Consider the following 54,858-nt stretch of genomic DNA (forward strand, 5'->3'; position numbering starts at 1 on the left):
CCGGCGGCGTACTTCTTGGCCATTTGCTCCAGGCTGTAGCCCTTGATCTTGCCGCCCTGGCCTTCGCAGCCGAACTCGATGTAGCGGGCCTTGCAGACTTGCTTGGCCGCTTCGCGGGCAGGCTTGAGCCATTCGCGGGCGTCGAACTTGTCGGGGTTCTCGGCCAGGAACTTGCGCACCGCGCCGGTCATCGCCAGACGGATGTCGGTGTCGATATTGATCTTGCGCACGCCGTACTTGATGGCTTCCTGGATTTCTTCCACGGGCACGCCGTAGGTTTCCTTCATCTTGCCGCCGTACTGGTTGATGATGGCCAGCAGTTCCTGAGGCACGGAGGAGGAGCCATGCATCACCAGGTGGGTGTTGGGGATGCGGGCGTGGATTTCCTTGACGCGGGAGATGGCCAGGATGTCGCCTGTGGGCTTGCGGCTGAACTTGTAGGCGCCGTGGCTGGTGCCGATGGCGATCGCCAGTGCGTCCAGCTGGGTGGCCTTGACGAACACGGCAGCTTCTTCGGGGTCGGTCAGCATCTGGCTGTGGTCCAGCTTGCCTTCGGCGCCGATGCCGTCTTCCTCGCCGGCTTCGCCGGTTTCCAGGTTGCCCAGGCAGCCCAGCTCGCCTTCCACGGTAGCGCCGATCTGGTGGGCCATGGCCACCACCTTCTGGGTCACGTCCACGTTGTAGTCGAAGGACGAAGGCGTCTTGCCGTCGCTCATCAGCGAGCCGTCCATCATCACCGAGCCGAAGCCCAGGTTCAGCGCGCCCTGGCAGACTTCAGGCGTGGTGCCGTGGTCCTGGTGCATCACCAGGGGGATGTGGGGATACATCTCGGCAGCCGCCTGGATCAGGTGCTTGATGAAGGGCTCACCGGCGTACTTGCGGGCGCCAGCGCTGGCCTGCAGGATCACGGGCGCGCCGACTTCGTCAGCCGCCGACATCACGGCCTGGACCTGTTCCAGGTTGTTCACGTTGAAGGCGGGGATGCCATAGCCGTTTTCAGCAGCATGGTCCAGCATTTCGCGCATCGAGATCAAAGGCATGGTGGGTTCCGTTCAAAGTTTTGAGAGGCAACGCCCCCGGCGATGAATCACTGCAGTGCGCCGCACGACAGCTGTGGCCCGGGGAAAGACCAGCGGCCACGCTTCGGTAACCGCTTAGTAACCGGGTATTTTAACCGGCTAGCGGTATTTCCATGCGATAGCAGGTGGTGAAGCCTTGTGGTGCCTCGGCCACCGTGAAGCTGCCGCCATGGGCCTGCATGACGCGGCTGACGATTTCATGGCCCAGGTGCAGACTGTCCGCGGGCGGCACATGGGCCGGCGCCGCATCGCGCCGGCCATCGTCGCAGACCTGTACCCAGGCCAGCGCCCGGGTCGAATCGAGGCCGGCCTGCACCTCGATCTGCGTGCCCTCAGGCGTATGGCGCACGGCATTCTCGACCAGATTGCGCAGCGCCGAATCGAGCAGCAGCGCATTGCCACGCACAGGCAGCTCCTGCGGGGCGTCCACGGAAATCATGTCCTCGCGCTGCCAGGCATGCTGAGCCTGCGCCGCCGCCACATTGCGCGCCACATCGGCCCAGTTCACGGTCTGCAAAGGCGCATCCAGCATGCCGCGCCCGGCCCTGGCCAGGGTCAGCAACTGATCGAGCACATGGCCGGCATGCAGGGCATCCCGGCCTATGCGCTGCAGCGCGGCCTGCAGGGTTGCGCTGTCGGCCTGCGCCGGCGACTTCAGCGCCTGGGCCTGGAGCGCGATGGAGGCCAGCGGCGTGCGCAGCTCATGGGCCACTTCGTTGGCCAGATTGCGCTCGCGCTCCAGCGCCTCCTGCTGGCGGTCGAGCAAGGTGTTGATGGAGCTGACCATGGGCGCGAGCTCGCGCGGCACATGGGCGTCGGAGAGCCGCTGATCGCGGCTCAGATCCAGCGCTTCCACGCGCTGCGTGAGCTGATTGAGCGGGCGCATGCCGCGGCGCATGGCCACGCCCAGCGCAATCACGATCACGGGCAGCAGCCAGAAGCCCGGCTCTATCATCTGCATGGCGATGTCGTCTGCCAGACTGTCGCGTTCGGCCAGGTCAATCATCACCGTGACCTTGGCTGTCCTGTCATGGCTCCACTGCGTGTAGCTGCGCCAGGCCTGGCGTTCATGCACCCCAATCGTGGCAAAGCCCTGTTCGATGTCGAAGTCCGGCAAGGGTGCCTGACCGGTGCGCGAGATCAGCAGACCTTGCGCATTCCAGAGCACCACGCTCAGCGACTCCTGATAGTCGTGGGCGTGCAGGCCTGCAGGCGGCTGGACCGCCGTGGTCTCCCCGGCCGGCACATCGTCCTGCACATGCCAGTTCAAGGTCAGCGCGGCCACTCCGGCCAGATGCCCGTCGGTCAGCTCGTCGGCCTCATGGACTCCGGTCTGATAGCCCCAGATGACGAAGCTGCACCAGACCAGCACCAGCCCCCCCAGCATCCAGGCCAGCAAATTCAGCTGCAGCGAGCTGCGGCGCTTGCCGGTCGGTGCAATGGTCTTCATTCCTGCTCCTGCGGCATGAAGTAGCCCACGCCCCGCATGGTCACAATGATCTTCTGGCCCAGCTTCTTGCGCAGATGGTGGACATAGACCTCCACGGCATTGCTCTCCACCGTATCGCCCCAGCTGTAGAGGTGCTCTTCGATCTGCGGGCGCGACAGGACGCGCCCGCGTGCCAGCAGCAAGGCCCAGAGCACGGCGAACTCGCGCGGTGAAACCTCCACCTTCTGCCCTGACTGCCTGATGGTTCGCGCTGCCGGGTCCACCTCCAGATCCGCATGGCGGATCACCGGCGAGGCCTGACCGGCGGCGCGGCGCATCATGGCGCGCAAACGGGCCTCCAGCTCGTCCATGTCGAAGGGCTTGACCAGGTAGTCATCGGCACCCAGATTGAGCCCCGCCACCCTATCCTGTACCTGATCGCGTGCCGTGAGAATCAGCACCGGTGTGGCCGGATCGGGCAGCTGCGGCACACCGGGCCGGCTGCTCTGCAGGCGCAGGCGACGCACCACCTCGCTGCCATCGCCATCGGACAGCCCCAGGTCCAGCAGCACGGCATCGAAGCGCTCGGTGCTCAGGGCATGCCAGGCCTCGGCCACGCTGGCGCACACATCCACCGCATAGCTGCGCTGCATGAGATTGGCTCGCAGCCCTGCTGCAATGCCTTCGTTGTCTTCGACCACCAGAATTCGCATGACCGCATTGTGCGGGCCAATGCCGAATCCGCTCAACTGGCCGGTCAACGCCGGAGCCCGCTTCCCCTGCTCCCGCATGGACTTGACATCCGCAAGCCGGGATTTCGCCTTAACATCGGCCACCTTTCATTGCCGCAATCCGCCGCAGCGCCTTCATGTTCTTCTTCGATCCGTTTCTGTTTGCGCTGTTCAATGCCGATGCCCAGACGCACTGGTTCAGCATCCAGCTGGCACGTTTGCTCTCGGCCTGGTTGCCCAATCTGAGCGGCGTTCTGGTCCTGCTGGCCCTGGTGTTCGGCTCACCGGCAACACGCCGCACCATGCTGATGCTGCTGCTGTCCATGGCCACGGCCTGGCTGATCGCCAGACTCATACGCTGGGGCTTTCCGGCGCCGCGCCCGTTCCAGCTCAATCTGGGCACGCTATGGATTCAGCATGGCGGACGTGCGGGCTTTCCCAGCCTGCATGCCAGCGGTGCCTTTGCCCTGGCCATGGCCATCAGCCTGGGTACGACCCGCCATCGCAAGCCGCTGGTCTGGCTGGCCTGGCTGGCCGCCATCGGCATTGCCTGGAGCCGCGTCCATCTGGGCGTGCACTTTGCCTCCGACCTGCTGGCCGGCGCGCTGGTCGGCATCAGCGGCGCCCTCATCGTCTGGAATATCGCCTCGCGGCTGCGCCGCCGCCGCCATCTGCGCGTCGTGCCGCATCTCAAACGCCTGCGCAGCGCATGGACGGCCCAGGGCTGAGCAAGACCTTAAGCGCTTGTTAAGAAGCGCTTTCTATCGTGGCGGCCATGAAGTCGTCCGCCCCCTCGCTCCCTCTCCCTTTTCTTCGCCAAGCCTCCGCTCCGGCCCTGCTGAGCTGGACCGTCGTCGCCCTGGCCTGCGTACTGGCCTGGGACATGAGCGGCCTGGACATGGCCATGGCGCACTGGTTCGGCAACAGCCAGGGCTTTGCGCTGCAAAACGACTGGTTCATGGTCAATATTGCCCATGAGGGCGCGCGCAAGCTGGCCTGGATCATCGTGATGGGGCTGAGCCTGATGATCTGGTGGCCCGCCGGCTGGATGCGCCAGCTTCCCTATGCACGGCGCATACAGCTGGTCGTCGGTGCACTGCTGTCGCTGGTCATCATGGCCGTCATGAAGCGCATCAGCGCCACCAGCTGTCCCTGGGACATCGCCGACTTCGGCGGCGTGGGCCACTATGTCTCGCACTGGGCCTGGGGTGTCACGGATGGCGGCAGCGGCCACTGCTTTCCGGCCGGCCACGCCTCGGCGGGCTTTGCCTTCATCAGCGGCTACTTTGCGCTGCGCCACGATCTGCCGCGCGCAGCACGCCTGTGGCTGGCCGCAGCTCTGGTAGCCGGTTTTGCCCTGGGCCTGGCGCAACAGATGCGCGGCGCCCACTTCATGAGCCACACCCTGTGGACAGCCTGGCTGTGCTGGGCGGCCAGCGGTTTGTGCGATCTGTTCACCACCCGTCGCCTGACGCACCAGCCGCCTGCGGATGCGGCCCTGTCGCCTGACGAGCTGCTTGCCTCGGACTAGGCGCTGCGCACACGCAAAGGTCATTCATGCTGCTCTTCGATGCCCCTGTTTTTCAATTTCTGAATGCCAACACCCAGAGTCCGCTGTGGTGGATTCAGGCCTCGCGCTTTGCCTCCACCTGGCTGCCCGGACTCTGTGCTCTGCCCGTGATCGCCGCGATGCTGGCGCTTGGCAAAGGCTGGCGGCGCAGCCTGCAGCTGGCCCTGCTGTCCATGGCCTGTGCCTGGGTGGCCTGCCGTCTGATTCGCTGGGGCCTGCCCATGCCCAGGCCGGCGCAGCTGAGCATCGGCATGCAGTGGATAGCGCATGGGGCCAGCGCCAGCTTTCCCAGCATGCACGCCGCCGGCGCCTTTGCCCTGGCGCAGGGCATCAATCTGGGCGTGGGCAGACACCAGCGCTGGCTGGTTGTTGTCGCATGGCTTCTCGCCACCAGCGTGGCACTCAGCCGCGTGGTGCTGGGCGTGCATTTCCCTTCGGACGTTCTGGCCGGCATGCTGGTCGGTACCGCCAGCGCCTTGCTGGTCTGGCGCAGCGCTCTGCAGATCCGGCAAGCCCGGCGCCGCAAGCAGCTCAAGCGCCGCCTGCAACCCCAGATCGCCTGAAGCACGCTACAAAAACAAAAGCTGCCAGCGCTTTATTCATAAGCGCTGGCAGCTTTTCTGATGAGGCATGCTTCAAGTCAGAGGCATCAAGCAAGAGCCGCCTCGCAGCGAAGATGCCGTCCCCCTCGGGGGGAAGCGGCATGGCCGCTCAGGGGGCTCACTCCACCCTGCAGATCTTGAGCATATTGGTACCACCGGGCTGGCCCATGGGCTCGCCGCAGGTGATGGCGTAGACATCGCCGGACTGCACGATGCCGCGGGCCAGCAAGTGACCCTTGGCCTGGTCCAGTGCCATGTCGCGCTCGGCGCTGGTGTCCATCAGCAGAGGACGCACGTTGCGGTACAGCGCCATCTTGCGCTGCGTGGCCAGCTTGGGCGTCAGCGCGTAGATGGGGATGTGGATGCGATGACGGCTCATCCACAGCGCGGTCGAGCCGGAGTCCGTCAGCGCCACGATGGCCTTGGCACCCAGGTGATGCGCGGTGAACAGCGCGCCGATGGCGATGGCCTGGTCGGTACGCTTGAACTGGCTGTTGCTGAAGTCGGCGTCCTTGACGCGATCTTCGGCCGCTTCCGCAGCGGCGCAGATGGCAGCCATTTCACGCACGGTTTCCAGCGGGTACTTGCCGGCAGCGGTTTCGGCGCTCAGCATCACGGCATCGGTGCCGTCCAGCACGGCATTGGCCACGTCGCTGACTTCGGCGCGGGTGGGCACGGGGTTGGTGATCATGGACTCCATCATCTGGGTCGCGGTGATCACCACCTTGTCCATGTCGCGCGCCATGCGGATCATCTTCTTTTGCAGCGCGGGCACGGCGGCATTGCCCACTTCCACGGCCAGGTCGCCACGGGCGACCATGATGCCGTCGGAGACCTTGAGAATCTCTTCCAGACGCGGAATGGCTTCGGCACGCTCGATCTTGGCGATCAGGCCGGGCTTGTGGCCGTACTGGGCAGCGGCCACATTGCACAGCTGGCGTGCCATTTCCATGTCGGTGGCGTTCTTGGGGAAGCTCACGGCCACGTAGTCGGCCTGGAAGGACATCGCGGTCTTGATGTCTTCCATGTCCTTGGCGGTCAGTGCGGGAGCCGTCAGGCCACCGCCTTGCTTGTTGATGCCCTTGTTGTTGGACAGCTCGCCACCCAGCTTGACGATGGTGTGGACCTCTTCACCGCGCACGGCATCCACGGTCAGCACGATCAAGCCGTCGTTGAGCAGCAGCACGTCGCCGGCCTTCACATCACGGGGCAGCTCCTTGTAATCGAGGCCCACGCCGTTGATGTCGCCCAGTTCGGTGCGCGATGCATCCAGCACGAAACGCTCGCCGGGCTCGAGCATGACCTTGCCCTCGGCAAACTTGCCGACGCGGATCTTGGGACCCTGCAGGTCGGCCATGATGGCCACTTCGCGGCCCGCGCGCTGGGCGGCCTCGCGCACCATGGTGGCACGGTCGATATGGTCCTGCGCCTTGCCATGGCTGAAGTTCAGGCGCACGACGTTCACGCCTTCGCGCACCATTTGTTCAAGCAGTTGCGGATCGCTGGAAGCGGGGCCCAGTGTGGCGACGATCTTGGTAGCACGACTCACTTGCATGAAATGTCTCTCTCGCGATGGAATGTAATCGGGTTTCAATTCTGGCACGAATGCGGTTACATGACTGCATCTTGCACAGCGCTGCAGCAACAGGCGAGCAAGCCTCAGAACAGAAAAAACAGTAGCTGCTTGCGCCTATCCGTTCTAGAAATCGGCGTAAATAATGCATGAAATGTCTATATTTCAATCGCTTGCAGCTACTGATTCGGAAGCATAAGAGTGAAACTTGCGCCGGAACCGACAGGCCTTGTGCAGCGCATCAATGAGCGCGTCGAAACAGTTTTGCCCGGCAGGTTCAAATGTGCTGGCGTGCCGGCCTCAGATCAGGCCGTGCGAGAGCAGATAGGTCACCACATGCGTGAGCATGGCGGCCTCAAGCCCGTAGCGCCAGAACATGATGCCGGCCAGCAGCCCATAGACGCTTTCGCACATCAGCAGCTGCAGCACGACAGGCGCCGACAGATCGCCGACCACGCCCCAGTTCAGAAACACCGGAATGCAGCCCGACAGCAGGGCGGCCAGCGCGATGGCCGACCAGCCCAGCCGCCAGTCCGGGCGCTGCCTGGAGCTGCCGAAAAGCGTCCACAGCAGCCACATCACGCCCGTCAGCATGCCCAGCCTCAGCAGCAGCTCTTCGGTGATCGCACCATAGAGCAGCTTGGGCCATAGCGGCAGGCCGTAGACCGGGTCCACAAAAGGCATGCTTTCGGGCCAGACCACGGCCAGCGTCACCAGCCAGGCCGCGCCGATCACGCCGCCTGCCACGCCGGGCAGGCTCAGCACACGAATGCCGCGCCAGGGCACGCGCCCCTCGGCCAGGGCATGAATCAAGGGCGCACTCAGGCCCAGCTTCGGGCCCAGCCGGACCCCGAGGCCCACGCTCAGCGCCAGCAAGGCGCTCAGCCCCGCCGTCACCGCCCAGCTGCCCGCGATCTCCAGACCGTCTCCGGTCAGAAAGCCCAGCCAGGCCGGCGGCACCGTCCAGGCCAGTGCCACCACTCCGGGCAGACCCAGCAGCCACAGCAGCAAGCCCATGCGCGCGGCAGGCAGAGGCCTGACTGCAGCGCCATGGGACAGGTGGTTGAAGGTCTGCGGCATGCTGAACTCTGGCGCCCGTCGCTCAATCACGCATCAGAGCTTCGATCTCGTCGGGCTTGACGGGCACGCCGCGGGTGATGAGCTCGCAGCCGGTCTCGGTGACGATGGCATCGTCCTCGATGCGGATACCGATGTTGTGGAACTTCTCGGGCACGCCGGGTGCCGGTCGCACATAGATGCCCGGCTCTATCGTCGTGACCATGCCGGGGCGCAGGATGCGGCTGGGGCGATTGGCAATGGTTTCGCCCGAGATCGGGTCCTTGCGCTCGCTGACCACGCCCAGCTCGCTGGGCTCCACATAGCTGCCGCAGTCATGCACATCCATGCCCAGCCAGTGGCCGGTGCGGTGCATGTAGAACTGGAAGTAGGCGCGCGACTCGATCACATCCTCGGCCGTGCCGTACTTGGTACGGTCCAGCAGTCCGAGGTCCAGCATGCCCTGGGCCAGCACGGCCACGGTGGCGTCATGCGGGTCGTTGAAACGCTTGCCGGCCCTGGTGACGGCGACCGCAGCTTCCTGGCTGGCCAGCACCAGCTCGTACAGCGCGCGCTGCGCCCCGCTGAACTTGCCGTCGGCCGGGAAGGTGCGCGTGATGTCGCTGGCATAGCCATCCAGCTCGCAGCCTGCATCGATGAGCACCAGTTCGCCCGCGCGTACCGGAGCCTTGTCGGCCTGATAGTGCAGCACGCAGGCATTGACGCCAGCTGCCACGATGGAGCCGTAGGCCACGTACTGCGAGCCATGCTGGCGGAACTCGTGCAGCAACTCGGCGTCCAGATGGTATTCACGCACCTCCTCGCCATTGCGCAGCATGCGTGCCGAGCGCTGCATGGCGCGCACATGGGCCTGGGCACTGATCTGCGCGGCACGGCGCATGATGTCCTGCTCGTGCGCGTCCTTGACCAGACGCATCTCGTCCAGCAGCGCACAGGCATCGCCCTGCTGCGTGGGGCAGATCACGCCAAAGCGCGAGCGGGCGCGCACCTGACCCAGCCAGCCTTCGACCTGTTCGGCCAGGCCCTTGTGCGTGGCGAAGGGGAACCAGACACGCTCGCGGTTTTCCAGCAGGCGCGGCAGGCGGGAATCGATCTCGTCGCTGGAGAAGGCCTGAGCCACGCCCAGCTTGGCCTTGGCCGCCTCGGGGCCCAGGCGATAGCCGGTCCAGACCTCGCGCTCCAGATCCTTGGGCTGGCAGAACAGCACACTCTTGCCATCGCTGGTCAGCACCAGGCAGGCATTGGGCTCGGAAAAGCCCGTGAGGTAGTAGAAGTAGCTGTCGTGGCGATACAGATACTCGGTATCGCGGTTGCGATGCAGCTCGGGAGCCGTGGGAATGATGGCGACACCGCCGTCGCCCAACTGGGCGGCCAAGCGTGCGCGGCGTTGGGCATATACAGAAGTCATGGGCATATCGTAATGCTGGCCGGACATCTGTACATCAGCTTACATCTGCAGATGTCAGCTATTTCGACACAGCCCTGTCTCCGCGCCGCCCAAAAGCGGGCTCGTCAGCAGCGCCGTCGCATCGTCGGGCACCAGGGCCTCGGGCTGGCTCGCGCGCCAACCCGACCAGAGCAGGCTTGCGCCCGACAGGATAAGCAGGCCGCAGACCAGCCATTCCACCAGTCTTCTGGGCCAGGCAGGCGGATGTCTGGCACTCCACCAGGTCACGCCCGTGACGACAGGAAAAGCCAGCGCCGTCCAGCCCATGACGGCCCAGTTCAACTGGCCCTCCACCGCCACCATGGCAGCGCGCAGCAAGGAGCAGGAGACAAACATGGCAAACAGGCAGTGGCGCACCAGCAGGCGATCCAGCGGCTGGCGGTAGAGGTGATAGACCATGGGCGGGCCGGGCGTGGCAAACAAACCACCGAGCAGGCCCGACGACACGCCGGCCACCCAGAGGGAGACGGGGCCCGAAGGCCGGTCCAGCGCCTTCTTCTGCATCAGCAGCAGCATGGCGCAAAGCACGATCACCAGTCCCAGCAGCATGCGCAGGCCATTGAGCGTATTGCCGCTGAGCCAGTGCAGCAGCAGCACCCCGCCGACCACGCCCAGCACGCTGCTGATGAGCATGGGCTTGAGCATGGACCAATCCGGCTCGAAGCGGTAGGCGCGCATATAGCTCACGCCGTTGATGATGGACAGCAGACAGGCCACATTGGCCGCATCGGCAATATTCATCAGGCCCGTGGCGCCTGCGACGCCCACAAAGATCAGCCCGAACGCGAAGCCCGTGAGGTTCTGACAGAAAGCGGCCAGCCCCACCAGAGCCATGAAGAAAACGATTTGCATGCACTCACCCGATGACGGCCCCAGGAGAATGCGCAAAGATGCATCCGGGAGTGCCTGTCTGAAGAGCGAAGGAGCTTAGCAGACGCTGGCGATGAACTTGCGATGACAAGTACAACGAATCAAGCAGTGAGATGGCAGACGACACCAATTCGAGACAAAAACTGCTGCCCGGTCTGTGTGGGGGCAGTTTGCAGCCATGGGCTGGCTCATCTGGCTCATCCAACAAGGCAGACCACCTCGTGCTGCATCCGCTCCCTGCTGTGCACTGCAAAAGCCATGGCGCCAGCTCTGCGCTCATCGACGCCCTGCACAGCGCCCCATTTCAGCCCTCTGCCAATCAAAATGTTGACGTTTGAATTCGTTTGAATACAATCAATTCAACACATCGGGAAACGTCTCATGCCAGCACCGCCAACCACCATGGAACCGCTATCGGCCCGCATCCCAAGCGACCTTTATCTATGGCTCGCACAACTGCCGGTCGAGGGGGCCACGACCAATAGCGACAAATTGCGGGTTTTGCTGAGCCGAATCAAACGCCAGCACGACGGAGCAATGGACTATCCCACAGCCCATAGCTGGGCGCGCGATATTGCCGCGCCGCTGCGCGATGCGCTGGTAAGCCTTGAAGACAAGACCGGCAAGACCTCGGAAGTTCTCAACCTGCTGCTCGATCACGTCACCGCCAGCCTGGCCATGATCGTGAGCCACACCCCTGGTAACGAAACCGAGGCAGCAGAGCTTGAAGAGCTGCTGGTGCGTCGCCTCTTCGGCCTGAGCTCCAGCCTGCTACGCCAGGCCGCCACCGAGCAGGCTCAGGCCTATGACCCGGCAGTCGTGCGTCGGCATATGGGCACCACCATCGAGCTGGCCAACAATATTCCCAACCCCCTTAAAGGAGCGTGAGATGGTTGATTCTCTGAAGACCCGTGTTGGCCGCATCATCGCGGGCAGCGCCCATGCACTGGTGGATCATCTGGAAAATCAGGCGCCGCAGGCGACGATGGAACAGACCGTGCGCGAGGTGGACACCATCATTGCCGACGTGCGCCACGAGTTGGGAATCGTCAGCGCCAACCGCCATCTGGCCCAGCAGCAGCACTCCAAACTCAACGGACACCACGCTCAACTGGTGGACCAGGTGCAGCAGGCGCTGTCCCTGGATCGCGATGACCTGGCTCGCGCGGCCATCGCGCGCCAACTGGACATCGAAGCGCAGATCCCGGTGCTGGAGACGACATTGGCCGAGCATGCCAACAAGGAGGAAGAGCTCAAAGGCTATGCCGCCGCCTTGCTGGCCAAAAAGCGGAGGCCATCGAGGAGTTCATACGCAGCCGCGCCGCAACGACCTCCGGCACCACGGCAACGCCGGCCGTACCCACACAGCAAAGGCTGGAGTCCGCAACCGGCTCTTTCAACCGCCTCTATCAACGCCATACCGGCTTGACTCCCGCTGCGACAGGTTCTGCGCTGGAGCAAGCCGCCCAATTGCGTGAACTTGAGGAGCTGGTGCGAACGAACCAGATCAACGAACGCCTGGCACAACTGCGCACCCGCTCATCGTGAATCTGTTCACTGCCCCTGAAACCCTGCCCTTCGGGGTTGCCTTTGCCCTCATCGTGGCAATCGCGCTGATCGAAGGCCTGGGCATGCTGATCGCCATGAGCCCCAGCAACCTGATCGATAACGTGCTGCCAGAGATTCACGGAGATGGCGGGCTCGACCAGATGCTTGGCTGGCTGCATCTGGGCCGCGTTCCGTCTCTGGTGCTGCTGATCCTTTTCCTGGCCGGCTATGCACTGTTCGGCTATGGCCTGCAGATGGTGGCTCACGGGCTCATGGGCTCCTATCTGCCCACCTGGGCAGCAAGCTTGCTGGCAGTGCCCTCGGGGCTGGCCACGGTACGCGGCCTGGGTGCACTGGTCGCTCACATCATTCCGCAGGACGAAACCAGCATCATCAGCGAGCGGTCACTGGTGGGCCGTGCCGGAGTGGTCTCCGGCGGCAGGGCCAGGCGCGGCATGGCCGCTCAGGCGCGCGTGCTGGATGCCCATGGCCGAACGCACTATCTGATGGTGGAGCCAGATATCGACGGCGATGTATTTGAAGAAGGTGTGCAGATACTGGTGGTGCGCAAGATCGGCGCCATCTATCGCTGCATCGTCAACCCGCATCCGTCGATTCTGTAACCCTGTCGACAAGCAATCAAGAATATTCACAACCATCTCGGGGGAGTTAGCAAATGAACAACCTGATAGACCTGGGCATCATGACTGCCGTTGTCTTAGTGGCGCTGCTGGCCATCGGCATCATCTTCTCTCGGCTGTACAAGCGTTCGACCAAGGAAATAGCCTTCGTGCGCACAGGCCTGGGTGGGCAGAAAGTCATCATGGATGGCGGCGCCATCGTGCTGCCCGTGTTCCACGAGCGCGTGCTGGTCAACATGAACACGCTCAAGCTCGAAGTACAGCGTCGTGAGCGGGAAAGTCTGATCACCAAGGACCGCATGCGTGTGGACGTGACCGCGGCTTTCTTCGTACGCGTCAAGCAGACCGAAGAGGCGGTGAGCATTGCAGCGCAAACGCTGGGGACACGCACCATGAGTCCCGACGAGCTCAAGACGCTGGTCGAAGACAAGTTTGTCGACTCGCTTCGCGCTACTGCCGCCACCATGACCATTCAGGAACTGCAGGACATGCGCAGGGACTTCGTGCAGGCTGTGCAGAACGCAGTCGCCGAAGACCTGGAGAAAAACGGCCTGGAACTGGAATCGGTATCCCTGACAAGCCTGGATCAAACCGACAAGCAGTTCTTCAATCCCAACAACGCATTCGATGCAGAAGGTCTGACACGCCTGACGGAGCAAACCGAGGCGCGCCGCAAACAGCGCAACGACGTCGAGCAGGACACAGAAGTGCAGGTGCGCACCAAGAATCTCGATGCCACGCGCCAGAAGCTCACGATCGAGAAAGATCAGGAATTTGCCACGCTGTCCCAACAGCGCGAGATCGAAAACACGCGAGCAGAACAGTCGGCCCTGATCGCCACGCAGCAAGCCGAACGCAATCGCGATGCCGAAGGCGCCAAGATCGATGCCGAACGGCTGGTCAGCCAGCAACGCATCGAGGCCGAACGCCAGGTCAGTCAGCAGCGCATCGAGGCTGAACGCGAAATCCGGGCTGCCGAAATCGAGAAAAACCTGGTCATCCAGACCCGTGAAATCGAGCTGGAACGTCACACGGAAACCAAACGTGCCGAGCAGCGCAAACAAGTCGAGATCGCACGCCAGGACACGCAAATTGCCATCTCGACCAAATCACGCGAACAATCCGATGCCGATGCCGCAGCCAACCTGGCCCGAGCCGACGCGGTCAAGGCCGAGGAAGCCGTCAACACGGCCCGCCAGGTGGCCGTCGCCGAACGCGAAAAAGACATTCAGCTGATCGAGGCCTCCAAAGAGGCCGAACAGAACGCAATTGCCGTCAAGGTTTCGGCAGCCGCCGAAAAAGAGGCGGCCATGGACCGTGCCGAGGCTCTGACCATCGAAGCCCGGGCACGCCAAGCGGCCGCTTTGGCCGAAGCGGAAGGCAAACGCGCGATCAACGAGGCCCTCAACACCTTGTCGGCGGCCCAGATCGATCTGCAGGTGCGAACCCAGCTGCTGCATCAGCTGCCCCAGATCCTGGCCGAGGCCGTACGCCCGATGGAGAAGATCGAGTCCATCCGCCTCGTGCAGGTGGGCGGCATGCCCGGCACCGGAGGCTCCGGCCAGTCTCATTCCAGCGCGTCACAGGGCACGTTTCCTGAGCAGGTCATGAACTCGGCACTGCAATACCAGATCGCAAAACCGATCGTGGATGCAGTAATGAAGGACGCAGGCCTGTCCAACGAAGGCATCACGGGCATGGCTCACAGCCTGGCCGGCATGCTCTCCACGCCGGCCAGCAGCGCACTGGCGCAGGCAGCACCTGCTTTGGCGGGCAGTGCCCTCACACCCACCGAAGCCACGGCCATGCCCTCCCAAACCGTGCTGCCCATGAGGCAGATCTGAGAATCCGGCCCGGCCCAGAGGCTCATTGATTGAGCTGGGCCAGTCGCTCGGGCGTTCCGACATCGACCCAGCGGCCGGTGTAGAGCGATGCCCCCACCCTGCCTTGCTGCATGGCACGGCGCAGCAGCGGGGCCAGCGGGGCACGCAGGCCTTCTGGGTTTCCGGGCTGCACATCGAACCACGGTGATGCAAACAACTCGGCTTTCAAGAGCGCAATCGTGCTGTAGGTGTAGCGTGGCCGCTCGTCGTCGGCAGGCAGATCCAGTGCCTTGCCGTCCTCGCCCAGGCCGAAATCGCCACGCGGATTGTGTGCAGGATTGGGCACCAGCCACAGGTGGGCGAGTTCATCGCTTTGGGCAAACGCCTGGGCATCCTGCACCGCAAAGCTGAAATCCGGCGCATAGACATCACCTGCGGCCAGCCAGAAAATCCGGTCCAGCTGCGGCAGGGCGCGGCTGATTCCGCCTGCGGTTTCAAAGGCTTTCTCGGGCTCCGCCGAATAGGAAAGCGATAGCTTCGCGCTTGCGCCTCCATCGGGCTGCTGCACGAATTCATCGTCGAAATACGCGGGAATCTGCGCACCCAGCCAGCCGGTGTTGATAACGGCTCGCGGCACGCCGGCAGCCAGCAGCGCCTGCATGTGCAACTGCAGCAGCGGCACGCCCTGCACCTTGAGCAACGGCTTGGGCGTGACATCGGTCAGCGGCCGCATGCGCTCGCCCCGGCCTGCGGCCAGCAGCATTGCAGGGGGTTGCACCAGGAGGGAAGCAGCGTTTTCTACAGTCATTGCAATCAGCTTTTCAACACGGTTTGAGGTGCGCAAGACACCTGTTTCTGGGGTTGAACTGTAGAGCATTGACCCGCATCCCGCCTGCGAAAATTGGGCCTCCATTAAAATGACGGGCTTAGCAGAATTACCCCTCCTTTTCGGAGCGCCCTGATGGCCAACACTCAAAATATGGCGAATGCAATCCGTGCACTCGCAATGGATGCCGTTCAACAAGCCAATTCCGGCCACCCCGGTGCCCCCATGGGCATGGCCGACATGGCCGTAGCGCTGTGGAGCCGCCACCTTCAGCACAACCCCGTGAACCCTCACTGGGCCAATCGCGACCGCTTCATTCTGTCGAACGGTCACGGTTCCATGCTGATCTATGCGCTGCTGCACCTGAGTGGCTACGACCTGCCCATCGAAGAGCTGAAGAACTTCCGTCAGCTGCACAGCAAGACTGCCGGCCACCCCGAAGTGGGCATCACTCCCGGCGTGGAAACCACCACCGGCCCTCTGGGCCAGGGCATCACCAATGCCGTGGGCTTTGCACTGGCTGAGAAGCTGCTGGCTGCCGAGTTCAACAAGGACAAGCACGAGATCGTCGACCACCACACCTATGTGTTCCTGGGCGATGGCTGCCTGATGGAAGGCATCTCGCATGAAGCCGCCGCCCTGGCCGGTGCCTGGAAGCTGAACAAGCTGATCGCCCTGTACGACGACAACGGCATCTCCATCGACGGCAAGGTGACCCCCTGGTTCATCGACAACACGCCCGAGCGCTTCGAAGCCTACGGCTGGAACGTGATCCGCGCCGTGGACGGCCACAATGTGGACGCCCTGGACAAGGCCATCGCCGCTGCCAAGAAGAGCGCCGACAAGCCCACGCTGATCTGCTGCAAGACCCATATCGGCAAGGGCTCGCCCAACCGTCAGGACACGGCCAAGGCCCACGGCGAACCTCTGGGTGCCGAAGAGATTGCACTGACCCGCGCAGCTCTGGGCTGGACTTACGGCCCCTTCGAGATTCCTGCCGACGTCTACACCGACTGGAACGCCAAGGATCTGGGCACCAAGGCCGAAGCCGCCTGGAACGAGAAGTTCGCTGCCTACACGGCCGCCTTCCCCGAGCAAGCCGCCGAGTTCACGCGCCGCATGGCTGGCGATCTGCCCGCCAACTTCGGTGAAATCGCCGCCAAGATCGCCTCCGACGCCCATGACGCCGGCGCCACCGTGGCCAGCCGCAAGGCCAGCCAGCTGGCCCTGGAAGGCCTGACAGCCGCTCTGCCCGAGCTGCTGGGCGGCTCTGCCGACCTGACCGGCTCCAATCTGACCAACACCAAGTCCACACCCTCTTTCCGCGTGGACGACAAGGGTGCCGTGGTCAAGACCGAAGAAGGCCAGATCGGCCGCCACATCAACTACGGTGTGCGCGAGTTCGGCATGGCAGCCATCATGAACGGTGTGGCGCTGCACGGCGGCTTCATTCCCTACGGCGGCACCTTCCTGACCTTCTCCGACTACAGCCGCAACGCCATCCGCATGGCCGCGCTGATGAAGCAGCGCGTGATCCACGTCTTCACGCACGACTCCATCGGTCTGGGCGAAGACGGCCCCACCCACCAGTCCATCGAGCACGCAGCCTCCCTGCGCCTGATCCCCGGTCTGGACGTGTGGCGCCCCGCCGACACCACGGAAACCGCCGTGGCCTGGACCGTGGCCCTGAGCCAGAAGAACAAGCCCACAGCCATGCTGCTGAGCCGCCAGAATCTGGCTTACTCGCCCAAGAGCGAAGACGCGCTGGACGACATCGCCTGCGGCGCCTATGTGCTCTCCGAGCCCAAGGACGTGGGTCTGAAGGGCAAGAAGGCTCAGGCCGTGATCATCGCCACCGGCTCCGAAGTGCAGCTGGCTCTGGCTGCCCAGAAGCAGCTGGCCGAACGCAAGATCGCCGTGCGCGTGGTCTCCATGCCCAGCACCACGACCTTCGACAAGCAGGATGTGAAGTACAAGAAGGCCGTGCTGCCCGCCGGCCTGCCCCGCATCGCCGTGGAAATGGGCGTGACCGACTTCTGGTGGAAGTACGGCTGCGCCGCCGTGGTCGGTATCGACACCTACGGTGAGTCCGCTCCTGCAGGCGTGCTGTTCAAGCACTTCGGCTTCACCGCCGAGAATGTGGCCGACACCGTGCAGGTCGCCCTGCAGAACGCTGGCAAGTAAGCGCAAAAGGGGCCTCGTGCCCCTTTTTTCCGGCTGAAGTTTGCTCACCCGCAGTCCTCAGCCATCCGGACCAGGCCTCAGGGTGCCGAGTCCGGGCACAATCCGCTCCGGTTTTTCATTACTCACTATCTACGAGGCAACTATGACGATCAAGGTTGGTATCAACGGCTTCGGCCGCATTGGCCGCAACGTGCTGCGTTCCGCAGTGCAAAACTTCTCCGACATCGAAATCGTCGGCATCAACGACCTGCTGGAGCCCGACTACCTGGCTTACATGCTGAAGTACGACAGCGTGCACGGTCGTTTCGACGGTGAAGTTTCTGTCGAAGGCAACACCCTGGTCGTCAACGGCAAGAAGATCCGCCTGACCCAAGAGCGCGATCCCGCCAACCTGAAGTGGAACGAAGTCGGCGCCGACATCGTGATCGAGTCCACCGGCCTGTTCCTGACCAAGGAAACCGCCCAGAAGCACATCGACGCAGGCGCCAAGAAGGTCATCCTGTCCGCTCCTTCCAAGGACGACACCCCCATGTTTGTGTTCGGCGTGAACCACGGCACCTACAAGGGCGAGGCCATCATCTCCAATGCTTCGTGCACCACCAACTGCCTGGCTCCCGTGGCCAAGGTACTGAACGACAAGTGGGGCATCAAGCGCGGCCTGATGACCACCGTGCACGCAGCGACCGCCACGCAAAAGACCGTGGACGGCCCTTCCAACAAGGACTGGCGCGGCGGCCGTGGCATTCTGGAAAACATCATTCCCTCCAGCACTGGCGCTGCCAAGGCCGTGGGCGTGGTGATCCCCGAGCTGAACAAGAAGCTGACCGGCATGTCCTTCCGCGTGCCCACTTCCGACGTGTCCGTGGTTGACCTGACCGTGGAGCTGAACAGCGAAGCCACCTACGAAGAAATCTGCGCCGAAATGAAGGCCCAGTCCCAAGGCGCTCTGAAGGGCGTGCTGGGTTACACCGAAGACAAGGTCGTCGCTACCGACTTCCGCGGCGAAACCTGCACCTCCGTGTTCGATGCCGAAGCCGGTATCGCCCTGGACAAGACCTTTGTGAAGGTCGTGTCCTGGTACGACAACGAGTGGGGCTATTCCAACAAGTGCCTGGAAATGGTGCGCGTGGTGGCCAAGTAATCCTCAAGGATTACCCGCCAAAAAAGGCTCAATCGCTTACCAGATAAGCGCTGACAGCTATCAAAAAGCCAGCATGGGACGCCATGCTGGCTTTTTTCATTCCGCAAGGCCGGAGCCGGCCGGAGCATGTCTCGGATACATTTGTAACACGCAGCTGCCACCGGCGCCCAAGAGCGTGAAGCGCTGCCACTTCCTCGGACAAGGCCGCCATGTTTATTGCGATTCCTCTTGAGAACAAGCCTTCCTGGCGCTCGCCGCCCTGGATGACGGTGCTGCTCATCATCATCAACTGCGTGATCTTCTGGGGCTGGCAGGCGCCCGAGGAACATGCCGTGGAAAAGGCGGCCCAGCAATATGCCCAGACCGCCTTGCCGATGCTGGAGCTGCCACCGTTCCTGACCTATCTGGAGGAACAAGCCGCCCAGGGCAGCAAGCGCTTCGACCAGCACACGCTGCAGACCGTGCGAAAGCTCTATCAGCACAAGGCCTATGCCCAGCTCTATGCGCTGCTGTGGCAGGAGAAGAAATTCCGTCAGCGCCTGCTGGACGGCCAGGTCATTACCTCCAGCCACCCGCGCCATGCGCAGTGGCAGGCTGCAAGTGCCGCCTTCGCGCCCCACGAGCCGCGCGGCAGCTTTACCGAGCGCTGGTCCATGAGCTATGAGAATGGTGCCGGCTGGCAGCCCCTGCAGGCCTTCACCTCCATCTTTCTGCATGGCAGCACCAGTCATCTGCTGGGCAATATGGTGTTTCTGTTCCTGTTCGGCTTCACCCTGGAGCTGGCTTTGGGGGCCTTCACCTATCTGGCCTTCTACGTGATCGGCGGCATCGGCGCCTCGTTGTTCGCGCTGATGTTCTATGCCGGCATGGGCGGTTACGGCCTGGGGGCATCGGGTGCGATTTCGGCCCTCATGGCCATGTATGCGGTGATGTACCGCATGCGGCGCATCCGCTTCTTCTACATGCTGCTGTTCTACTTCAACTACGCGAGCTGGCCGGCCCTGATCATGCTGCCGGTCTGGATGGGCGTGGAGTTGCTGCAGCATCTGCTGGGCGGCAAGCAGGTTGCCTATATGGCCCACTTTGGCGGTCTGCTGGCGGGCGCCCTGCTGATGTGGATCTATATGCGACTGCAGACCGTCGCTGCGCCGATCAACGAAGAAGAGCAGGCCCAGGCCGCCGCCCGGCCGCTGGCCGAGGCCGTGGCCCGGGCCCAGCGCCATACCGATGCGCTGGAATTTGGCCGCGCCGCTCCGGCCTGGCGCGAAGCGGCACGTCTGGCCCCTTCGGACCCGACCATTCTGCGGGCCTGGTTTGAAAGCTCGCGCCATCAGCCTGCCAGCGAGGACTTTCATGCTGCGGCGCGACGCATCTTCAAGCTGCCGGCCACCACGGATGCCGAACGCCAGCTGCAGCTGGCCAGCTATCGCAGCTATCAGCAGCGCGCACAGCCCGGCATGCGCATGAGCGCCGACACCATGCATGGCCTGGTGCGCAGTTTCGTGCGCCTGGGTGCCCTGCCCGAGGCCGAAAAACTATGCCGCTCCCTGCACAAGCTGGCAGACCATCCCCAATGGCCGGCAAGCCTGCTGATGCTGGTCAACAGCCTGGCCCAGGCCGGACGTGTGCAGGAGGCCAAAGCCTGGCTGCCCGTGCTGCAGCAATCGGCTCCTCAGGAAGCGCTCACGCGCTGGCTGGCACAACAGCACTAGCCAGCGTCGAGCCACGCTCAGATCTTGGCCTCAAGCTCCTGAAGCTCATCACGCAGCACCCACTGCGCCTCCTTGGTGCTCTCGTGCTCGGGAAAGAGCTGCTTCATGCGCATGTAGACGGCCACCCCCTGCATGGGCTGCTCCACGCCCTGCTTGTAGGCGCGCACCACCAGCTCCAGCATGAACGGAATCAGACTGCTGCCGGCAAAGCGCTTCTCAAAATCCTTGGCCAGGATCAACACATACCTGGGCTTGCCGGCCTTCCAGGCCTGCTGTGCCAGCTCGTAACTGAGCTGGGCCGAGTCGGGCTTGAAGTCCGGCTTGCGCTTGACGCAGCTCACCCAGGCCTCAAGGGCCTCGCTGGCGCGCTGCTGGGCAAGCAGCATGGGAATGAAACGCTGGCCCAGCTCCGCCAGGGCATCCGCGCGTTCGGTCAGCTTGAGCACCCGGAAGTAGCGGCGGCAATCGGGCAAGCTCTCATAGTCCTCCCGCTGCCATTCGCGGGCCTGGTTGACAGCCTCGTCCATCTTGTTGTCCTGCACCAGTCTGGCCACCAGCGCATCGCGACGCTTGGCCTCCAGGGCCGCAGGGTCGATCTGCACGGTCGCAGGCCCCTCGGGCGCTTGGACGGGATCGATATCCAGAGCCGCATGGTGCTGGTACATGACATAGCCGATCATGGCCGCCATCACCCAGCTGAAATAAATCAGCACGAAGCTCACCAGGGGCAGCACCAGTCCGGGCGCCGCAACCTTGAGCAGCATCGCCAGGACCATGGGCGAGCCCTGCTGCAGCAGAAACAGAAAAAAGCACAGCAGCAGATAGGACTTGCCGATACCGAAAATCGTCGCCAGCAGCTCGAAGGGATTAACGGCCGAGCTCAGGCTATTGGTATTGATCAGCACCATCCAGGTGGCAGGAATCAGGAAGGCCACCAGCAGATTGGCAATCACTCCCAAGGTCAGGCTGCGGGTTGCCATAAAGCCCACAAAAATTCCGAAAACGACGAGTACCCCAAAAAACTTCCAGGGTAGCCATTTCCAGTCTTCATCGACCTGACTGGACCGGAAATCGGAACTATGGGTAATTCCACGCGAGGCGAGTGCCGAAACCTTGAATGCATAGCGGCTGACGGCCAGCATCAAGCCCAGACCCACGAACACAGCCCCCATCCACCCGAACATCAGCCCATAACTGCATGCCGACAGCAGCAATGCATAGAGCAAAGGCTCTGTCTGCAGGGGAAACAAGAAGAAGCTATTGAGCTTTTGCCAGAACGGAGGGATTTTCCACTCGGAAGAATCACCTTTTTGGTGAACACCACGTATCGAATTCAATGCCTGTTCTCCCACTCTCGGTTTGATGAATCATTTGCAAGCCTGCTTGCAATGACCGAATCCGCTCTGGTATTGCCCGATTTTTCTTTGAAATCGGATCATTGCGGAATTCTGCGGTAGAAACTCGCCCTGAATTCAAATACCGATAAACCACCGGCATATTGTTTTTTTCTCTTGCCAGAAACCCCGTAAATGCTTTTGCAGCCAAGCCGACCTGCCAAACCGCCTTGAACCGATAACGGATACGACTGCAAGAATTGCAGGCAGCGCTTAAAGTGGTCCAGGTTTTATGGAGAAGCAGCGAATGATTCACAGCGCACACGCACAAAGCAGCCCCACCCCGTACCGCATCACCCTGACCGATGCCCAAGGCCATGTCTGGCATGCCGATGAACCCGTGAATGATGGCGGCGCCGACTCCGCCCCCAACCCCATGCAGCTGATGCTCTCGGCTCTGGGAGCCTGCACGGCCATCACCCTGCATATGTACGCGGGTCGCAAGCAGTGGCCGCTAAGCCATGTCGATGTGGACCTGCAGCTCAACCCCGATGGCAAGCCTGCGGATGCCAACCAGATCACGCGCAGCATCACCCTGCATGGCGAGCTGGACGACGAGCAGCGCCAGCGCCTGCTGCAAATTGCCAATGCCTGCCCCGTGCACAAGCTGCTGGAAGGCAAGGTTTCCATTCCCACCGCCTTGACCGAAGCCGCGCAGGCATGAAAAAAGCCCTGCAGTCACCTGCAGGGCCTTGGTCGCTGGCGCGTGTAACTTGATTACACCGATACTTCCAGCGCGCCCACTTCCACATAGTGCTCGAACTCGCGTTTGGCCAGCGATGCGGTTTCGGGCTGCTGGTCCTCAGGATCGACCCAGGACAGCACGTAGCTGGCGATGGCGGTATCGACCTTCATCTCTATGCCCATGGGGATCTGCTCGGACGGGCCATCTCCGACACGGTGCTCCACCTTGCCGGTGACACGGGCGGCAAAGTGTTCGGGATACAGCTGGATCTCGACTGCCGAGATCTGGTTGCCTTGAGTGCTGTGTTCGTTCATGTTGATTCCTCCTGCAGTTGTTAGGTCGCTGCGCACGAAAGCGCCGCGTGAAAGCCACTGCTAGCGGCCTACGCCTTTAAGTTAGCCGACTCCGGGCGGAGTCCTTGTCAGCCGATTGGCTGAATCCTCACAGTGATGTAACTGCGTGCAAGGCGCTGCTGCATTCTGCCGTCGGATTGCGCGAATACTGCATATCCCTGACACTCGAATCCCCTCGCCGTCAGGATTTGTCATGAGTGAATCAAAGAACTTACAACGCCTTCCCACCCGTATAGCCGATGTCGGCGGCATCCCCATCCACCGTGCCATTCCGCAGACGGCATTGCGCAAGGTAGGGGCCTGGTGCTTCCTCGACCACGCCGGCCCGGCCCTCCCACCTCCTCCCGGCATGCAGGTCGGCCCCCATCCCCATATCGGGCTGCAGACTTTCACCTGGATGATCGAGGGCGAGGTATTGCACCGCGACAGCCTGGGCAGCGAGCAGATCATCCGCCCCGGCCAGGTCAATCTGATGACGGCCGGCCACGGCATTGCCCATTCCGAAGAAGCTCAGACACTGGGCGTGCATGCGGCCCAGTTGTGGATTGCCCTGCCCGACAGCCATCGCGATATAGCGCCCCGCTTCCAGCATTACCCCGACCTGCCCAGGACCGAGATCGGCGACTTTGCCGTGACCGTGCTGGCCGGGGAAGCCCTTGGCCTGACGGCCCCCGCAGAAGTCCATTCCCCGCTGATGGGCGTGGACCTGCTGGCCTGCGGCACGGCCAGCCAGTCGCTCGCGACCATGCCTCTGCGCGCCGACTTTGAACATGCGGTGATGAGTCTGTCAGGCGAAGTCAAGGTGGAAGGCCAGATGCTACCCTCCCAGGAACTGATCTATCTGCCCGTCGGCACCCGGGAGGTGCAGCTGGAGTGCACGCCTGGCAGCCGCCTCATCATCATCGGCGGCGAACCCATGGATGAGGCCATCTTGCTGTGGTGGAACTTTGTGGCCCGCACCACCGAAGAAATGCAACAGGCCCAGAAGCAGTGGGAGGCCGAGGCCGCCACGGATGCAGAACTCGTCAACGGCCAGCCACGCCGTTTCGGCAGGCCCGTGGCCTCGGCACTGAAGTCCCTGCACTCTCCGTCGCTGGCTGGCGTCAGCCTGCGCGCCTCCAGATAGACCTCTGACTCCGATTCAATTCGCACCAAATTGGTGCGAATTGAATTTTTCGAGCAGATGAATAGAACCATCTTTGCGAGTTTTGATGGCTTTTGAAAGCATTTAGGCGCAACACATCTTCTGTAAGAGATCACAGCCCCGATGTTATGCATGAAACGTTTGGACTCATGCACATCTAGCTTTCATAATCCAGCCAACGCCCTGGCCACGAGATTGCGACCGCCGCTTTTTCATCCAGGGCGTTGCCACGTCCTGTCCTTGGGTCGGTGGCCAATTCAACTTTGCAAAGAAAGCAGATCGATGCGTCAAGAACATGACTTCATTGGCATCAAAACCATCCCTCCCGACGCGTACTGGGGTGTTCATTCCGCACGCGCAGTGGAGAACTTCCCCATCACCGGTCACTCGGTCGCGCACATGCCCGAGCTGATCCGCGCTTTTGCCTTTGTCAAAAAGGCAGCGGCCCAGGCCAATCTGCAGTTTGGCGCCATCAATCTCAAACAAGCCACCGCCATCTCTCAAGCCTGTGATGATCTGATTTCCGGCCAGCTGCACGAGCAGTTTGTGGTCGATGTGATCCAGGGCGGCGCTGGCACCTCCACGAATATGAACGCCAACGAGGTGATCGCCAACCGTGCACTCGAGCACCTGGGATTGCCCAAAGGCAGCTACGACGTGATCCACCCCAACGATCATGTCAATGCATCGCAGTCCACCAACGACTCCTATCCCACGGCCGTCAAGCTCGCCACCTATGCTGGCATCCAGAAGCTGCTGATCGCCCTGGCCGAGTTGCGCTCTGCTTTCGAAGCCAAAGCCGGCGAATTCGCTCACATCCTGAAAATCGGCCGCACACAATTACAAGATGCCGTGCCCATGACTTTGGGCCAGGAATTCTCGGCTTTTGCAGCCATGATCGCCGACGATGAAAAGCGTTTGCGCGAATCCGCCTATCTGATGACCGAGGTCAACATGGGCGGCACGGCCATCGGCACCGGCATCAACGCCCCCGTGGGCTACACCGACGCCGTGATCAAGGCGCTGGCGGAAATCTCGGGCGTGCCCGTGGTCAAGGCGGCAGACCTAATCGCCGCCACCGGCGACACCGGCGCCTTTGCCGACATTTCCGGCATCTTGAAGCGTATTGCCGTCAAACTTTCCAAGATCAGCAACGACCTGCGTCTGCTCTCTTCCGGCCCTCAGGCGGGTGTGGCAGACATCAAGCTGCCGACGCGCCAGGCTGGCTCGTCCATCATGCCCGGCAAGGTGAACCCCGTAATCCCCGAGGTGATGAACCAGGTCTGCTTTGAGGTGATCGGCAACGATGCCGCCATCACCATGGCCGTGGAAGCCGGTCAGTTGCAGCTCAACGCTTTCGAGCCGCTGATGGCCTGGGCCCTGCACAAGAGCCTGAACCACCTGAGCAGCGCCTGCAAGACGCTGCAGACCAACTGTGTGGAAGGCATTGCGGCCAACGAGGCGCTGCTGGATGCCCGCATTGCCGAGTCGGTGACGCTGGTGACGGCGCTGAACCCGCTGATCGGCTATGAAAAGGCCGCCAGGATTGCCAAGACCGCCATCGCCAACGGCAAACAGATCGCCGTGGTGGCGGAGGAGCTGGGCATCATGAGCCAGCTCGACATGAACAAACTGCTGGTCGCCGACAAGCTGACCCGGGCTGGCGCCTTGACTGCCGCATAAGCAGGCGACCGAGCAGCAAAAAAGGGCATGTTCGCCATGAACATGCCCTTTTTGATTGGCAGGGTTTCACGCGCTTGGGGCGCCTGCATTCAAGGTGCGCCAAGCCCAAAACACCTCATTCAAGCCACGGCGGCATTCTCGTCACTGGGGTCATCCACGCCGCGCACACTTTCCCGCAGATTTTTGTCCTTGAGCTTGCCGAGATCGGTTTCCACCGCACGTTTGAGCTTTTCAATCGCGGCGCTGAAGGCTTCCTTGACCTTTTCGGCTTCCGCGTTCACTGCAATGGGAGGGCGACCTGTGGCCCGGGTCTCGAGCACACAGCGTTTGCCTGGGCCGCCCGTGGTCTTCAGGGCATCAACGCCCGTGAGAAAGACCTCCACACGCACCACATACTCCTTCAGGCGGGCCAGCTTGGCATTGATCTCCTCCTGCGCCCATTGAGCCAGAGACTCTCCACCCTGGATGGAATCGTCGGCATGAACCTGTACTTGCATGCAAATCCTCCTAGTCACCAAATGCCGCAACCGCTGCGGCGAAATCTGTAGGGGTGCCCTAAAGGCAGGCGAAAACATCGTAACGCCAGAACCTTGTTCTGCCCATCAGGGCTTTTTACGCCGGCCATGGACAGGGGCTTTGACCATTGTGGATGCAGCTTCGCAGCGATTTGAAAGAGATAGCAACAAGGGTATGTTCGGCGAGCTTTGCCCTTGCGCCAGAGCAAAAAAATCCTGGCCCGTGGCTTGCAAAAAGTAGGCGTTTTTACGCCTTGGGTCGTCAGTTACTGCCAGCCTTCGATTCAGGCTCGGCCACAAAGCCGATCCGCGTCAGACCTGCCGCGTGTGCCCAGCCCATGACCTGCACCACGCGACCATAGGGCACGCTGGTGTCTGCGCGCAGTTGCACCTCGGCCTGAGGATTGCGGCGTCCCAGCTCCTCGAGTTGCTGCTGCACTGCAGCATCATCCGCCACGACTCCCCGAATCCAGATTTCGCCGGCAGGGCTGACCTCGACCATCAAGGCATCGCTCTTGCTTGATGCGGGCGGCTTCACTGCTGCCTGTGCCTTGGGCAGTTGCACGCGCAAGCTGGCAGCCAGCATGGGGGCGGCCAGAATGAAGATCACCACCAGCACCAGCATCACATCGACCAGTGGCGTGACGTTGATGGTGTTGATCGGGGTTTGTGCCCCCTCACGGTGGTTCATGCGACCGAATGCCATGGCGCTGTACCTCAGGAAGCCTGCGCCCCGAACTGGGCATGCAGGTCATGGGCAAACCCTTCCAGGACGGCCTCCAGCTGGCTGGCCGAGCGGCCCAGCAGGTTATAGGCCAGCACGGCCGGCAAGGCGACGGCCAGGCCGGCAGCCGTCATGACCAGGGCTTCACCCACGGGCCCGGCAAGCTGGGCGATGTCGACCTGACCACTGCCAGCCAGCGTGCCCAGCGCATGATGAATGCCCCATACCGTACCCAGCAGGCCCACGAACGGCGCTGTCGCGCCGATGGTGGCCAGCAAGGTCTGTCCCCATTGCAACTGGGTCGATGCCTGGCCCAGGGCCTCGCGCAGCCTGCGCATCAGGCGCTGGCCCGGAGCAGCGCGCTGCTCCAGAGAGCCTTGATCGGCACCGCTGCCCTGCTCCACGGCCGCAGCCATGGACTGCACCAGACCTTGCCTGTCGCGCGCCCTGACCTGCGCCAGTGCCTGGGTCAGATCAGGCATCTGCCAGAACGCGGCCACGGCCTGCGGCACGCTGCGGCGAGCTGCCGCCATGAACCAGAGCTTGTAGAGAATGACCACCCAGCTGAGCACGGACATCAGCAGCATCAGGGCCGCCGTGGCCCATGTGACCGCATCGCCCTCTGCCAGCCATTGCCACATTCCTGCAGACATCTCTCACCTCGCTCCCAGAAACGGCAAGGGGCCGTCACGGCCCCTTTGCAAATTGCGCGATCAGCGCAGCTTCAGCACATCGTACATATCGTACTGGCCAGTCTTCTTGTCGGCCAGATAGGCCACGGCACGCAGGCTGCCAGTGGCATAGCCGGCACGGCTGCTGGATTTGTGCGAGATCTCGATGCGCTCGCCAGTACCGGCAAACAGCACGGTGTGATCGCCCACGATATCGCCGCCGCGCACGGTGGCAAAGCCAATACTGTCGGCCTTGCGTTCACCGGTGTGGCCGAAGCGCTCGTACACGGCGCGGTCTGCCAGCTTGGTGTCCTGGGCTTCGGCAATCACTTCGCCCATCTTCAGGGCCGTTCCAGAAGGGGCATCGACCTTGTGCTTGTGGTGAGCTTCGACGATTTCGATGTCGTAGCCACCTTCCTTCAGCGCCTTGGCGGCCATTTCCAGCAGCTTGAAGGTGACGTTCACACCAGCGCTCATATTGGCCGACAGCACGACGGAGGTCTGCTTCGCAAACTCGGCGATCTGCGCCTTCTGTTCATCGCTGAAGCCGGTGGTGCCGATGACCACGCCCACGCCCAGATCGGCCGCCACGGCCAGATGCTCCAGCGTGCCTTCGGGGCGTGTGAAGTCGATCAGGCAATCGGCCTTGGACAGGGCCTCGCGCACATCGCTTTCGATCTTCAGGCCGCTGGGCCTGCCCAGAAAGGCCGAGGGATCGGTCCCGATGGCAGGGCTGTCCGCACGGTCCAGCGCCGCAGCCAGCACGCAGTCGTTGCTGTTCAGAATCGCTTCGATCAGCATATGGCCCATGCGGCCGGAGGCTCCCGCCACGGCAACGCGCTGGGGAGTGGAGGAATGGGTGGTGGATGCGGTCATGGCGCTATCACTCGGTCAAATGAATAGACGGCAGGAGTGCGTCCGGGCCGTCATAAAAAGAGAGCATCCACCGCTTTCTACAAGCGGGGAACAGCCTGTTTTGTGCTTAACGCGATTCCAGCGGCGGATAGCTGGTGGCAGCAGGCGGCAGATTGGCCGCAGCCTGCTCGGCTTCGCTGTTGTTGCGGGCAGGATATTTGGCCAGTTGGGCTTCGCTGGCTTCCAGCTGCGGAACCTTGGGCGTGCCCTTCATGCCCTTGAGGCTGGCCACGAAGTCGGACTCGGAAGGCATCTCGTCCCCTTCGGCGCGCGCAAAGGCATCGCCATTGAAGAAGACGGTGAGCTTGCGGATCTGCGACTCCACGCCTGGGCGATTGATGGTGAACACGTATTCCCAGCGATCGCCGTGGAACACGCTGGTCACGAGGGGCGTGCCCAGAATGTCGCGAATCTGCTGACGGCTCATGCCGGGCTGCAAGGCCTCGACCTGCTCCTTGGACACGAAGTTGCCCTGCACGACATCGACCTTGTAGGGAGTGACGGCATTTGCGACACGGTGCGCGGCGCCGTCGATACTGTTGCAGCCGGCCAGTGCCGCTGCGATTGCCAACGTCAGGGCCAGACCTGCGCGGCTACGGGCTTGAACATGCATGGGTAATGGCATAGGGATATGATCGGGTTCATTGTAGCGGCAGGCCCCGGAGGCACTTGGAGATTCCCTTTATCCCCGTGTAAAGCTTCTTCCAACAAGTGATTCCAGCCTTCCATGTGCCCGTAGTCCACCAAGAGATACCGACATGAAAAATATTGATGAACTCAAAAGCACGGGCCTCAAAGCCACTTTGCCGCGTCTGAAGATCCTGGAAATCTTCCAGAAGGGCGCCCAGCGCCACATGACGGCCGAAGACGTGTTCCGCGTGCTGCTGGACGAGCGCTCGGATATTGGCCTGGCCACGGTTTACCGCGTGCTGACCCAGTTCGAGCAGGCCGGCATCCTGATCCGCAGCAACTTCGAAAGCGGCAAGGCCGTCTATGAGCTCAACGAAGGCCAGCACCACGACCACTTCGTCTGCACCAGCTGCGGCAAGGTCGAGGAGTTCTATGACGCCGAGATCGAGAAGCGCCAGAACCTGATCGCCAAGGAAAAGGGCTGGGTGATTCAGGATCACTCCATGGCGCTCTATGGCCAATGTGCCGAGTGCGCCACGCGCGCCGCCAAGTAAGGGCGCGAGCGTGAACTCCGGGGCAAGACATGCAGCTGTCTTGCCCTTTTTACATTTGGAGAGGGCTTCTTTACATAGCTCCACCAGGCCTCAAACCAATATCGAGCCAGACTGCTTATGCTGCAGTCATTCCCGCTCTTGAGGAGGCCTGGTCCATGCGGCTGCTGCACTTTTCACCCACCAAGACCCTGCTCTGTCTGGCTGCCGTCGCCCTGACTGCGTGCGCGCCGCTGTCCCCGTCATCAGGCCGCGCCAGTCCTGAGGTACTGCAGGTGCTGAGTAGCAGCTCCTTGCCCGACAGGACCAGCGCGCTGCAAAGCCAGCAATGGCTGGACCGGGTCACCTGGGGCGCAACCGACCATGATGCCGCCCAGCTGCAGCAGCAAGGCCTCAAGCGCTGGCTGGCCGCTCAGCTCAGCCCCTCCACCGCGCCCATGCCGGCCGAGGTGCAGCAGCACATCGATGCCTTGAGCATCAGTCAGAAGCCCATGGCGCAGATCCAGCGCGAGATTGCCGACCAGCGCCTGGCCATTCGCAACAGCCAGGATCCTGAGGAAGCCACCAAACTGCGCAACGAGCTGCAACGCCAGCTCAACCAGCTGGGTGCCGAAGCCCAGAAGCGTCAGATCTGGCGCGCGCTCTACTCGCCCCACCAGTTGCAGGAGCAAATGACCTGGTTCTGGATGAATCACTTCAATGTCAGTACCCGCAAGGGCGATGTACGCATGTGGGTGGGCGACTATGAGGAACAGGCCATTCGCCCCCATGCGTTGGGCAAGTTCCGCGAGCTGCTGGCCGCCAGCATGCGTCATCCGGCCATGCTGCTGTATCTGGACAACGCCAGCAATGCCGCCGGCCGCATCAACGAGAACTACGCGCGCGAACTGCTGGAGCTGCACACCATGGGCGTGGGCAGCGGCTACACCCAGGCCGATGTGCAGGCCATGGCCCATGTGCTGACCGGTGTGGGCTTCAGCACCCGGGAGGCCGATGCTCCGCCGCCCAAGCTGCGCCCCGAACGCCAGGGTGACTATGTGCGCCATGGCTTCTTCGAATTCAACCCCAACCGCCACGACTACACACCCCAGGTCTTGCTGGGCAGGCCGCTGGAGAAAAGTGGCCTGGCCCAGGTCAACGAGGCGATAGACCGCATAGTGGCTTCGCCAGTCACCGCAAAGTTCATAGCGCGCAAGCTGTCGGTCTATTTTCTGGGAGACAACCCGGCCCCTGCCGTGATCGGCCATGCGGCACTGGCCTTCGAGCGCAGCCATGGTGATATTGCCGTCACGCTGGCGACCCTGCTAAGCGACCCGCAGGCTCAGCAATTCGGCCAACGCTTCAAGGACCCGGTCCACTATGTGCTGGGCGCCACACGCCTGGCCTATGACCAGCGCGTGGCCAGCGATGTGTCCCCGGTACAGAACTGGCTGAACCAGCTGGGACAGCCGCTGTACGGCCACGAAACGCCGGACGGCTACCCCGTGACGCAGTCGGACTGGTCCAGCTCCGGCCAGATGAATGCCCGCTTCGATGTGGCCAGACAGATCGGTAGCCGGGGTGCCCTGCTGTTTCGCAGCGGCCCCCAGCAGCCCCTGGAAAAGCCGCCTTACCCCGAACTCGGCAAGCGCAGCAGCGTCCAGGCTCGCGTGCCAGCGCTTGGCGCAGCCACACGCACCGCGCTGGCCCAGGCCAGGAACCCGGCGGACTGGAACAGCTTTTTCCTCTCCGCCCCCGAAATGATGTACCGCTAAGGATGGCAGCCATGCAAAGACGTCAATTTCTCAGCCTCGGCGCGGCCCTGCCGCTGGTCTGTCATCTGGGCCAAGGCCTTGCCACACCCTTGCAAAGCAGCTCGCCCCGTTTCCTGCTGGTCTTCCTGCGCGGCGCCTACGACTGCAACAGCCTGCTGGTGCCTACTCATAGCGACTTTTACTATCAAGCCAGGCCCAGCATCGCCATAGCGCGCCCGGGATCGGCCGACGGCGCCCTGGCCCTAACCCCTCAATGGGGGCTGCACCCCGCATTGCAAAGCAGTCTGCTGCCTTTGTATGAGCAGGGCCAGGCCTGCTTTGTGCCATTTGCGGGCAGCAACGACCTCTCCCGCAGCCATTTCGAAACCCAGGACTCGATCGAGCTGGGCCAGCCGCAAGAGGGTGGCAAGAGCTTTCAGAGCGGCTTTCTGAACCGGCTGACCCGGGTGCTGCAAGCCGACAGCCAGAGCCGGACAAGCCTCAGCCCCATGGCTTTTACCGCCCAGTTGCCGCTATGTCTGCGCGGCAGTGCCCAGGTGGCGAATATGGCGCTGGCCTCCGTACGCAAGACGGCCGTCGACGAGCAGCGCAGCCAGATCATTGCCTCCATGTACCAGGGCTCGAGCCTGGAAGTCCCGGTGCGCGAAGGCTTTGCGGTACAGCGTGCCGTGCAGCGCAGCATGCAGGATGAAATGGACCAGGCCGGGCGCAATGCCATCAGCGCCAAGGGCTTCAGCCTGGTAGCCCAGCGCATGGCCCACCTGATGCGCGAGCAGTTTGACCTCGGCTTTGTCGACATCGGAGGCTGGGACACCCATGTCAACCAGGGAGCCGCCAGTGGCAATCTGGCCAACCGGCTCGGCGATCTGAGCCAGGGTCTGGCGACGTTCGCCGAATCCATCGGAGCCGAGGCCTGGCGCCATACCGTGGTGGCGGTGATCAGCGAGTTCGGCCGCACTTTCCGCGAAAACGGCAACAAGGGCACGGATCATGGACATGGCACGGCTTACTGGTTTCTCGGCGGCGGCCTGTCGGCCCAGGCCGGCGGCAAGGTGCTGGGCGAGCAGATCGAAGTGACCGAAAAAGCGCTGTTCCAGAACCGCGACTACCCCGTGCTCAACGAATACCGCACCCTGCTCGGCGGCCTGTTCGCGCGCATGTACGGCCTGAACGCAGCGCAGCTGCAGCAGATCTTTCCGGCCTCGCAGCCCGGCAAGCTGCAACTGGTCTAGAACGACTCGCCGCTCTCCATGGCGCGGCGGTGGCGCATCACGAATTCCTGGTAGGTGTCGATGCCGCGCAGCTGCAGGATGGCATTGCGCACCGCGGCTTCCACCAGCACGGCGATGTTTCGGCCCGCCACCACCTGAATCACCACCTTGCGCACGGGCACGCCCAGCACATCCTGGGTCAGCGGCTCGGCGGGCAGGCGCTCGTATTCGCGCTCCATGGTTTCCTTGCGCACCAGATGCACGATGAGCTTGAGCCGCATCTTGCGGCGCACCGCCGTCTCGCCAAAGATGGCGCGAATATCGAGCAGGCCGATGCCGCGCACCTCGAGCAGGTTCTGCAGCAGCTCGGGGCATTTGCCTTCGACCGTGGTCTGGTTGATGCGGTACAGATCCACCGCATCGTCGGCCACCAGGCCATTGCCACGCGTGACCAGCTCCAGCCCCAGCTCACTCTTGCCCAGGCCCGATTCGCCCGTGATCAGCACGCCCATGCCCAAAATATCCATGAACACGCCGTGCATGGTGATGCGATCGGCGAAATGTTTGGACAGATAGGCACGCAGCACGTCGATGACGAAGGCCGACTGCTCCTTGGTGGAGAACAGCGGGATGTGCGCGCGCTCGCACATGGAAATCAGTTCGTCGGGTGCGTCCTGGCCATCGGCCAGCACCAGCACCGGCGGCTCCAGCGTGACGATGCGGGCAATGCGGCGCAGGCAGTCCTGCGAGGTGGCATTGGTCAGGTAGGCGATTTCACGTTCGCCCAGCACCTGCAGCCGGTAGGGGTGGATGTAGTTGAGGTAGCCCACCAGATCGGCGCCCGAGCGGGCCGAGCGCACGGCCATCTCGTCGAAGCGGCGCTCGGAAGCACCCAGCCCCGCTATCCACTGCCAGCGCAGGCTGGAGTTGCGAAATGCCTCGAACAATACGTCGGCACTGATGGCGCTGGGTCTCATGGCAAGGCCCTGTCAGTCAAAAAGAAGCCAGAACTCAGGCCTGGGAGGTGATGGACGACTGCCAGCTGTCGATCATGCCGTGCAGCTGCTGCGCATCGGTGGAGGACTTCAGGCGCTCGCGCAACTGGCTGTCGCTGAGCAACTCGGCGATCTCGGACAGGATTTCCAGATGCTTTTGCGTCGCCGCTTCGGGCACCAGCAGGAAGATCAGCAGGCCGACCGGCTGCTCGTCGGGCGCATCGAAGCCGATCGGGCTGGCCAGTTGGAACACTGCCGCCATGGGAGCCGTCAGGCCCTTGATGCGGCCATGGGGAATGGCAACTCCATGCCCCAGACCGGTAGAGCCCAGGCGTTCGCGTGCGAACAGGCTATCGGTGATCAGGGCACGAGACAGACCATGCAAGCTCTCAAAGAGCAAACCCGCTTCCTCGAAAGCGCGTTTCTTGCTGGTGACATCAACGCTCACAAGCACTTGAGCGGCGGGAAGGATAGAAGCTAGGCGATTCATGGTGTGATCAACAATTATGCACCGCAGCGCTGAAAACCGTGGGGAAACCCTGATCACCATCAAAAACCGCCCCGTAGGGCGGCACTTTTAGCGTTGTAACAAGGCGACAGCCCTGCAACAAACCGGCGCAAACGCTGGGCTTGCGCCTCGCTTTCATCAACCTGACACCTGCACCAGCTGCAAGCCGCCGGAATCCAGTCGCTTGGCTGTGGCACGCGGGCCTTGTTGACGAGTCTTGTAGCGCATCACCACACGGTCGAGTTTGTCGGCCAGGGCGTCCACGGCGGCATAAAGGTCGAAATGCTGCGTCTCCACGAACAAGTCTTGCCCTTTCACGCGCACTGTGCAACCGGCGCGCTGTCGTTTGTCTTTTTCCTTTTGCTTGTGGACTGTGAGCAGCACCTTCACGTCCACGACCTGATCGAAGTGCCTGAGAATGCGTTCCAGCTTGGCCATGACATAGCTGCGCAGCGAGGGAGTGACCTCCAGGTGATGCCCGCTAATCGTCAAATTCATAACAAAACACTCCTTAGCTCTCGGTGAAATCACTGCGGTTTCACAGCCCCTGATGGCTGTGCCGCAGCCTAGCAGTTCGGAATGCGCATTCGTCTTTGCTGTGAATCCACTATGCGCCCGCCCCAGGCCAAAGGCAACGAAATGACCGGGATAGCGCAGGCTCGCCAGGGGCCTTGTTTGACGGTTTGATGACAGCCGGTTTTGACGCCACAATGAGTGGCTTTGGCCCGCATGCAAGGGATACGCCTGCATGCCCCAGGGCCTCGATCGCGGCAGGCGCGCGCTGGCAAAGACCGTGACCGTCCAAACCCCTGCCTGCGCCATTAAAATCGCGTTTTTACGCAGCCGCCTCTCGGGCCTGCGACGCTGGCAGCCCCTTGGGCTTTCAGGCGCCTGCTGACCGACTGCACGCCTGAATTGCCTGACAGCCCCTATCTCGACCATGACCACCCAGCCCTCCGCCCTGCATACCTCCAACATTGCCTCGCTGCCCCTGCTCGCGCGCGGCAAGGTCCGCGACAACTACGCCGTGGGCGATGACCGCATCCTGATGGTGGCCTCGGACCGCCTGTCCGCCTTTGACGTGATCATGGGCGAGCCCATTCCCGGCAAGGGCGTGCTGCTGACGCAGATGGCGCTGTTCTGGTTCGACAAGCTGGGCCATATCTGCCCCAACCACCTGACCGGCGAAGCGCCCGAATCCGTGGTCAAGCCCGAGGAAGTCAAGCAGGTCGAAGGCCGCTCCATGCTGGTCAAGCGCCTCAAGCCCGTGCTGATCGAAGCCGTGGTGCGCGGCTATCTGGCCGGCAGCGGCTGGAAGGAATACCAGGAATCGCAATCGGTCTGCGGCGTGAAGCTGCCCGCCGGCCTGACCAACGCGGCCAAGCTGCCCGAGCCCATCTACACCCCCGCGGCCAAGGCCGAAATGGGTGATCACGACGAAAACATCACCTACGAGCGCACCGTGGAAATGGTGGGCGAGCAACTCGCTGCCCAGATCCGCGACACCGCCATCCGCATCTACAAGGAAGCGGCCGAGATCGCGCTGACCAAGGGCATGATCATTGCCGACACCAAGTTCGAGTTCGGCCTGACCGAAGACGGCACTCTGGTGCTGATGGACGAGGTGCTGACCCCCGACAGCTCGCGCTACTGGCCCGTGGAAGGCTACGAGGACGCGCTGGCCAAGGGCGAAAACCCTCCCAGCTACGACAAGCAGTTCGTGCGCGACTGGCTGGAGCAGGCGCAGGTCAACGGCAAGGCCTGGGACAAGAAGGCTCCCGCGCCCCGCCTGCCCAAGGAAGTGATCGACAGGACGGCGGCCAAGTACCGCGAAGCGCTGGATCGCCTGACCGCCTGAGCGATCAGCCCCGAGCAAACAAAAGGCCCCCGGAACCGAAATCCGGGGGCCTTTTTGTTTTGATAGCTGCTTGCGCTTTCAGCCAAAGGATTTCAGCTAGAAATAATGCTGAAATCCTTTATTTGCATACGCTTGCAGCTATGTTTTTAGTGGTGGTGACCGTGGCCACCGTGCACGTGCTTGTGGGCAATTTCTTCTTCGGAGGCCTCACGAACCTCGTTGACCACCGCGCTGAAGCGCAGCGCGAAGCCGGCCAGAGGGTGGTTGCCGTCCAGCAGCACCACGGGGCCCTTGATCTTCACCACGTTGTAGATCTGGGGCAGGCCCTGGTCATTGGTGCCGCGCAGCTGGCCGCCCACCTTCACGCCCGCAGGGAATTCACCCTTGGGAATGGTGCGCTGGAGGCTTTCGTCGCGCTCGCCGAAGGCATCTGCCACGGCCAGGTCCACGGTCACGGTATCGCCTTTTTGCTTGCCGTCCAGAGCGGCCTCGACCTTGGCGAAGATGTTGTCATAGCCGCCGTGCAGATAGGCCACATCGCCCTTGTCCAGCAGTTTGACGGCCACGCCGCCCGCGAGCAGCTCGTGAATCTTGTAGTTGATGGTGACGGCAGTGTCTTTGGTGATGTTCATGACAATGGATTTCGAGTGGGGCGGAGCCTGAACCCGTGTCAGGCATCGCGCAAAGCTGCCATTGTCGGCGACTCGGGCTATTCCAGTGTCACGCCCGTGGCCTTAACCACGCAGTGAGGCGAGGCTGAGCGGGCTTCATGCCAGACATTGCCGCGCGCAGTCGAGCAGGCTACGCGCCCAGCGCGCGCGCGCCGAGGTATTGAGCCACAGCAGGCCGACCTTGCGCGCATCCGGGGCGCGGTCGCCGCTGCCGCCAGACCCGTTGCCTGCTCCCGGCAGCGCCAGCGAGCACACCTCGCGCCCCTGGGCAAGTACGCTACCGATGTCGGGAACCAGGCCTACGCCCAGGCCCTGGTCGACCATCATGGCCACGGCCAGCACCGAGTTGAGCTCCATGCGCTCCACGGGGACTATGCCCTGGGCCTTGAGGTAGCGGTCGGCCAGGCGCCCGCCGGCCAGCGCACGGTCATAGCGCACCAGGGGACGGCTGCGCAGCAACTCCAGCGGGTCCTGACGCGCGTCCTCGGGGCGGCACAGCACGACCAGCGGTTCCTCGCGCAGTTCGGCCCAGCAGACGGTCTTGGGCAGGTCGAAGGAGGGCTTGAGGCAGATCAGTACGTCGAGCTCGGACTGCACCAGAGCGGTGTACAGCTCGGGCGTGAGCCCGGCGCGCACGCTGATGCGCACCTGCTCATGGCGGGCCACAAAGGCCTGCAGGACGGCAGGCAGAAAACCGTGCAGGGCCGTGTTCACCGTGCCCAGGCGCAGCTCGCCGCCGTCGGCGTCGCCCAGCACCCATTCGCGCAGGCCGTCGAAGTCCTGCAGCAGCCGCTGCCCGCGCTCAAACAGGCGCTCGCCGGCCGCAGTGGCGCGCACGCTGCGGCCATGGCGCACCAGCAAGGGGGCGCCCAGCGCGACTTCAAGCACGCGCATCTGCTGAGCGATGGCCGAGGGACTGAGGTCGAGCTGGCGCGCGGCTTCGGACATGGAGCCGGTCTGCACGACGCGCAAGAAATTGTGTATGTACTTGACGTCCATCTCACACATTTTCTTCAAACAAATGCCAGCCGCAAGCCCTGTTTTCGAGAGCGTGCCTGGACCACACTGCGGACAACGAACCGACAAGGAGACAAAAAATGCGTGAGTCCGATTTCCTCAGCCGCCGCCGGTGGCTGTCCACCGCAGCGGCCGGCCTGGGCGCTGCCGCCCTGCCCGCCTTCGCCCAGCGTCGCAGCACGCGCATCGTCGTGCCTTTTGCGCCCGGCGGCGGCAACGATGTGCTGGCGCGGCAGATGGCGTACGGCCTCAACGACTCCCTGGGCTACGGCATGATCGTGGAGAACAAGGCCGGCGCGGGCGGCAATCTGGGCACGGAAATGGTGGTTCGCGCTCCCGCCGACGGCAGCATCTTCCTGCTCGGCCATACGGGCACGGTGTCCATCAATCCCTCGCTCTACCCGGGCCTCAAGTTCAATGCCTCCACCGATCTGCAGCCGGTGGCCATGTTCGCCTCCTCGGCCTTGCTGCTGGTGGTGCCGGCCGCGTCGCCCGCCCGGAACGTGGCCCAACTGGCCGAGCTGCTGCGCCGCCGCAGCGGCGAGCTCAACTACGCTTCCAGCGGCTCGGGCACGGGCGGCCACCTCACGGGCGAGATGTTCGCCCATGCCCTGGGCGCCAAGGCCATCCACGTGCCATACAAGGGCACCGCACCATCGCTGACCGACCTGGTCGGCGGCAATGTGGACTTCAGCTTCGGCGTGATCCCGGCGGCCATGGCTCTGGTCAAGGCCGGCAAGCTGCGCGCCCTGGCCGTGACCAGCGCCAAGCGCCAGCCCCAGCTGCCCGACGTACCCACGGTGGCCGAGTCCGGCGTGCCGGCCCTGGCGGATTTCGAGAGCTCGCTGACCTATGGCGTGCTGGCCCCCAAGGGCACGACGCAGGATACCGTCGCCACGCTGGGACGCGACATCCTCAAGGTGGCAGCCTCCAGCAGCTTCCAGTCCCGCCTGGAGGTGGAAGGGGCCGTGCCGCTGCTGGGCGACAGCAGGCAGTACGCAGCCCGCATCCGCCAGGAAAGCAGCAAGTGGTCGGCGGTGATCAAGGCATCGGGAGCCACGGCCTGAGGCCGGCGCGAACATCATGACTCTGGTGAACGACTATCTGGGCCCGGCCGGCGGCGGTGCCTGGTTTTCCGATGCGCATTGGCTGCAGGCACTGCTGCGCTTCGAGTCCGGCCTGGCCCGGGCACAAGCCGATTGTGGGCTGATTCCGGAGTCTGCGGCCCAGGCCATTGCCAGCGCCTGCGCGCAGGCGCCCCTGGACCGCGACCGCATTGCAGAACAGGCACGCGCCAGCGGCGCCCTGGGCCTGGCCTTGGTAAAGCCGCTGCAACAGTGGCTGCAGGCCCATGCCCCCCAGGGCCTGCCCTGGCTGCACTGGGGCGCGACCACCCAGGATGCCGTGGACACGGCCAGCGCCCTGCTCACGCAGCAGGCGCTGCAGGCCCTGCTGGCCGAGTTGCAGGCCCTGGTCGACGCATTGCTGGATCTGGCCGCGCGGCATGCGGCCACGCCCATGCTGGCGCGCAGCCTGCTGCAGCCTGCGCAGATCACGAGCTTCGGCCTCAAATGCGCACAGTCGGCCGCGGCCCTGCAGCGCAGCATCGACCAGCTCTCGCAGCTGGCGCCCCAAGCCTTGTGCGTGCAGCTGGGCGGCGCCGTGGGCAATGGCGCGACCCTGGGCACGCACAGGCTGGCGGTGGAGCAGGCGCTGGCGCGGCAGCTGGGTCTGGAGGCCTGCGGCCACAGCTGGCATACGCAGCGCGACAGCTGGATGCGCCTGGCCATGGAAGTGGCCGTGTGCTGCGGCAGCCTGTCCAAGCTCGCGCGCGACTGGTCGCTGATGTCGCAGTACGAGGTCGCAGAGATCAGCGAGGCCGCGCGCGGCAGCACTTCCAGCGCCATGCCGCACAAGCGCAATCCCGTGCACTGCATGCAGGCCGTGGCCCAGACCCAGGCCGTGCCGCCGCTGGCCGCCCTGCTGCTGGGCTGCATGGCCCAGGCCCATGAGCGCGCGCTGGGTGAATGGCAGGCGGAAGTCGCCCACTGGCCCGAGCTGTGGCGCCACGCTCATGGCGCGGCCGCCGCACTACGCCAGGCCGCGCAGACGCTGCATGTTCACCCGCAGCGCATGCTGGCGCATGTGTCCGGTCTGCGGGGCCTGGTGTTTTCGGAAGCCTGCGTGCATGCCCTGGCGCCCTTCACCGGCAAACATGATGCCCTGGCCGCCGTGGAGCAGCTCGCCCCCCTGGCGCTGGAGCAGCAGCGCGAGCTGCAGGAGTTGCTCATGGAATGGGCTGCCAGCCGCACCACACCCGAACTCACCTCCGAACAACTGCCAGCGCTGTGCCGCGCGCTATCCCAGGCCTGCGACCCGCAGCAGGCCGTACAGGCTTCGCAACGCGAATGCCTGGCCCTTCTGGCCAGCTGTTCGCCCACCCCAATGGAAGAAAGCCCTGCCCATGCAGAACAAGCCCAACCCTGCCTCTGAAGCCGCCGACAGCCTGCAGCGCGGCCTGGCCAATCGCCGCCGCGTGCTGGGCAATGCCTGGGTGGACCGGTCCGTGGAGAGCGCGAATGTGCTCAATGTGGAGTTCCAGCGCATGATCACCGCCTATGCCTGGGACGGCATCTGGAGCCGCCCGGGCCTGGAGCGCCGAACGCGCCGCATCATGGTACTGGCCATTACGGCGGCCATGGGGCGCTGGGAGGAGTTCGAGCTGCACATACGCACGGGTCTGCAGGCCGACCCGGCCGACAGCGAGGCCGCGCCGCTGGACCTGGACACCATCCGCGAGGTGCTGTTGCAGACCGCCGTCTATGCCGGCGTGCCTGCGGGCAACACCGGCATGGCGGTCACGCTCAAGGTGCTCGGGGAGCTGGGGCGCATGCCTGAGGCCGCGAGCTTCGCCCCCTGAGCCTGGTCTTATCGGGCCAGAGGCGGCTGCTCGTCGATGTCCGAGCCCGGGTAGCGCGCAAAGCGGCGGTTCTCGGCGCCATGCACCGGGTCGTTGTCCTTCCAGGGCCAGCCGCCGAACTGGGTGCGGCGGTAGTCCTGCATGGCCTGCATGATCTCCTCCTGCGTGTTCATCACGAAGGGGCCGTACTGCGCCACCTTTTCGCCAATCGGCTTGCCTTGTAGCAGCACCAGCTCTGCGCTGACATCGCCAGTGTTGACCAGCTCCAGATCGCTCTGCGCATCGACATGCATGGCCAGATGCCCGTTCACGGCTTCGCCACCCACGGTCATGCTCTTGCCCACAAAGAAGTAGAGCATGCGATGGGTTTCTGGGCCTGCGGCCTTCGGCATGGTCCAGCGGGCGCCGGGCTCCAGCTCTAGCGTCCAGATGGCTACATCGCTGTCGGTCTGGGAGGCCCAGGACTCGGGCGGTGGCGGCAGGGCCGGGTCCGCACCGTCCAGGGCTCCTGCCACCACGGTGACAGTGGTTTTGCGGCCCGCCGCATCGCTGAAGCTCAGGCGCGGAATCTGTTCGTTCCAGAACATGGTGAAGTGGGGCTCCACCATCTTGTTCCTCGCAGGCAGGTTCAACCAGATCTGGAACAGCTCCAGCGGATTGGGCTGGTCGCTGCTCAGCAGCGGAAACATCTCCGAGTGCTGGATGCCCTTGCCGGCCGTGAGCCACTGCACATCGCCGCCGCCGAAACGCGCTGCAGCACCCAGCGAATCCGCATGGTCGATGCGGCCCTTGCGCACCAGGGTCACGGTCTCGAAGCCGCGATGCGGGTGGCCCGGGAAGCCCGGAATCGGTTCGCCGTGGTACATCGAGAAGCCATTCCGCGCGCTGAAATCGCTGCCCATCTCGCGGCCCTCGAACTCCACGGCCTGCACGCCCATTTCGCCGTTGCTGGCCGGATAGCTGTCATCGTGGTGAGCGCAGAACAGAAACGGGTCCAGGCAGGGCCAGCGCGGCCCCAGCGGGGCGCTTTCCAGAATGGGGGGGGCGATTCGTGGTCATGGAATTCTCCTCTTAAGAGGCCGCTGCCAGCTGCAGGGCCTGAAGTCTCGAAGATAAGGCCAGCCCACGGGTTTGAAAGACATCACCGCTGGGACAGTACTTGCCGCTTTTGCAACAACGGCAAGCCTGTCTGCCCGAGCCGGCACTCAGCCGCGCGGCGGAACGTTCAGGCCTTTTTGCGTCGCCGGGCGGGCCACGAAGGCCTTGAGCACGCGCTGCAGCTCGGGAAACTCGCTCCAGCCCACCAGCTCGGAGGCGTTGTAGCCGTTCTCGTCGACCATATTGCGCACCCAGGGCCAGATGGCGATGTCGGCAATCGTGATCTGCTCGCCCATGATCCACTCGCGGCCCTGCATGCGCTGCTCCAGCACGCCCAGCAGGCGCTTCGATTCATTGACATAGCGGTCACGCGGGCGCTTGTCCTCGAAGTCCTTGCCCGCGAACTTGTGGAAGAAGCCGACCTGACCGAACATGGGCCCCACGCCGCCCATCTGGAACATCACCCACTGCAACGTCTCGTAGCGCGCTGTAGGGTCTGCGGGCAGCAGCGGGCTGCCGCTCTTCTCGGCCAGATAGATCAGGATGGCCGCCGACTCGAACAAGGCCAGCGGCTTTCCGCCCGGGCCTTGCGGGTCGATGATGGCGGGAATCTTGTTGTTGGGGAAAGTGCCGACAAACTCTGGTGTGAGCTGGTCATTGGTCTGGAAGCTGACCAGGTGCGCCTCGTAGGGCAGCTGCATTTCCTCCAGCGCAATCGATACCTTCACGCCGTTGGGGGTGGGCAGCGAGTACAGCTGGATGCGCTCGGGGTGCTGCGCGGGCCATTTGCGGGTCACGGAAAAATCGGCGAGGACTTGGGGTTGCGTCATGGGTTTCCTTCGGAGCGTGTTGGCAATCTCTGCAGCCCCGCAAGGGGGTGGCGGCGTGGCCTGGCAAGCCACGACACAGATCTCCCGAGCATCCTAACGGTTGTCATGCGGCCTTGCAGGCAGCGCTGCCGATGGCTGGGATGGCCAGATGCGGGTACGCAGATTCCCTCATCGAAGACGGCGCTTCAGCGGGTGATATTGGGTGTTTACAAGAAGTGAACACGGAGATATGACATGCATCAGCTTCCTGGCAGGCCCGATTCTTTTGTCACCGGCGCAAAGACGCCTGCCTGCGCCTTGCCGAGCCGGCGACAAGTGCTGGGCCTAGGCGCTACCGCGCTGGCTGCAGGGCTGATGCTGACCAGTGGTGCGACCGCTGCTGCAGGTTTTCCGGAGCGCGCCGTGACGGTCGTCGTGCCGTATTCGCCGGCCGGAGGCGTGGACATCGTGACCAGGCTGGTCACCACGCCCATGGCGGAGTTTCTGGGTCAGTCCATCGTGGTGGAAAACAAGCCCGGAGGCGGCACGAATATCGGCATGGCGACAGTGGCACGCTCCGCGCCCAATGGCTATACGCTGCTGACGGCATCGAACACGCTGACCACCAACAAGGCGCTGTACTCCAAGCTCAGCTTCGACCCCGCGACCGACCTGATTCCGGTGGGGCGCATCGGCGAGGCCCCGCTGGTGGTCGTGGTCAACGCCAAGTCACCGTACAAAAGCCTGGCCGAACTGATTGCAGCGGGCAAGGCCAAGCCCGGCGCCCTGTCCTATGGCACGGCAGGCGTGGGCAGTTCGGGCCATATGGCGAGTGCCTTGCTGGAAAAAGCCGGACAGTTCAAGGGCGTCCATATTCCCTACAAGGGTGGCTCCACCGCCGTGACGGACCTGCTGGGCGGGCGTCTGGACTTCATGGCGATCAATCCGCTGGAAGTCGCGGGCCATGTGAACAGCGGCAACCTGCGCGCACTGGCGGTGCTCAACAAGAATGGCTCTCGCCTGCTGCCCCAGGTACCTACCGCGCGCTCCCTGGGCGTGGATGTGCAAGCCACCGTCTGGTGGGGCCTGGTAGCACCCAAGGGAACGCCCGAGGCCGTGATCCAGACGCTGAACGCTGCACTCAACAAGGCGCTGACCACGCCTGCGGTCACCCAGACGCTGGCCGATATGGGCGCCACGCCCCTGGGAGGAACACCGGCTCAGTTCGGCAGCTTCATCCAGGCCGAAACCCGGGAACTCGGCGACGTCATCCGAGCCGCCGATATTCGCGCGGACTGATGCCGGCGAAGGCCGCCTAGCGCAGCAACTGCCAGAACATCTGCACGCAGGGTGAAGGCGCCTGCTGCATGCTGACCAGCGCAATGCGCGAATGGCGTGCGGCGTCGGCCAGCGGCTGCAGCACCACGCCGGGCGGGCAGATGCGCTCATAGACGCTGGGCACGATGGACAGCCCCAGGCCGGCGGCCACCAGTGCCAGCATGGTCGAGGTCTCACGCGCCGGCTGGGCGATGCGCGGCACAAAGCCGGCCTCGCTGCACAGCGCCAGAATATGTTCGTGCAGGCCGCCACCCAGCACGACCGGATGCAGCACAAAGGGCTGATCGGCCAGGCTGCTCAGTGCCAGTGGCTCGTTTGCCGCCGAGGCGGCATGCGCCACGGGCAGGGCCAGCCTCAGCTCGTCGCGCCACAGTGTCTGCTCGCGTATCGGCACGGGGATGCGGAAAGTCGGCGAAGGCCGCATAAAGCCGATGTCGATCTGCCCGGCAGTCAATGCCGCGATCTGCTCGCCCGTGGTCATATGCTGCAGATCCAGCTCCACCTGCGGGTGGCGGCTGCGAAAGTCGCGCAGCATGGCCGAGAACTCGTCAAACAGCGGCACCGATGCCGTGAAGGCGATGCGCAACCGCCCCGCCAGGCCATGGGCCGCCATGCGCACCAACTCGCCCGCCTGCTGGTGCAGCTCCACGATCTGCCGCGCCTTGTCCTGCAGCAGCAGGCCTGCCGGCGTCAGCGCCACGGCGCGGCGCGAGCGTTCGAACAATTGCGCCCCCATCTCCTGCTCCAGCAGACGGATCTGCTGGCTCAGCGGGGGCTGGCTCATATGCAAACGCTGGGCCGCACGGCTGAAATTCAGCTCCTCGGCCACGGCCAGAAAACAGGTCAAACGGCGCAAATCCATAGGACGATTTTCGTATCAAGTCCAGACGCAAACGGTATTGGACGCAAAGGCCGCAACTTTTCACAATCCGCTCAGCCGCAGAAGCTATGACAACCGTAGCTGTCCGCGTCGATTCAATAAGGGTTCAAGGCCTATCCAGACCAGCCCAATACAGAGAGACATTGATGAAGCCGTTTCCCCTTTTCACCGTCCGCCGAGCCCTTCTGATCAGCGCTGTGGCCCTGGCTGCAGGCTGTGCCCAGCAACCGGGCAGCACGCCCAAGGAGCCCGTGCGCCTCATGACTTCGGGCGGCTTCACTGCAGCACACAAGCTGCTGGCACCGCAGTTCACAGCCCAGACCGGCCTGACGGTGGAGTCGGCCTATGGCTCGTCCATGGGTGCCTCGCCCACCTCCATTCCCAACCGTCTGAGCAAGGGTGAAAAGGCCGACGTGGTGATTCTGGCGCGTGGCGCGCTCGACGATCTGGCCGCCAAGGGCCTGGTGCGCAACGGCACCCAGATAGATCTGGTGCGCTCTGCCGTGGGCGTGGCCGTGAAGAAGGGCGCTCCCATCCCCGACATCAGCAGCGAGGACAAGCTGCGTCAGGTGCTGCTCAATGCCAAGAGCATTGCCTACTCGGCCAGCGCCAGCGGTACCTACTACGAAACCCAGATGCTCAAGAAGCTGGGCATTTACGATCAGGTCATGCCCAAGAGCAGGAAGATCGTGACCGAGCGCGTGGGCACCATCGTGGCGCGGGGCGAGGCCGAAATCGGCCTGCAGCAGGTCAGCGAACTGCTACCCATCGAGGGCATCAGCTATGTCGGCACCCTGCCCGATTCGGTGCAGCACTACACCATCTTCTCGGCCGGCACGGCCAGCACTTCCACCAACCCCCAGGGGCTGGAGCAACTGCTCAAGTACTACACCTCGCCCGCCGCCGCTAAGACGATTCGTGACACCGGCCTGGAGCCCATTGCCAAGTCCCGCTGAGCGCCGCGCGGACCCGCAAAAAAGCCCGTCAGGCAGAGCCTGCGGGCTTTTTTGGTCGCCTGGCAGCTCAGCGCTTGCTACCCGGGCCGGCTTTCTGCACCAGGGCCACGGTCAGCCCCTGGGCGGTGACGGTAATGGCACCAGGCTCCATCGCCAGCGCATCGACCAGGGCCAGATCCTGGTCCTGCAGCTGATAGAGCACCACCTGGCCCATGGCCTGCTCGGCCAAGGCCGTGGCATAAGTGCCCAGCATATCGCTGAGCGCGGGCGACAGCCCGTCCATGCTGAGCTGATTGACCTTGATCTGGTAGGCGCGCAAGGTGCGGTCGGTGGGTTCATAGCGCAGCGCGAAATCGACATTGAGCAGGCCGCTGTACTGCTCCTTGAGCACCTTGCCGCTGAGCTCGGCCGGAATCACGGCGTTGAGCATATTGCGCTCGGGCACCATGCTCAGCTGCGGCGCCTTCAGATCCAGCTGCAGCAAACCCGCCACCGGGAACTGCCTGGGGAAACGCCTGGCCAGCATCTCCTGCAGCTTCTGCTGGCTCACGCTCACGCTGCTGGGCACGGACTTGCCCGAGCAGCCTGTGGCAGCCATTCCCAATCCCAACACTGTCACCGCCAACCATGAGCGCCGATTCATCACGACCACCGAACTCCGTAAAACCTGATTCAAAACCCGTGCAAACGCTTGATAAACCAACGCTATCAGCTATGGTTTTTGAGTACTCCATTGTCTCCGAGCCTGCTATTCCACAGAGTCTCGATGGATGTTGGCAGTTCCCTATCTGATGCAATCTGCAGGTAAAAGACTGTTATCTAACGTCCGACGCCACCAGGGGTTGACCGTCGGCACACGGCAGCAGTGCATGCACAATGATTTGCATGACTGCATATCCCTCTTCCCTCAGCCATGAGGCACTGACAGCCGCCGCCCAGGACACCAGCCTGCCCGACCAGATCCTGACCCTGTGGTTCGGCAGCGCCAGGCCCGGCAATGCCGATGCCCTCAAGCACAAGGCGCAGTGGTTCACCAAATCGGCTGCCTTCGACGAAGAGCTGCGCCAGCGCTTTGGCACTGCGGTGGAGGCCGCTCTGGGCGGTGCGCTGCAACACTGGGCAACCAAGGGTCCATGGCAGCAGCTGGCACTGGTGATCCTGCTGGACCAGTTCACGCGCAATATCCACCGCAACACCCCCAAGAGCTTTGCCGGCGATGCGCAGGCCCTGGCACTGGCGCTGCAGGCGATGGACTGCGGCGGCGACCGGCTACTGCCCGAGGTGGCCCGCGTCTTCATGTACCTGCCACTGGAGCATGCCGAAGACCCGGCCATGCAGCAACGCAGTGTGGCCGCCTTCAAGGACTTGCAGGAGAGCGCCACGGACGCCGAACTGCGCGAATATCTGGCCGGAACGCTGGACTACGCCCATCGCCATCAGGTGGTGATAGAGCGTTTTTGCCGCTTCCCGCACCGCAACCACATTCTGGGTCGCGCCAGTACCGCCGAAGAGGCCGAGTACCTGGCCCAGCCCGGCTCAGGCTTCTAGGGCAATCACGAGCCGCGCGTAGCCTCGCGCAGCGCAGGCTCCTGGCGCGCCAGGGGCTGGCGCACGGGCTTTTTGCCCGCCCCCAGGTCGCGGTGGCGCATGGCCCAGCGCTCTACCGTGTAGAACGACAGTGCCGACAGTGCAGTCGAGATCAGCAGGCCCGCGACCACGGTCACGGGCCAGGAGTAATCGGCACGCAGATAGCGCACCACCGGGTAATGCCAGAGGTAGATGCCGTAGGACAGCTGGCCCAGCTTGATGAGCATTGGCGCCGTCAGCATTTCATAGACCAGACCCGTGGGCTTTTGCACGGCCAGCAGCACGACCAGGGCGGCGCACTCCACCACCGTGACACCCCAGACCATGGCGTGCTGGTTGTCCCATTCCAGCTCCATGATCAAGGGCACGGCCAGCACAAACCACATGGTGTAGGCGCGCAGCGACTGCAGACGCTCTATCCATTGGGGGCGCTCCATCATCAGTGCCGCCAGCAAGGCACCGGCCAGCAAACCCGAGGCCCGCGTATCGAATCGGAAGAAGATTTCGTAGAACTGCTGGCCCTGCACCACCCAGAAGATGCGCCACAGCGTGCTCAGCAGCCACAGCGCCGCAAGCGGCGCCCAGACCCGGCCCGGCGTGGCCTTGCGTAGCAGCAAGACCAGCAGCGGCGGCCAGATCAGATAGAAATGCTCCTCCACCGACAGCGACCACATATGCAGCAGCGTGTCCGGACTGTCGAAGAAGGCAATGCCGTAATCAGCCAGGTAGAGGATAGAAACCAGGGCGTCCGAATAGATATCCGTGAGGTCTGGCCAGATAAAGGGCGCGAACACGCAGTAGGCGAGCAGAAACAGCGCCAGCGCAGGCATGAGCCGGAAGAAGCGGCGGCGGTAAAAACGCCAGTAATCGAGCTTGCCATGCTGCCGATATTCCATCAGCAGCAGCGAGGTGATCAAAAAGCCGCTGAGCACGAAGAACAGATCGACGCCGAAGAAGGCGCCGTCGAACATCGGGGCATGTGCGTGCGAGAGCAGCACCAGCACAATGGCTATGCCTCTCAATCCATCGAGCGCTGGGTTGTAGCGCAGCTTGAACGCCGACTCCACCAAAACCGGACACCTTTCCTTTCGCCCAGGCACGGGCCGGGCTTGCAGACAAACGATCACAGCCACGCATGAGACATGGCTGAAGCAGTATTCAGAATTTGAGCAAAGAGGCAGTAACAGCTCTTTGCAGCGACCCGGGGGTCGCAGAGCGCATGGAAACACGCTCGGGGGTGCCGGAACCTGGCAGGCGATTTGTCTGTTGCATCTCACCGGTGGTGAGGCCACAGAATGTTATGAATGCCCGCAGCCAGACGGCTTGGCGTCTGTTGACAGGTGAACAGACCGGGGTAATTTGAACAGATTTTTGCCGCCGGCCCAAGCAGGGGGCGCAGCTTGCCGAGCTCTGGCAGGGTCTTGGCAAGCCGCGTTAACAATTAAGAACAAAAACAGCAGGCCGCGCTCCACCCATCAGCATCATCAGCTATCAATTTCGAAGCTTCAGGATGATTTGCGGCGCCCGCAGGCGGGCGCGCTTTGGTGCACATCGCGCCACAGCAGCATCTCGGCCACGCGTTCGGACTTGTCGTCATCAAAGCCCAGCTGCTGCGCACGCTCGGCGGGGTTGGTCCAGGTGCCGAACAAGATGTCCCATAGCGGCAGGCCGTAGTTCTGCGCATGGTGACCATGCTGATGATGCACGGTATGCATTTCCGGGCGCTGCAGCACATAGCCGAGCCAGCGCGGCGTGCGCAGATCGGCATGGGTGAACAGATCGAAGGCAGCCGTCAGCCCCAGGGCCACGGCTGCCGCCGCCGGGCTGGCGCCCAGCACCCAGTAGCTGGAGATCACGCTCAGCAGCATGGCGGCGCAGGAGTCCAGCGGATGGGCGTAGAACGAGGTCAGCACCTCGATGCGCCGCGCACTGTGATGCAGCTGGTGGAACACGCGCCACAGCAGATCCGAGGCATGGGTGGCGCGGTGCCACCAGTAAAAGACAAAGCTGGTGATGAAAAAGCTCAGTAGCCCCACCAGCAGCGGGTTCCAGCGCGCGCCCACATCCAGCAGCGCATGCTGGCGAATCCGGTCTTCCAGCAACCAGCCCAGCGCCAGCGTGCAGACCAGCGTCAGCGCGCCCAGGGCGCTGCTGTAGATCAGCCAGCGCCGGTCGCAGAGATTGCGCGAGGCGGGCGCAATCACCTCACGCGTGAAGACCGCCACGAACAGCAGCGCAATCAGCGGATAGACCAGGTACTCCAGCACGGCAATCATTCCCCTTGAGGTTTGCCTTGCAGTCTATCGGCTGATGTGGGCCTGCTGCTTTATTGGGGCAATACGAACTGCTCCAGCGGCGTGTCGTTGGGTGCGGCCAGCTGCTTCTTGAGCACCTCGCCCATGGGTAGGTTCAGGTTCACGTTCTTGGGCGCAATGGGCTGCATGAACCATTTGTTGTAGAGCTTGTGCAACTCGCCCGAGCGGATCATCTGCAAAATGGCGCCGTCTACGGCCTTCTTGATCTGCGGGTCGTTCTTGCTGAACTGGATGGCAATCGGCTCGGCACCGATCACCTCGCCCACGATCTTGTAGCCCTTGGGGTTCTTGCTCTGGCCGATCACGCCGGCCAGCATGTTGTCGTCCAGCACAAAGGCATCGACGCGACCCGACTCCAGCATCAGAAAGCTCTCGAACTGATCCTTGCTCATCAGCGTCTTGAAGTTCAGTTCGTTGTCGCTGGCGTACTTGCGCAGAATCTGCACCGCCGTCGTGCCCGTGATGGCGCCCACATTGCGCCCCTGCAGCTGCTTGAACGAGGTGATGCCCGAGTCGGCACGCACGGCCATGCGCACCTCGCTGACATAGGTAGTCAAACCAAACGCCACCTGCTTCTGGCGCGTGAGGTTGTTGGTCATGCTGGCGCAATTGAAATCGGCCGTGCCGTTGTTGATCAGCGGCATGGTGTTCTGCGGCGTCAGCACCATGTACTTGATCTGGGCCTTGGGCGCGATCGCATGCACCACGCGCTCGCAGAGGTCCATGTGATAGCCGACAAACTTCTCGTTCGCACCGATCGCGTAGGACATGGGAACCGCAGCCTCCCGCACCCCCAGCACCACGGTGCCGCCGGCCTGCCAGCGCTGCAGAGTGGGCGATGCGGACAGATCCACCGCCGTGTCGATATTGGAGCTCGCCGCTTCGGTCTTGCCCGCGGCCATGGCAGAACCCGCACATACCAGCGCTGCTGCCAGCCCAGCCCATTTCAACGACTTGCCCATCATCCACTCCCGAAAAACAAAAGCGCCGAGACCCCTGGTCATCGGCGCTCATCACCCACCCGATCCGGCACACACCCCATGCACTCATGAGGCCCTGGCCCGATTGTCGTTGCTCGCTTATCGCTTTGAGTGGAATGCTTATGCCTGCGCGTCGCCTCACGCGTCGCTTTTGGCGGGGGCAGCCTCCGTCAGTTCACGCAGGCGCTGATGGACACTGCTGGCTTCATCGACCGGCTGCTGGTGCTTGGCCCGCAGATAGCGCTCGGTGAACACGCCCAGATAGCTCTCCAGCACCTGTCCGGCCTGCACATCGCCGGCATCGCCCACCAGCTCCAGACACAGGGCCGCCACCTCGCTGGTACAGAAATGGTCGTCGCGCTTGGATCTGCGCAGCTGGTAGCGGGAGATCAAGTCCGGGTGCAGGCTGAGCACGGGAAAGCCATCGAGATACGGGCTTTTGCGGAACATCTTGCGCGCCTCCGACCAGGTCGCGTCCAGTAGTATGAACAGCGGGCGTCTGCCGGGCTGCAGCGCACGGCTGTCGCCGCCGTCCAGCGTCTCCAGCACACGCTCGGCAGGCTCGGCATATTCGCCAGGAAACACCACGTAGGGCTGCCATTGCGGATCGGCCAGCAAGGCCTCCAGCTGCGGATCCAGCTCGGTGCGCGACCAGCCGAAGGCATGGGTGTCCTTCACCACATCGGCAATCAGCCAGCCCGTGTTGCTGGGCTTGAGCGGCTCGGCATCATGCATCAGCAGGCAGAAGGCCGCGCGCGTGGCCAGCTCGGGGCGCAGCGCGCACATGCAGTGCGAGGGGCGCAAGCGGCAGCCTTCGCAGCGCTCGCCCTTGGGGCCGCCACGCGCCAGAAACGGACGCGTGCTGCGCGCCAGTCGTGCCTGGCGCAAGCGCGAGACGGCATGCGGGGGCAGTGTGGAGGCAACGGTTTTCTGCGGAGTCAGAGCAGCAGGGGACAAAGGCGTGAAAGCGGGCAAGACGGACACCAGCGGGTTCGGACAGATGCCCGGATTGTCCCGCCTTTGCCAAATCCAGTGCTGATGCTGCAGGAGCGCCGCTTACTCGCAGCCCCCCTGCTCGAAGGTCGGACCACGGCCAAAGCTGAACACCGTGGGCCTGGCATTCCTGAGTCCTGCGGAAATCACATTCCTGAAGCGGTTCGGCTCGCAGTTGAAACGTGTGTCCAGCACATAGTCGTCGGACTCGGCCTTGACCATGGCGTCGCGCCAGGCGGCCGTCGCATCCAGCACCTTGCCGTCAACCATGGGGGCCTGCACCGAGTAATTGATGAAGTTGGTCAGGCGCGAGCCCTTGGCCTCCAGATACACCACGGGGTCGGCGGCATTGCCGCACAGCGTCAGGCAGTCAGCGTAGTAACGGCTGTCCAGCAGAGGCTCGAAGCTGCCGAAAGTCAGGTCGCCGAGCTTGATATCGGGCTGGCCCTCGGACACATTCAGCACGCTCTTGAGCGAGAGATTGCAGCTGGGCGCGATATCGATCTCGACCGACTCGATCACCTTGTCGGCCTCGTCGCTGACCAGGGTGATATCGCAGCCATCGGTGCGGAACTGGTGACGGTGGAATTCCGAGCGCATGGCCGGGCCGGCGATCTTCTGCGCATAGGCCAGATTCATGCCTATGGTCTCGGTGCTGAACAACTGGTCGATCACGCGCCTGGCTTCTGCGGCAGGCGCCGCGGGCGCAGGGGCTGGCGCAGTTGCGGGGGCCTGTGCCGGGGGCGCGGCGCCCTCGGTCTTGGAATCCGAGCAGGCCAGCAGCAGTGCCGCTGCCGCCATGGCGCCCGTCCAGACTCCGCAGCGTTTGATCCAGCGATGAGGCATCTCCATATCCTTGTGAGTTCGCAAGCCCCGCAATATAGGTGCAGGCCCCGAAATCACCAAGAACCAGAGGTTTCAGCCGCCCACGCACTCCAGCTCGAACAGCGGCATATCGGCGCTCCGGCTGAGCCAGACACCGCCGCCCAGCTCCTTGAAGTGCGGCTGCAGGCCGCGCCGGTACAGCTCGGCACGGTGGCGGTACAGGCGCGGGTCGGTCAGTTCCTCGTCGATGATGTCGCGCTCGTAGTCCTCACGTGCCACGGCCTCGATGTAGAGACCGCCGCGTGACAGCCGGCCCAGATTGGTCAGCGCCTTTTTCAGGTCGACCGGGCTCAGATAGGGCAGCACGCCCTGGCAGATCACCAGATCGAAAGGCTGACCATCTTTGGGTTGCCAATCCACCACCGAGCCCTGCTCCCAGCCATAGCGCTCGCAGAGATAGGGACTGAACTCCACGCCCTGATACTGCACGCCCGGAAAGTGCTTTTGCACCGCCTCGCGCCACAGGCCTATGCCGCAGCCCACGTCAAGCACCCGCTGCACGGGCACGCGCAGATACGCAAGATACGAGCAGACAAACGCACCCAGCCGACGCGCGTGCTCGGGATCGATCACGCTGGTCTTTTTGTCAAAGTAAAAGCGCTGGTAATACGCCTCGTCAAACCACTCGTTGCTTGCTGATTGCACGCAGCTTCCTTCAAAAACAAACGGCGCCCGAAGACGCCGAAACTTCAAAAAACCGACGCTGACTCAGGAAAGAGACAGCCAGCCAGGGCCTGGGCGGCCCCGCCGGGGCAAGGCGCGCAGCGCCTCAGGGAGTTAAATTCTGCCGACCACGGACCAGCCCTTGCGCTGGTCCTGCTTGTTGTTCTCGTAGTCCCATACCGTGCCGCAGCGCTCGCAGACATAGCGGGTCACCGTCGCCGTGGTCGAGCCGCGCTCCTCCTTGCGGTTGCCGCGCTGCATCAGTTCGGCATGGCCAGGGGCTTTGCGCCAGTTGCGCTGAATGCCGGCGCAAGCGTCGCACAGATGGTCTTCGGCAGGAGTGGTGGTGTTGGTCATGAAAAAACTACTGAATGTGGTGCAGGCCCCGGACATCCGCCCGCGCTGCAAAGCAGCCATTGTGCCGCCTGCCCCGGTTTTGCACCTGCGGCGCGGGCAGCATCACCGCTTGCAGGTCGGGCATGACCGCGCTCGCTGTTGCCGCTCGGGGCTCAAGGCCTTGCCCGGCAAGCGCCGACAGCTCCTGTTTTTGATCCCCACCGCTGAAGACAAAAAAAGGCCGCTTGCGCGGCCCTGGTTCAGTCAGCCTCGATCATGCCTTCGCTGGGCGATAGGCCAGACAGATCTTGTTGCCGTCGGGGTCGCGCAGATAGGCCAGATACATGGAATCGCCACGCCAGCCCGGCGCGTCCTCGATCGACACACCGCCTGCGGCCAGGCCCGCCGCATGGGCTGCATTCACCTGATCGGTGGACTGGGCCAGAAAGCCCGTGGTCGCGCCATTGCCCGAGCTTGCCGTTTCGCCGTTGATGGGCGTGGAGATGGCAAACACGCCCGTGGGGCTGCGGTAGAAGAAACGGTTCTTGTTGGCAACGCCGGGCGCAATGCCCAGCTGACCCAGCAGCGCGTCGTAAAAGCGCTTGCTGGACTCCAGATCATTTACACCCAGCATGATGTGGCTAAACATGGTTGTCTCCTGGAAAAGCCCTGTTTCGGGCGAAGATGGGAAATCGGCAAGCCATCGTAACGGGAGCTTGCCGCCCTCTTCTGTCACTCATTTTCAGCCCACCATGCTGCCAGACCATTTCACCCCGGTTCCCCTGGACAAGTCCTACCGCCTGCTCAATCACGGCCCCACGGTCATCGTCTCGGCCCAGCATGCAGGCGAGCGCAATGCCATGAGCGCGGCCTGGGCCTGCGCGCTCGACTTCGCGCCGCCCAAGATCAGCGTGGTGCTCGACAAGGCCACGCGCACGCGTGCGCTGGTCGAGGGCAGCAGCCTCTTTGCCCTGCAGCTACCCACCGTACCCCAGGCCGCGCTGACGGTGGGCATAGGCACGGACAGCGCCGTCACTGAACCCCACAAGCTCGACAAACATGGCGTGCAGCTGTTCGACGCACCGGGCTTCGATGTACCGCTTGTGGCTGGCTGCGCCGCCTGGCTGGTCTGCAAGCTGATTACCGAGCCGCACAACCAGCAGAGCTATGACCTGTTCATCGCCGAAGTCGTGGCCGCCTGGGCCGACGAGCGCGTGTTCCGCAACGGACACTGGGAGTTCGGCTCCGCCCCCGCCGAGCTGCGCACCCTGCACTATGTGGCCGGCGGGCAGTTCTTTGCGATCGGCGAATCGGTGCTGGTGAAATAAGGTTCTGCAGCGTCTCAGCGCTCATGCAGAAAGCGCTTGCAGCTATCGAAAGCAAAGCAAAAATCCGCAAGAGGCAAGGCGTGCGGCCCACGGGATCTGTGCGCCCGGGCCTTTGTCAGCCCCTTGATTTAGACTGCAGCACTGACTGAGCTATCAATCACCCCCTGGCTGCCGGTGCAGTAGCAGCGCACAGGGCAGCGATCTCTGCTATCAATCACCGCGAAGTGACAGGCCATGG

59 protein-coding genes (1 of these 59 cut by a window edge) are annotated in these 54,858 nt (G+C 63.3%); 26 read left to right on the forward strand and 33 right to left on the reverse strand.

Annotated features, from left to right (window positions below; all coding sequences use genetic code 11):
• The 3 genes from fba to ACLBXN_RS15595 form a co-directional block, all read right to left on the reverse strand.
• On the reverse strand, positions 1-1,040 hold a 1,040-nt coding region (gene fba, locus ACLBXN_RS15585), incomplete at its 3' end, for a class II fructose-bisphosphate aldolase (RefSeq protein WP_447612742.1).
• Positions 1,041-1,170: 130 nt separating this feature from the next.
• Entirely contained in the window at positions 1,171-2,529 is a 1,359-nt protein-coding gene (locus ACLBXN_RS15590) for a histidine kinase dimerization/phospho-acceptor domain-containing protein (RefSeq protein ID WP_447612743.1), read from the reverse strand.
• Complete coding sequence (locus ACLBXN_RS15595; RefSeq protein ID WP_043004698.1) at positions 2,526-3,221, reverse strand: response regulator transcription factor; 696 nt, start codon at positions 3,219-3,221, stop codon at positions 2,526-2,528. The genes ACLBXN_RS15590 and ACLBXN_RS15595 overlap by 4 nt, the downstream gene beginning before the upstream one ends.
• A gap of 155 nt (positions 3,222-3,376) precedes the next feature.
• On the opposite strand from ACLBXN_RS15595, the gene ACLBXN_RS15600 reads away from it, so the two are divergent.
• The 3 genes from ACLBXN_RS15600 to ACLBXN_RS15610 are packed head-to-tail and all read left to right on the forward strand — an operon-like array spanning position 3,377 to position 5,372.
• Complete coding sequence (locus ACLBXN_RS15600) at positions 3,377-3,967, forward strand: phosphatase PAP2 family protein (RefSeq protein WP_447612744.1); 591 nt, start codon at positions 3,377-3,379, stop codon at positions 3,965-3,967.
• 47 nt (positions 3,968-4,014) lie between these two features.
• A complete protein-coding gene (locus ACLBXN_RS15605) occupies positions 4,015-4,770 on the forward strand; it encodes a phosphatase PAP2 family protein (protein WP_447612745.1) in 756 nt (251 codons plus the stop codon).
• Between the two features lie 26 nt (positions 4,771-4,796).
• Positions 4,797-5,372, forward strand: coding sequence for a phosphatase PAP2 family protein (locus tag ACLBXN_RS15610; protein ID WP_447612746.1), 576 nt, complete (start codon positions 4,797-4,799; stop codon positions 5,370-5,372).
• Positions 5,373-5,529: 157 nt separating this feature from the next.
• On the opposite strand, the gene pyk is transcribed toward ACLBXN_RS15610, so the two are convergent.
• The 4 genes from pyk to ACLBXN_RS15630 form a co-directional block, all read right to left on the reverse strand.
• Positions 5,530-6,966, reverse strand: coding sequence for a pyruvate kinase (pyk, locus tag ACLBXN_RS15615; RefSeq protein ID WP_003060387.1), 1,437 nt, complete (start codon positions 6,964-6,966; stop codon positions 5,530-5,532).
• A 318-nt stretch (positions 6,967-7,284) separates the two neighbouring features.
• Positions 7,285-8,064 (reverse strand): hypothetical protein, encoded by a 780-nt coding sequence (locus ACLBXN_RS15620; protein ID WP_043004654.1) that lies wholly within the window; start codon positions 8,062-8,064, stop codon positions 7,285-7,287.
• A 22-nt stretch (positions 8,065-8,086) separates the two neighbouring features.
• Positions 8,087-9,496: an aminopeptidase P N-terminal domain-containing protein gene (locus ACLBXN_RS15625; protein WP_447612747.1), complete on the reverse strand. Its 1,410-nt coding sequence runs from the start codon at positions 9,494-9,496 to the stop codon at positions 8,087-8,089.
• 27 nt (positions 9,497-9,523) lie between these two features.
• Entirely contained in the window at positions 9,524-10,360 is an 837-nt protein-coding gene (locus tag ACLBXN_RS15630) for a TSUP family transporter (protein WP_447612748.1), read from the reverse strand.
• 555 nt (positions 10,361-10,915) lie between these two features.
• Here ACLBXN_RS15630 and ACLBXN_RS15635 point away from each other — a divergent pair.
• From ACLBXN_RS15635 to ACLBXN_RS15655, 5 genes are read left to right on the forward strand one after another with little or no spacing between them, the layout of a single operon-like run.
• Positions 10,916-11,266 (forward strand): hypothetical protein, encoded by a 351-nt coding sequence (locus ACLBXN_RS15635; RefSeq protein WP_447612749.1) that lies wholly within the window; start codon positions 10,916-10,918, stop codon positions 11,264-11,266.
• A 1-nt stretch (position 11,267) separates the two neighbouring features.
• Positions 11,268-11,807, forward strand: coding sequence for a PspA/IM30 family protein (locus ACLBXN_RS15640; RefSeq protein ID WP_447612750.1), 540 nt, complete (start codon positions 11,268-11,270; stop codon positions 11,805-11,807).
• Positions 11,804-11,926: a hypothetical protein gene (locus ACLBXN_RS15645; RefSeq protein WP_447612751.1), complete on the forward strand. Its 123-nt coding sequence runs from the start codon at positions 11,804-11,806 to the stop codon at positions 11,924-11,926. The genes ACLBXN_RS15640 and ACLBXN_RS15645 overlap by 4 nt, the downstream gene beginning before the upstream one ends.
• Positions 11,923-12,549, forward strand: a complete 627-nt coding sequence (locus tag ACLBXN_RS15650) for a YqiJ family protein (RefSeq protein ID WP_211458291.1) — start codon at positions 11,923-11,925, stop codon at positions 12,547-12,549. Before ACLBXN_RS15645 ends, ACLBXN_RS15650 begins: the two co-directional genes overlap by 4 nt.
• 53 nt (positions 12,550-12,602) lie before the next feature.
• Positions 12,603-14,411, forward strand: a complete 1,809-nt coding sequence (locus tag ACLBXN_RS15655; protein WP_447612752.1) for a flotillin domain-containing protein — start codon at positions 12,603-12,605, stop codon at positions 14,409-14,411.
• Between the two features lie 22 nt (positions 14,412-14,433).
• On the opposite strand, the gene ACLBXN_RS15660 is transcribed toward ACLBXN_RS15655, so the two are convergent.
• Positions 14,434-15,198 (reverse strand): nucleotidyltransferase family protein, encoded by a 765-nt coding sequence (locus ACLBXN_RS15660; protein WP_447612753.1) that lies wholly within the window; start codon positions 15,196-15,198, stop codon positions 14,434-14,436.
• A 153-nt stretch (positions 15,199-15,351) separates the two neighbouring features.
• Between ACLBXN_RS15660 and tkt the strand changes: the two genes are divergently transcribed.
• The 3 genes from tkt to ACLBXN_RS15675 all read left to right on the forward strand — a co-directional run bounded on the left by tkt (position 15,352) and on the right by ACLBXN_RS15675 (position 20,253).
• A complete protein-coding gene (tkt, locus tag ACLBXN_RS15665) occupies positions 15,352-17,400 on the forward strand; it encodes a transketolase (RefSeq protein ID WP_167008024.1) in 2,049 nt (682 codons plus the stop codon).
• A 142-nt stretch (positions 17,401-17,542) separates the two neighbouring features.
• A complete protein-coding gene (gene gap / locus ACLBXN_RS15670) occupies positions 17,543-18,541 on the forward strand; it encodes a type I glyceraldehyde-3-phosphate dehydrogenase (protein WP_003060372.1) in 999 nt (332 codons plus the stop codon).
• Positions 18,542-18,750: 209 nt separating this feature from the next.
• Positions 18,751-20,253, forward strand: a complete 1,503-nt coding sequence (locus ACLBXN_RS15675; protein WP_447612754.1) for a rhomboid family intramembrane serine protease — start codon at positions 18,751-18,753, stop codon at positions 20,251-20,253.
• Positions 20,254-20,270: 17 nt separating this feature from the next.
• Here ACLBXN_RS15675 and ACLBXN_RS15680 read toward each other — a convergent pair whose 3' ends face one another.
• Entirely contained in the window at positions 20,271-21,503 is a 1,233-nt protein-coding gene (locus tag ACLBXN_RS15680) for a hypothetical protein (protein WP_447612755.1), read from the reverse strand.
• A 52-nt stretch (positions 21,504-21,555) separates the two neighbouring features.
• A complete protein-coding gene (locus ACLBXN_RS15685) occupies positions 21,556-21,903 on the reverse strand; it encodes a hypothetical protein (protein WP_447612756.1) in 348 nt (115 codons plus the stop codon).
• Between ACLBXN_RS15685 and ACLBXN_RS15690 the strand changes: the two genes are divergently transcribed.
• Positions 21,895-22,311, forward strand: a complete 417-nt coding sequence (locus ACLBXN_RS15690) for an OsmC family protein (RefSeq protein ID WP_043004694.1) — start codon at positions 21,895-21,897, stop codon at positions 22,309-22,311. The two genes, ACLBXN_RS15685 and ACLBXN_RS15690, sit on opposite strands and share 9 nt — an antisense overlap.
• Positions 22,312-22,364: 53 nt before the next feature.
• On the opposite strand, the gene ACLBXN_RS15695 is transcribed toward ACLBXN_RS15690, so the two are convergent.
• Positions 22,365-22,646 carry a hypothetical protein gene (locus tag ACLBXN_RS15695; protein WP_003060364.1) on the reverse strand — a complete coding sequence of 94 codons (282 nt, stop codon included), beginning with the start codon at positions 22,644-22,646 and terminating at the stop codon, positions 22,365-22,367.
• A 232-nt stretch (positions 22,647-22,878) separates the two neighbouring features.
• On the opposite strand from ACLBXN_RS15695, the gene ACLBXN_RS15700 reads away from it, so the two are divergent.
• On the forward strand, positions 22,879-23,811 hold the full coding sequence (locus ACLBXN_RS15700) for a pirin family protein (protein ID WP_447612757.1): 933 nt from the start codon (positions 22,879-22,881) through the stop codon (positions 23,809-23,811).
• 300 nt (positions 23,812-24,111) lie between these two features.
• Positions 24,112-25,512, forward strand: coding sequence for an aspartate ammonia-lyase (locus ACLBXN_RS15705; protein WP_447612758.1), 1,401 nt, complete (start codon positions 24,112-24,114; stop codon positions 25,510-25,512).
• A 119-nt stretch (positions 25,513-25,631) separates the two neighbouring features.
• Here the strand turns inward: ACLBXN_RS15705 and ACLBXN_RS15710 are convergent, their stop codons facing one another.
• The 5 genes from ACLBXN_RS15710 to ACLBXN_RS15730 form a co-directional block, all read right to left on the reverse strand.
• Positions 25,632-26,009 (reverse strand): HPF/RaiA family ribosome-associated protein, encoded by a 378-nt coding sequence (locus tag ACLBXN_RS15710; protein ID WP_003060358.1) that lies wholly within the window; start codon positions 26,007-26,009, stop codon positions 25,632-25,634.
• A gap of 280 nt (positions 26,010-26,289) precedes the next feature.
• Positions 26,290-26,733, reverse strand: coding sequence for a biopolymer transporter ExbD (locus ACLBXN_RS15715; protein WP_343676650.1), 444 nt, complete (start codon positions 26,731-26,733; stop codon positions 26,290-26,292).
• A gap of 11 nt (positions 26,734-26,744) precedes the next feature.
• The gene (locus tag ACLBXN_RS15720; RefSeq protein ID WP_211458276.1) at positions 26,745-27,404 is read right to left on the reverse strand and encodes a MotA/TolQ/ExbB proton channel family protein; all 660 of its coding nucleotides are present in this window, start codon (positions 27,402-27,404) and stop codon (positions 26,745-26,747) included.
• Between the two features lie 60 nt (positions 27,405-27,464).
• The gene (gene dapB / locus ACLBXN_RS15725) at positions 27,465-28,298 is read right to left on the reverse strand and encodes a 4-hydroxy-tetrahydrodipicolinate reductase (RefSeq protein WP_447612759.1); all 834 of its coding nucleotides are present in this window, start codon (positions 28,296-28,298) and stop codon (positions 27,465-27,467) included.
• Between the two features lie 106 nt (positions 28,299-28,404).
• Positions 28,405-28,950, reverse strand: coding sequence for an outer membrane protein assembly factor BamE (locus ACLBXN_RS15730; protein ID WP_043004642.1), 546 nt, complete (start codon positions 28,948-28,950; stop codon positions 28,405-28,407).
• A gap of 145 nt (positions 28,951-29,095) precedes the next feature.
• On the opposite strand from ACLBXN_RS15730, the gene fur reads away from it, so the two are divergent.
• The 3 genes from fur (at position 29,096) to ACLBXN_RS15745 (ending at position 32,504) form a co-directional block, all read left to right on the forward strand.
• The gene (gene fur / locus ACLBXN_RS15735) at positions 29,096-29,521 is read left to right on the forward strand and encodes a ferric iron uptake transcriptional regulator (RefSeq protein ID WP_003060349.1); all 426 of its coding nucleotides are present in this window, start codon (positions 29,096-29,098) and stop codon (positions 29,519-29,521) included.
• Positions 29,522-29,676: 155 nt separating this feature from the next.
• Positions 29,677-31,272: a DUF1800 domain-containing protein gene (locus ACLBXN_RS15740; RefSeq protein ID WP_447612760.1), complete on the forward strand. Its 1,596-nt coding sequence runs from the start codon at positions 29,677-29,679 to the stop codon at positions 31,270-31,272.
• A gap of 11 nt (positions 31,273-31,283) precedes the next feature.
• Positions 31,284-32,504, forward strand: a complete 1,221-nt coding sequence (locus ACLBXN_RS15745) for a DUF1501 domain-containing protein (protein ID WP_447612761.1) — start codon at positions 31,284-31,286, stop codon at positions 32,502-32,504.
• On the opposite strand, the gene hprK is transcribed toward ACLBXN_RS15745, so the two are convergent.
• The 3 genes from hprK to hpf all read right to left on the reverse strand — a co-directional run bounded on the left by hprK (position 32,501) and on the right by hpf (position 34,484).
• Positions 32,501-33,460 carry an HPr(Ser) kinase/phosphatase gene (gene hprK, locus ACLBXN_RS15750; protein WP_003060345.1) on the reverse strand — a complete coding sequence of 320 codons (960 nt, stop codon included), beginning with the start codon at positions 33,458-33,460 and terminating at the stop codon, positions 32,501-32,503. The two genes, ACLBXN_RS15745 and hprK, sit on opposite strands and share 4 nt — an antisense overlap.
• Positions 33,461-33,494: 34 nt before the next feature.
• Positions 33,495-33,968, reverse strand: coding sequence for a PTS sugar transporter subunit IIA (locus tag ACLBXN_RS15755; protein ID WP_003060344.1), 474 nt, complete (start codon positions 33,966-33,968; stop codon positions 33,495-33,497).
• Between the two features lie 156 nt (positions 33,969-34,124).
• The gene (hpf, locus tag ACLBXN_RS15760) at positions 34,125-34,484 is read right to left on the reverse strand and encodes a ribosome hibernation-promoting factor, HPF/YfiA family (protein WP_003060342.1); all 360 of its coding nucleotides are present in this window, start codon (positions 34,482-34,484) and stop codon (positions 34,125-34,127) included.
• 442 nt (positions 34,485-34,926) lie between these two features.
• On the opposite strand from hpf, the gene ACLBXN_RS15765 reads away from it, so the two are divergent.
• Positions 34,927-35,844, forward strand: coding sequence for a phosphoribosylaminoimidazolesuccinocarboxamide synthase (locus ACLBXN_RS15765; RefSeq protein WP_003067010.1), 918 nt, complete (start codon positions 34,927-34,929; stop codon positions 35,842-35,844).
• A 146-nt stretch (positions 35,845-35,990) separates the two neighbouring features.
• Here the strand turns inward: ACLBXN_RS15765 and ACLBXN_RS15770 are convergent, their stop codons facing one another.
• Together ACLBXN_RS15770 and ACLBXN_RS15775 are read right to left on the reverse strand one after the other, a co-directional pair.
• Positions 35,991-36,476, reverse strand: coding sequence for an FKBP-type peptidyl-prolyl cis-trans isomerase (locus tag ACLBXN_RS15770; protein ID WP_003072413.1), 486 nt, complete (start codon positions 36,474-36,476; stop codon positions 35,991-35,993).
• 135 nt (positions 36,477-36,611) lie between these two features.
• Entirely contained in the window at positions 36,612-37,514 is a 903-nt protein-coding gene (locus tag ACLBXN_RS15775) for a LysR family transcriptional regulator (protein ID WP_447612762.1), read from the reverse strand.
• 98 nt (positions 37,515-37,612) lie between these two features.
• Here ACLBXN_RS15775 and ACLBXN_RS15780 point away from each other — a divergent pair, with 98 nt between their 5' ends.
• From ACLBXN_RS15780 to ACLBXN_RS15790, 3 genes are read left to right on the forward strand one after another with little or no spacing between them, the layout of a single operon-like run.
• Positions 37,613-38,599: a Bug family tripartite tricarboxylate transporter substrate binding protein gene (locus ACLBXN_RS15780; protein ID WP_447612763.1), complete on the forward strand. Its 987-nt coding sequence runs from the start codon at positions 37,613-37,615 to the stop codon at positions 38,597-38,599.
• Positions 38,600-38,615: 16 nt separating this feature from the next.
• On the forward strand, positions 38,616-40,025 hold the full coding sequence (locus tag ACLBXN_RS15785; protein WP_447612764.1) for a lyase family protein: 1,410 nt from the start codon (positions 38,616-38,618) through the stop codon (positions 40,023-40,025).
• Positions 39,997-40,452: a carboxymuconolactone decarboxylase family protein gene (locus ACLBXN_RS15790; protein ID WP_343676676.1), complete on the forward strand. Its 456-nt coding sequence runs from the start codon at positions 39,997-39,999 to the stop codon at positions 40,450-40,452. The genes ACLBXN_RS15785 and ACLBXN_RS15790 overlap by 29 nt, the downstream gene beginning before the upstream one ends.
• An 8-nt stretch (positions 40,453-40,460) precedes the next feature.
• On the opposite strand, the gene ACLBXN_RS15795 is transcribed toward ACLBXN_RS15790, so the two are convergent.
• Positions 40,461-41,390 (reverse strand): pirin family protein, encoded by a 930-nt coding sequence (locus ACLBXN_RS15795; RefSeq protein WP_447612765.1) that lies wholly within the window; start codon positions 41,388-41,390, stop codon positions 40,461-40,463.
• Positions 41,391-41,657: 267 nt separating this feature from the next.
• Positions 41,658-42,380 carry a glutathione binding-like protein gene (locus ACLBXN_RS15800; protein WP_447612766.1) on the reverse strand — a complete coding sequence of 241 codons (723 nt, stop codon included), beginning with the start codon at positions 42,378-42,380 and terminating at the stop codon, positions 41,658-41,660.
• Positions 42,381-42,614: 234 nt separating this feature from the next.
• On the opposite strand from ACLBXN_RS15800, the gene ACLBXN_RS15805 reads away from it, so the two are divergent.
• Entirely contained in the window at positions 42,615-43,658 is a 1,044-nt protein-coding gene (locus ACLBXN_RS15805) for a Bug family tripartite tricarboxylate transporter substrate binding protein (RefSeq protein WP_447612767.1), read from the forward strand.
• Between the two features lie 16 nt (positions 43,659-43,674).
• On the opposite strand, the gene ACLBXN_RS15810 is transcribed toward ACLBXN_RS15805, so the two are convergent.
• On the reverse strand, positions 43,675-44,559 hold the full coding sequence (locus ACLBXN_RS15810) for a LysR family transcriptional regulator (RefSeq protein WP_447612768.1): 885 nt from the start codon (positions 44,557-44,559) through the stop codon (positions 43,675-43,677).
• A 164-nt stretch (positions 44,560-44,723) separates the two neighbouring features.
• On the opposite strand from ACLBXN_RS15810, the gene ACLBXN_RS15815 reads away from it, so the two are divergent.
• Positions 44,724-45,533 carry a substrate-binding domain-containing protein gene (locus ACLBXN_RS15815; protein WP_447612769.1) on the forward strand — a complete coding sequence of 270 codons (810 nt, stop codon included), beginning with the start codon at positions 44,724-44,726 and terminating at the stop codon, positions 45,531-45,533.
• 67 nt (positions 45,534-45,600) lie between these two features.
• Here ACLBXN_RS15815 and ACLBXN_RS15820 read toward each other — a convergent pair whose 3' ends face one another.
• Positions 45,601-46,131, reverse strand: coding sequence for a DUF1439 domain-containing protein (locus ACLBXN_RS15820; RefSeq protein WP_114863766.1), 531 nt, complete (start codon positions 46,129-46,131; stop codon positions 45,601-45,603).
• A gap of 287 nt (positions 46,132-46,418) precedes the next feature.
• On the opposite strand from ACLBXN_RS15820, the gene ACLBXN_RS15825 reads away from it, so the two are divergent.
• On the forward strand, positions 46,419-47,081 hold the full coding sequence (locus ACLBXN_RS15825; protein ID WP_447612770.1) for a DUF924 family protein: 663 nt from the start codon (positions 46,419-46,421) through the stop codon (positions 47,079-47,081).
• Between the two features lie 5 nt (positions 47,082-47,086).
• Here the strand turns inward: ACLBXN_RS15825 and ACLBXN_RS15830 are convergent, their stop codons facing one another.
• The 8 genes from ACLBXN_RS15830 to ACLBXN_RS15865 form a co-directional block, all read right to left on the reverse strand.
• A complete protein-coding gene (locus tag ACLBXN_RS15830) occupies positions 47,087-48,190 on the reverse strand; it encodes an acyltransferase family protein (protein ID WP_211458257.1) in 1,104 nt (367 codons plus the stop codon).
• A 435-nt stretch (positions 48,191-48,625) separates the two neighbouring features.
• Entirely contained in the window at positions 48,626-49,396 is a 771-nt protein-coding gene (locus tag ACLBXN_RS15835; protein ID WP_343676696.1) for a sterol desaturase family protein, read from the reverse strand.
• A 50-nt stretch (positions 49,397-49,446) separates the two neighbouring features.
• Positions 49,447-50,397 (reverse strand): transporter substrate-binding domain-containing protein, encoded by a 951-nt coding sequence (locus ACLBXN_RS15840; RefSeq protein ID WP_447612771.1) that lies wholly within the window; start codon positions 50,395-50,397, stop codon positions 49,447-49,449.
• Between the two features lie 156 nt (positions 50,398-50,553).
• Positions 50,554-51,390, reverse strand: coding sequence for a tRNA-uridine aminocarboxypropyltransferase (locus tag ACLBXN_RS15845; RefSeq protein ID WP_447612772.1), 837 nt, complete (start codon positions 51,388-51,390; stop codon positions 50,554-50,556).
• 81 nt (positions 51,391-51,471) lie between these two features.
• Positions 51,472-52,254, reverse strand: a complete 783-nt coding sequence (locus tag ACLBXN_RS15850; protein ID WP_447612773.1) for a hypothetical protein — start codon at positions 52,252-52,254, stop codon at positions 51,472-51,474.
• 72 nt (positions 52,255-52,326) lie between these two features.
• The gene (locus ACLBXN_RS15855) at positions 52,327-52,938 is read right to left on the reverse strand and encodes a class I SAM-dependent methyltransferase (RefSeq protein WP_447612774.1); all 612 of its coding nucleotides are present in this window, start codon (positions 52,936-52,938) and stop codon (positions 52,327-52,329) included.
• Positions 52,939-53,070: 132 nt separating this feature from the next.
• Positions 53,071-53,313: a hypothetical protein gene (locus tag ACLBXN_RS15860; RefSeq protein ID WP_019042688.1), complete on the reverse strand. Its 243-nt coding sequence runs from the start codon at positions 53,311-53,313 to the stop codon at positions 53,071-53,073.
• Positions 53,314-53,566: 253 nt separating this feature from the next.
• Entirely contained in the window at positions 53,567-53,941 is a 375-nt protein-coding gene (locus ACLBXN_RS15865; protein WP_003060301.1) for a VOC family protein, read from the reverse strand.
• 103 nt (positions 53,942-54,044) lie between these two features.
• On the opposite strand from ACLBXN_RS15865, the gene ACLBXN_RS15870 reads away from it, so the two are divergent.
• Both ACLBXN_RS15870 and ACLBXN_RS15875 read left to right on the forward strand, forming a co-directional pair.
• Entirely contained in the window at positions 54,045-54,620 is a 576-nt protein-coding gene (locus ACLBXN_RS15870; RefSeq protein WP_447612775.1) for a flavin reductase family protein, read from the forward strand.
• A 234-nt stretch (positions 54,621-54,854) separates the two neighbouring features.
• Positions 54,855-54,858: the 5' portion of a hypothetical protein gene (locus tag ACLBXN_RS15875; protein WP_447612776.1), read on the forward strand. The gene runs 815 nt beyond the window's last position; 4 of the gene's 819 nt are visible here — the first part of the coding sequence; the start codon lies at positions 54,855-54,857; its stop codon lies beyond the right edge, outside the window.

The organism is Comamonas sp. C24C (assembly GCF_053345995.1).

Excerpts from the sequence above, each read along its gene's own strand:
- dapB (WP_447612759.1), bottom strand. The coding sequence starts at position 28,298 with ATGACCGCATCCACCACCCATTCCTCCACTCCCCAGCGCGTTGCCGTG.
- ACLBXN_RS15625 (WP_447612747.1), bottom strand. The coding sequence starts at position 9,496 with ATGTCCGGCCAGCATTACGATATGCCCATGACTTCTGTATATGCCCAA.
- hpf (WP_003060342.1), bottom strand. The coding sequence starts at position 34,484 with ATGAATTTGACGATTAGCGGGCATCACCTGGAGGTCACTCCCTCGCTG.
- ACLBXN_RS15610 (WP_447612746.1), top strand. The coding sequence starts at position 4,797 with ATGCTGCTCTTCGATGCCCCTGTTTTTCAATTTCTGAATGCCAACACC.
- ACLBXN_RS15800 (WP_447612766.1), bottom strand. The coding sequence starts at position 42,380 with ATGACGCAACCCCAAGTCCTCGCCGATTTTTCCGTGACCCGCAAATGG.
- ACLBXN_RS15640 (WP_447612750.1), top strand. The coding sequence starts at position 11,268 with ATGGTTGATTCTCTGAAGACCCGTGTTGGCCGCATCATCGCGGGCAGC.
- ACLBXN_RS15820 (WP_114863766.1), bottom strand. The coding sequence starts at position 46,131 with ATGGCTGCCACAGGCTGCTCGGGCAAGTCCGTGCCCAGCAGCGTGAGC.
- ACLBXN_RS15815 (WP_447612769.1), top strand. The coding sequence starts at position 44,724 with ATGAAGCCGTTTCCCCTTTTCACCGTCCGCCGAGCCCTTCTGATCAGC.
- ACLBXN_RS15745 (WP_447612761.1), top strand. The coding sequence starts at position 31,284 with ATGCAAAGACGTCAATTTCTCAGCCTCGGCGCGGCCCTGCCGCTGGTC.
- hprK (WP_003060345.1), bottom strand. The coding sequence starts at position 33,460 with ATGAGACCCAGCGCCATCAGTGCCGACGTATTGTTCGAGGCATTTCGC.
- ACLBXN_RS15740 (WP_447612760.1), top strand. The coding sequence starts at position 29,677 with ATGCGGCTGCTGCACTTTTCACCCACCAAGACCCTGCTCTGTCTGGCT.
- ACLBXN_RS15860 (WP_019042688.1), bottom strand. The coding sequence starts at position 53,313 with ATGACCAACACCACCACTCCTGCCGAAGACCATCTGTGCGACGCTTGC.
- ACLBXN_RS15850 (WP_447612773.1), bottom strand. The coding sequence starts at position 52,254 with ATGCCTCATCGCTGGATCAAACGCTGCGGAGTCTGGACGGGCGCCATG.
- ACLBXN_RS15655 (WP_447612752.1), top strand. The coding sequence starts at position 12,603 with ATGAACAACCTGATAGACCTGGGCATCATGACTGCCGTTGTCTTAGTG.
- ACLBXN_RS15805 (WP_447612767.1), top strand. The coding sequence starts at position 42,615 with ATGCATCAGCTTCCTGGCAGGCCCGATTCTTTTGTCACCGGCGCAAAG.
- ACLBXN_RS15785 (WP_447612764.1), top strand. The coding sequence starts at position 38,616 with ATGACTCTGGTGAACGACTATCTGGGCCCGGCCGGCGGCGGTGCCTGG.
- ACLBXN_RS15825 (WP_447612770.1), top strand. The coding sequence starts at position 46,419 with ATGACTGCATATCCCTCTTCCCTCAGCCATGAGGCACTGACAGCCGCC.
- ACLBXN_RS15635 (WP_447612749.1), top strand. The coding sequence starts at position 10,916 with ATGGACTATCCCACAGCCCATAGCTGGGCGCGCGATATTGCCGCGCCG.
- fur (WP_003060349.1), top strand. The coding sequence starts at position 29,096 with ATGAAAAATATTGATGAACTCAAAAGCACGGGCCTCAAAGCCACTTTG.
- ACLBXN_RS15755 (WP_003060344.1), bottom strand. The coding sequence starts at position 33,968 with ATGAATCGCCTAGCTTCTATCCTTCCCGCCGCTCAAGTGCTTGTGAGC.
- ACLBXN_RS15730 (WP_043004642.1), bottom strand. The coding sequence starts at position 28,950 with ATGCATGTTCAAGCCCGTAGCCGCGCAGGTCTGGCCCTGACGTTGGCA.
- ACLBXN_RS15660 (WP_447612753.1), bottom strand. The coding sequence starts at position 15,198 with ATGACTGTAGAAAACGCTGCTTCCCTCCTGGTGCAACCCCCTGCAATG.
- gap (WP_003060372.1), top strand. The coding sequence starts at position 17,543 with ATGACGATCAAGGTTGGTATCAACGGCTTCGGCCGCATTGGCCGCAAC.
- ACLBXN_RS15605 (WP_447612745.1), top strand. The coding sequence starts at position 4,015 with ATGAAGTCGTCCGCCCCCTCGCTCCCTCTCCCTTTTCTTCGCCAAGCC.
- ACLBXN_RS15775 (WP_447612762.1), bottom strand. The coding sequence starts at position 37,514 with ATGGACGTCAAGTACATACACAATTTCTTGCGCGTCGTGCAGACCGGC.
- ACLBXN_RS15810 (WP_447612768.1), bottom strand. The coding sequence starts at position 44,559 with ATGGATTTGCGCCGTTTGACCTGTTTTCTGGCCGTGGCCGAGGAGCTG.
- ACLBXN_RS15705 (WP_447612758.1), top strand. The coding sequence starts at position 24,112 with ATGCGTCAAGAACATGACTTCATTGGCATCAAAACCATCCCTCCCGAC.
- ACLBXN_RS15620 (WP_043004654.1), bottom strand. The coding sequence starts at position 8,064 with ATGCCGCAGACCTTCAACCACCTGTCCCATGGCGCTGCAGTCAGGCCT.
- ACLBXN_RS15790 (WP_343676676.1), top strand. The coding sequence starts at position 39,997 with ATGCAGAACAAGCCCAACCCTGCCTCTGAAGCCGCCGACAGCCTGCAG.
- ACLBXN_RS15870 (WP_447612775.1), top strand. The coding sequence starts at position 54,045 with ATGCTGCCAGACCATTTCACCCCGGTTCCCCTGGACAAGTCCTACCGC.
- ACLBXN_RS15690 (WP_043004694.1), top strand. The coding sequence starts at position 21,895 with ATGATTCACAGCGCACACGCACAAAGCAGCCCCACCCCGTACCGCATC.
- ACLBXN_RS15780 (WP_447612763.1), top strand. The coding sequence starts at position 37,613 with ATGCGTGAGTCCGATTTCCTCAGCCGCCGCCGGTGGCTGTCCACCGCA.
- ACLBXN_RS15865 (WP_003060301.1), bottom strand. The coding sequence starts at position 53,941 with ATGTTTAGCCACATCATGCTGGGTGTAAATGATCTGGAGTCCAGCAAG.
- ACLBXN_RS15840 (WP_447612771.1), bottom strand. The coding sequence starts at position 50,397 with ATGGGCAAGTCGTTGAAATGGGCTGGGCTGGCAGCAGCGCTGGTATGT.
- ACLBXN_RS15795 (WP_447612765.1), bottom strand. The coding sequence starts at position 41,390 with ATGGGCGTGCAGGCCGTGGAGTTCGAGGGCCGCGAGATGGGCAGCGAT.
- ACLBXN_RS15695 (WP_003060364.1), bottom strand. The coding sequence starts at position 22,646 with ATGAACGAACACAGCACTCAAGGCAACCAGATCTCGGCAGTCGAGATC.
- tkt (WP_167008024.1), top strand. The coding sequence starts at position 15,352 with ATGGCCAACACTCAAAATATGGCGAATGCAATCCGTGCACTCGCAATG.
- ACLBXN_RS15720 (WP_211458276.1), bottom strand. The coding sequence starts at position 27,404 with ATGTCTGCAGGAATGTGGCAATGGCTGGCAGAGGGCGATGCGGTCACA.
- ACLBXN_RS15630 (WP_447612748.1), bottom strand. The coding sequence starts at position 10,360 with ATGCAAATCGTTTTCTTCATGGCTCTGGTGGGGCTGGCCGCTTTCTGT.
- ACLBXN_RS15595 (WP_043004698.1), bottom strand. The coding sequence starts at position 3,221 with ATGCGAATTCTGGTGGTCGAAGACAACGAAGGCATTGCAGCAGGGCTG.
- ACLBXN_RS15675 (WP_447612754.1), top strand. The coding sequence starts at position 18,751 with ATGTTTATTGCGATTCCTCTTGAGAACAAGCCTTCCTGGCGCTCGCCG.
- ACLBXN_RS15700 (WP_447612757.1), top strand. The coding sequence starts at position 22,879 with ATGAGTGAATCAAAGAACTTACAACGCCTTCCCACCCGTATAGCCGAT.
- ACLBXN_RS15590 (WP_447612743.1), bottom strand. The coding sequence starts at position 2,529 with ATGAAGACCATTGCACCGACCGGCAAGCGCCGCAGCTCGCTGCAGCTG.
- ACLBXN_RS15715 (WP_343676650.1), bottom strand. The coding sequence starts at position 26,733 with ATGGCATTCGGTCGCATGAACCACCGTGAGGGGGCACAAACCCCGATC.
- ACLBXN_RS15710 (WP_003060358.1), bottom strand. The coding sequence starts at position 26,009 with ATGCAAGTACAGGTTCATGCCGACGATTCCATCCAGGGTGGAGAGTCT.
- ACLBXN_RS15835 (WP_343676696.1), bottom strand. The coding sequence starts at position 49,396 with ATGATTGCCGTGCTGGAGTACCTGGTCTATCCGCTGATTGCGCTGCTG.
- ACLBXN_RS15765 (WP_003067010.1), top strand. The coding sequence starts at position 34,927 with ATGACCACCCAGCCCTCCGCCCTGCATACCTCCAACATTGCCTCGCTG.
- pyk (WP_003060387.1), bottom strand. The coding sequence starts at position 6,966 with ATGCAAGTGAGTCGTGCTACCAAGATCGTCGCCACACTGGGCCCCGCT.
- ACLBXN_RS15600 (WP_447612744.1), top strand. The coding sequence starts at position 3,377 with ATGTTCTTCTTCGATCCGTTTCTGTTTGCGCTGTTCAATGCCGATGCC.
- ACLBXN_RS15770 (WP_003072413.1), bottom strand. The coding sequence starts at position 36,476 with ATGAACATCACCAAAGACACTGCCGTCACCATCAACTACAAGATTCAC.